General features: G+C 67.0%; 53 protein-coding genes. 25 read left to right on the top strand and 28 right to left on the bottom strand.

The window, feature by feature from the left end; genetic code table 11:
* Window positions 1-43 precede the first annotated feature (43 nt).
* Window positions 44-385 (top strand): type II toxin-antitoxin system prevent-host-death family antitoxin, encoded by a 342-nt coding sequence (locus AC5P88_RS18285; protein WP_099553994.1) that lies wholly within the window; start codon window positions 44-46, stop codon window positions 383-385.
* Between the two features lie 3 nt (window positions 386-388).
* Entirely contained in the window at window positions 389-1,015 is a 627-nt protein-coding gene (locus AC5P88_RS18280) for an ATPase (RefSeq protein ID WP_106548621.1), read from the top strand.
* Between the two features lie 97 nt (window positions 1,016-1,112).
* Here AC5P88_RS18280 and proP read toward each other — a convergent pair whose 3' ends face one another.
* On the bottom strand, window positions 1,113-2,603 hold the full coding sequence (gene proP, locus AC5P88_RS18275; protein WP_106548620.1) for a glycine betaine/L-proline transporter ProP: 1,491 nt from the start codon (window positions 2,601-2,603) through the stop codon (window positions 1,113-1,115).
* A 505-nt stretch (window positions 2,604-3,108) separates the two neighbouring features.
* On the opposite strand from proP, the gene AC5P88_RS18270 reads away from it, so the two are divergent.
* A complete protein-coding gene (locus AC5P88_RS18270; RefSeq protein WP_495225701.1) occupies window positions 3,109-3,525 on the top strand; it encodes a host attachment family protein in 417 nt (138 codons plus the stop codon).
* 60 nt (window positions 3,526-3,585) lie between these two features.
* Here the strand turns inward: AC5P88_RS18270 and AC5P88_RS18265 are convergent, their stop codons facing one another.
* Window positions 3,586-3,786 carry a hypothetical protein gene (locus AC5P88_RS18265; protein WP_495225700.1) on the bottom strand — a complete coding sequence of 67 codons (201 nt, stop codon included), beginning with the start codon at window positions 3,784-3,786 and terminating at the stop codon, window positions 3,586-3,588.
* Between the two features lie 212 nt (window positions 3,787-3,998).
* On the opposite strand from AC5P88_RS18265, the gene AC5P88_RS18260 reads away from it, so the two are divergent.
* Window positions 3,999-6,350, top strand: a complete 2,352-nt coding sequence (locus tag AC5P88_RS18260) for a GH92 family glycosyl hydrolase (protein ID WP_495225699.1) — start codon at window positions 3,999-4,001, stop codon at window positions 6,348-6,350.
* 377 nt (window positions 6,351-6,727) lie between these two features.
* Here the strand turns inward: AC5P88_RS18260 and AC5P88_RS18255 are convergent, their stop codons facing one another.
* Window positions 6,728-8,101 (bottom strand): sensor histidine kinase, encoded by a 1,374-nt coding sequence (locus AC5P88_RS18255; protein WP_495225698.1) that lies wholly within the window; start codon window positions 8,099-8,101, stop codon window positions 6,728-6,730.
* Window positions 8,094-8,768 carry a response regulator gene (locus AC5P88_RS18250; RefSeq protein WP_106548616.1) on the bottom strand — a complete coding sequence of 225 codons (675 nt, stop codon included), beginning with the start codon at window positions 8,766-8,768 and terminating at the stop codon, window positions 8,094-8,096. The genes AC5P88_RS18255 and AC5P88_RS18250 overlap by 8 nt, the downstream gene beginning before the upstream one ends.
* A gap of 62 nt (window positions 8,769-8,830) precedes the next feature.
* On the opposite strand from AC5P88_RS18250, the gene AC5P88_RS18245 reads away from it, so the two are divergent.
* Genes AC5P88_RS18245 through AC5P88_RS18235 form a run of 3 tightly spaced genes read left to right on the top strand, consistent with a single transcriptional unit; the run spans window position 8,831 to window position 14,327 of the window.
* Window positions 8,831-10,078 (top strand): TolC family protein, encoded by a 1,248-nt coding sequence (locus AC5P88_RS18245; RefSeq protein WP_495225697.1) that lies wholly within the window; start codon window positions 8,831-8,833, stop codon window positions 10,076-10,078.
* On the top strand, window positions 10,075-11,253 hold the full coding sequence (locus AC5P88_RS18240) for an efflux RND transporter periplasmic adaptor subunit (protein ID WP_495225696.1): 1,179 nt from the start codon (window positions 10,075-10,077) through the stop codon (window positions 11,251-11,253). The genes AC5P88_RS18245 and AC5P88_RS18240 overlap by 4 nt, the downstream gene beginning before the upstream one ends.
* Window positions 11,250-14,327 (top strand): efflux RND transporter permease subunit, encoded by a 3,078-nt coding sequence (locus tag AC5P88_RS18235; protein ID WP_495225695.1) that lies wholly within the window; start codon window positions 11,250-11,252, stop codon window positions 14,325-14,327. The genes AC5P88_RS18240 and AC5P88_RS18235 overlap by 4 nt, the downstream gene beginning before the upstream one ends.
* 165 nt (window positions 14,328-14,492) lie before the next feature.
* Here AC5P88_RS18235 and AC5P88_RS18230 read toward each other — a convergent pair whose 3' ends face one another.
* Window positions 14,493-15,236: an SDR family oxidoreductase gene (locus tag AC5P88_RS18230; RefSeq protein ID WP_495225694.1), complete on the bottom strand. Its 744-nt coding sequence runs from the start codon at window positions 15,234-15,236 to the stop codon at window positions 14,493-14,495.
* A 106-nt stretch (window positions 15,237-15,342) separates the two neighbouring features.
* Between AC5P88_RS18230 and AC5P88_RS18225 the strand changes: the two genes are divergently transcribed.
* Window positions 15,343-16,275, top strand: coding sequence for a LysR family transcriptional regulator (locus tag AC5P88_RS18225; protein ID WP_495225693.1), 933 nt, complete (start codon window positions 15,343-15,345; stop codon window positions 16,273-16,275).
* Window positions 16,276-16,295: 20 nt separating this feature from the next.
* On the opposite strand, the gene AC5P88_RS18220 is transcribed toward AC5P88_RS18225, so the two are convergent.
* The 8 genes from AC5P88_RS18220 to dkgB form a co-directional block, all read right to left on the bottom strand.
* Window positions 16,296-17,663, bottom strand: a complete 1,368-nt coding sequence (locus tag AC5P88_RS18220; RefSeq protein WP_495225692.1) for a heavy metal sensor histidine kinase — start codon at window positions 17,661-17,663, stop codon at window positions 16,296-16,298.
* Window positions 17,660-18,358 carry a heavy metal response regulator transcription factor gene (locus AC5P88_RS18215; RefSeq protein ID WP_495225691.1) on the bottom strand — a complete coding sequence of 233 codons (699 nt, stop codon included), beginning with the start codon at window positions 18,356-18,358 and terminating at the stop codon, window positions 17,660-17,662. Before AC5P88_RS18215 ends, AC5P88_RS18220 begins: the two co-directional genes overlap by 4 nt.
* Before the next feature lie 45 nt (window positions 18,359-18,403).
* Entirely contained in the window at window positions 18,404-19,288 is an 885-nt protein-coding gene (copD, locus tag AC5P88_RS18210) for a copper homeostasis membrane protein CopD (RefSeq protein ID WP_106548608.1), read from the bottom strand.
* A gap of 10 nt (window positions 19,289-19,298) precedes the next feature.
* Window positions 19,299-19,676: a copper homeostasis periplasmic binding protein CopC gene (copC, locus tag AC5P88_RS18205; protein ID WP_106548607.1), complete on the bottom strand. Its 378-nt coding sequence runs from the start codon at window positions 19,674-19,676 to the stop codon at window positions 19,299-19,301.
* Window positions 19,677-19,829: 153 nt separating this feature from the next.
* Window positions 19,830-20,153, bottom strand: coding sequence for a MoaF-related domain-containing protein (locus AC5P88_RS18200; protein WP_495225690.1), 324 nt, complete (start codon window positions 20,151-20,153; stop codon window positions 19,830-19,832).
* On the bottom strand, window positions 20,150-21,088 hold the full coding sequence (locus AC5P88_RS18195; RefSeq protein ID WP_495225689.1) for a cyclase family protein: 939 nt from the start codon (window positions 21,086-21,088) through the stop codon (window positions 20,150-20,152). The genes AC5P88_RS18200 and AC5P88_RS18195 overlap by 4 nt, the downstream gene beginning before the upstream one ends.
* Before the next feature lie 19 nt (window positions 21,089-21,107).
* Window positions 21,108-22,082 (bottom strand): TIGR03571 family LLM class oxidoreductase, encoded by a 975-nt coding sequence (locus AC5P88_RS18190; protein WP_495225688.1) that lies wholly within the window; start codon window positions 22,080-22,082, stop codon window positions 21,108-21,110.
* A 10-nt stretch (window positions 22,083-22,092) separates the two neighbouring features.
* The gene (gene dkgB, locus AC5P88_RS18185) at window positions 22,093-22,896 is read right to left on the bottom strand and encodes a 2,5-didehydrogluconate reductase DkgB (protein WP_106548603.1); all 804 of its coding nucleotides are present in this window, start codon (window positions 22,894-22,896) and stop codon (window positions 22,093-22,095) included.
* Window positions 22,897-23,015: 119 nt separating this feature from the next.
* Here dkgB and AC5P88_RS18180 point away from each other — a divergent pair, with 119 nt between their 5' ends.
* Window positions 23,016-23,918: a LysR substrate-binding domain-containing protein gene (locus AC5P88_RS18180; RefSeq protein WP_495225687.1), complete on the top strand. Its 903-nt coding sequence runs from the start codon at window positions 23,016-23,018 to the stop codon at window positions 23,916-23,918.
* A 30-nt stretch (window positions 23,919-23,948) separates the two neighbouring features.
* Here the strand turns inward: AC5P88_RS18180 and AC5P88_RS18175 are convergent, their stop codons facing one another.
* On the bottom strand, window positions 23,949-24,950 hold the full coding sequence (locus AC5P88_RS18175) for a helix-turn-helix domain-containing protein (RefSeq protein ID WP_495225686.1): 1,002 nt from the start codon (window positions 24,948-24,950) through the stop codon (window positions 23,949-23,951).
* On the opposite strand from AC5P88_RS18175, the gene AC5P88_RS18170 reads away from it, so the two are divergent.
* The gene (locus AC5P88_RS18170; RefSeq protein WP_495225685.1) at window positions 24,937-27,126 is read left to right on the top strand and encodes a TonB-dependent receptor; all 2,190 of its coding nucleotides are present in this window, start codon (window positions 24,937-24,939) and stop codon (window positions 27,124-27,126) included. The genes AC5P88_RS18175 and AC5P88_RS18170 overlap by 14 nt on opposite strands.
* Before the next feature lie 339 nt (window positions 27,127-27,465).
* On the opposite strand, the gene AC5P88_RS18165 is transcribed toward AC5P88_RS18170, so the two are convergent.
* The gene (locus AC5P88_RS18165; protein WP_495225684.1) at window positions 27,466-27,939 is read right to left on the bottom strand and encodes a MerC domain-containing protein; all 474 of its coding nucleotides are present in this window, start codon (window positions 27,937-27,939) and stop codon (window positions 27,466-27,468) included.
* A 32-nt stretch (window positions 27,940-27,971) separates the two neighbouring features.
* Here AC5P88_RS18165 and AC5P88_RS18160 point away from each other — a divergent pair, with 32 nt between their 5' ends.
* The 8 genes from AC5P88_RS18160 (at window position 27,972) to AC5P88_RS18125 (ending at window position 34,614) form a co-directional block, all read left to right on the top strand.
* Window positions 27,972-28,505: a ZrgA family zinc uptake protein gene (locus tag AC5P88_RS18160; RefSeq protein WP_495225683.1), complete on the top strand. Its 534-nt coding sequence runs from the start codon at window positions 27,972-27,974 to the stop codon at window positions 28,503-28,505.
* The gene (locus AC5P88_RS18155) at window positions 28,502-29,197 is read left to right on the top strand and encodes an ATP-binding cassette domain-containing protein (protein ID WP_495225682.1); all 696 of its coding nucleotides are present in this window, start codon (window positions 28,502-28,504) and stop codon (window positions 29,195-29,197) included. The genes AC5P88_RS18160 and AC5P88_RS18155 overlap by 4 nt, the downstream gene beginning before the upstream one ends.
* Window positions 29,190-30,443, top strand: a complete 1,254-nt coding sequence (locus AC5P88_RS18150) for an ABC transporter permease (RefSeq protein ID WP_495225681.1) — start codon at window positions 29,190-29,192, stop codon at window positions 30,441-30,443. Before AC5P88_RS18155 ends, AC5P88_RS18150 begins: the two co-directional genes overlap by 8 nt.
* A gap of 2 nt (window positions 30,444-30,445) precedes the next feature.
* Window positions 30,446-30,997, top strand: a complete 552-nt coding sequence (locus tag AC5P88_RS18145) for a DUF3299 domain-containing protein (RefSeq protein WP_106548595.1) — start codon at window positions 30,446-30,448, stop codon at window positions 30,995-30,997.
* On the top strand, window positions 30,987-31,607 hold the full coding sequence (locus tag AC5P88_RS18140; protein WP_495225680.1) for a DUF3299 domain-containing protein: 621 nt from the start codon (window positions 30,987-30,989) through the stop codon (window positions 31,605-31,607). The genes AC5P88_RS18145 and AC5P88_RS18140 overlap by 11 nt, the downstream gene beginning before the upstream one ends.
* Complete coding sequence (locus AC5P88_RS18135) at window positions 31,607-32,353, top strand: hypothetical protein (RefSeq protein WP_495225679.1); 747 nt, start codon at window positions 31,607-31,609, stop codon at window positions 32,351-32,353. Before AC5P88_RS18140 ends, AC5P88_RS18135 begins: the two co-directional genes overlap by 1 nt.
* A gap of 181 nt (window positions 32,354-32,534) precedes the next feature.
* Window positions 32,535-34,067: an MFS transporter gene (locus AC5P88_RS18130; protein ID WP_106548592.1), complete on the top strand. Its 1,533-nt coding sequence runs from the start codon at window positions 32,535-32,537 to the stop codon at window positions 34,065-34,067.
* Between the two features lie 4 nt (window positions 34,068-34,071).
* Window positions 34,072-34,614 carry a TetR/AcrR family transcriptional regulator gene (locus AC5P88_RS18125; RefSeq protein ID WP_495225678.1) on the top strand — a complete coding sequence of 181 codons (543 nt, stop codon included), beginning with the start codon at window positions 34,072-34,074 and terminating at the stop codon, window positions 34,612-34,614.
* A gap of 679 nt (window positions 34,615-35,293) precedes the next feature.
* Here the strand turns inward: AC5P88_RS18125 and AC5P88_RS18120 are convergent.
* The gene (locus AC5P88_RS18120) at window positions 35,294-36,175 is read right to left on the bottom strand and encodes an AraC family transcriptional regulator (RefSeq protein WP_495225677.1); all 882 of its coding nucleotides are present in this window, start codon (window positions 36,173-36,175) and stop codon (window positions 35,294-35,296) included.
* A 106-nt stretch (window positions 36,176-36,281) separates the two neighbouring features.
* On the opposite strand from AC5P88_RS18120, the gene AC5P88_RS18115 reads away from it, so the two are divergent.
* Window positions 36,282-36,818 carry a carboxymuconolactone decarboxylase family protein gene (locus tag AC5P88_RS18115; protein WP_495225676.1) on the top strand — a complete coding sequence of 179 codons (537 nt, stop codon included), beginning with the start codon at window positions 36,282-36,284 and terminating at the stop codon, window positions 36,816-36,818.
* Window positions 36,819-37,333: 515 nt separating this feature from the next.
* Here the strand turns inward: AC5P88_RS18115 and fdhD are convergent.
* Entirely contained in the window at window positions 37,334-38,173 is an 840-nt protein-coding gene (gene fdhD, locus AC5P88_RS18110) for a formate dehydrogenase accessory sulfurtransferase FdhD (protein ID WP_495225675.1), read from the bottom strand.
* Window positions 38,174-38,417: 244 nt separating this feature from the next.
* On the opposite strand from fdhD, the gene AC5P88_RS18105 reads away from it, so the two are divergent.
* From AC5P88_RS18105 to AC5P88_RS18095, 3 genes are all read left to right on the top strand, one after another.
* On the top strand, window positions 38,418-40,703 hold the full coding sequence (locus tag AC5P88_RS18105) for an FdhF/YdeP family oxidoreductase (RefSeq protein WP_495225674.1): 2,286 nt from the start codon (window positions 38,418-38,420) through the stop codon (window positions 40,701-40,703).
* 25 nt (window positions 40,704-40,728) lie between these two features.
* Window positions 40,729-41,070 (top strand): hypothetical protein, encoded by a 342-nt coding sequence (locus tag AC5P88_RS18100; RefSeq protein WP_495225707.1) that lies wholly within the window; start codon window positions 40,729-40,731, stop codon window positions 41,068-41,070.
* Between the two features lie 115 nt (window positions 41,071-41,185).
* Window positions 41,186-41,725, top strand: coding sequence for a DUF411 domain-containing protein (locus tag AC5P88_RS18095; RefSeq protein ID WP_495225673.1), 540 nt, complete (start codon window positions 41,186-41,188; stop codon window positions 41,723-41,725).
* 118 nt (window positions 41,726-41,843) lie between these two features.
* Here the strand turns inward: AC5P88_RS18095 and blaL1 are convergent, their stop codons facing one another.
* From blaL1 to AC5P88_RS18075, 4 genes are all read right to left on the bottom strand, one after another.
* A complete protein-coding gene (gene blaL1 / locus AC5P88_RS18090) occupies window positions 41,844-42,716 on the bottom strand; it encodes a L1 family subclass B3 metallo-beta-lactamase (RefSeq protein WP_495225672.1) in 873 nt (290 codons plus the stop codon).
* 96 nt (window positions 42,717-42,812) lie between these two features.
* Window positions 42,813-45,236 (bottom strand): TonB-dependent receptor, encoded by a 2,424-nt coding sequence (locus AC5P88_RS18085; RefSeq protein ID WP_495225671.1) that lies wholly within the window; start codon window positions 45,234-45,236, stop codon window positions 42,813-42,815.
* 70 nt (window positions 45,237-45,306) lie between these two features.
* Window positions 45,307-46,158: a FecR family protein gene (locus AC5P88_RS18080; RefSeq protein WP_495225670.1), complete on the bottom strand. Its 852-nt coding sequence runs from the start codon at window positions 46,156-46,158 to the stop codon at window positions 45,307-45,309.
* Window positions 46,158-46,679: an RNA polymerase sigma factor gene (locus tag AC5P88_RS18075; protein WP_495225669.1), complete on the bottom strand. Its 522-nt coding sequence runs from the start codon at window positions 46,677-46,679 to the stop codon at window positions 46,158-46,160. The genes AC5P88_RS18080 and AC5P88_RS18075 overlap by 1 nt, the downstream gene beginning before the upstream one ends.
* Before the next feature lie 202 nt (window positions 46,680-46,881).
* Between AC5P88_RS18075 and AC5P88_RS18070 the strand changes: the two genes are divergently transcribed.
* The 3 genes from AC5P88_RS18070 (at window position 46,882) to AC5P88_RS18060 (ending at window position 48,851) form a co-directional block, all read left to right on the top strand.
* Window positions 46,882-47,148, top strand: coding sequence for a hypothetical protein (locus AC5P88_RS18070; RefSeq protein WP_495225667.1), 267 nt, complete (start codon window positions 46,882-46,884; stop codon window positions 47,146-47,148).
* Between the two features lie 9 nt (window positions 47,149-47,157).
* Window positions 47,158-48,330 (top strand): low temperature requirement protein A, encoded by a 1,173-nt coding sequence (locus tag AC5P88_RS18065; RefSeq protein ID WP_495225666.1) that lies wholly within the window; start codon window positions 47,158-47,160, stop codon window positions 48,328-48,330.
* Window positions 48,331-48,416: 86 nt separating this feature from the next.
* Window positions 48,417-48,851: an EamA family transporter gene (locus AC5P88_RS18060; RefSeq protein WP_495225665.1), complete on the top strand. Its 435-nt coding sequence runs from the start codon at window positions 48,417-48,419 to the stop codon at window positions 48,849-48,851.
* 197 nt (window positions 48,852-49,048) lie between these two features.
* On the opposite strand, the gene AC5P88_RS18055 is transcribed toward AC5P88_RS18060, so the two are convergent.
* The 7 genes from AC5P88_RS18055 to AC5P88_RS18025 all read right to left on the bottom strand — a co-directional run.
* Window positions 49,049-49,690 (bottom strand): response regulator transcription factor, encoded by a 642-nt coding sequence (locus AC5P88_RS18055; protein WP_106550963.1) that lies wholly within the window; start codon window positions 49,688-49,690, stop codon window positions 49,049-49,051.
* A complete protein-coding gene (locus tag AC5P88_RS18050; protein ID WP_495225663.1) occupies window positions 49,683-50,738 on the bottom strand; it encodes a sensor histidine kinase in 1,056 nt (351 codons plus the stop codon). Before AC5P88_RS18050 ends, AC5P88_RS18055 begins: the two co-directional genes overlap by 8 nt.
* Before the next feature lie 137 nt (window positions 50,739-50,875).
* Window positions 50,876-51,613, bottom strand: coding sequence for an MgtC/SapB family protein (locus AC5P88_RS18045; protein ID WP_106550961.1), 738 nt, complete (start codon window positions 51,611-51,613; stop codon window positions 50,876-50,878).
* Between the two features lie 31 nt (window positions 51,614-51,644).
* A complete protein-coding gene (gene mgtA, locus AC5P88_RS18040; protein ID WP_495225661.1) occupies window positions 51,645-54,404 on the bottom strand; it encodes a magnesium-translocating P-type ATPase in 2,760 nt (919 codons plus the stop codon).
* A gap of 68 nt (window positions 54,405-54,472) precedes the next feature.
* Window positions 54,473-54,772, bottom strand: coding sequence for a hypothetical protein (locus tag AC5P88_RS18035; RefSeq protein ID WP_106550959.1), 300 nt, complete (start codon window positions 54,770-54,772; stop codon window positions 54,473-54,475).
* Window positions 54,773-55,064: 292 nt separating this feature from the next.
* On the bottom strand, window positions 55,065-55,364 hold the full coding sequence (locus AC5P88_RS18030) for an EF-hand domain-containing protein (RefSeq protein WP_106550958.1): 300 nt from the start codon (window positions 55,362-55,364) through the stop codon (window positions 55,065-55,067).
* Between the two features lie 459 nt (window positions 55,365-55,823).
* Window positions 55,824-55,969, bottom strand: a 146-nt coding sequence (locus AC5P88_RS18025) for an integrase core domain-containing protein (RefSeq protein WP_495224703.1), incomplete at its 5' end; no start/stop codon positions are given.

Here is a 55,969-nt window from a genome sequence, read left to right as displayed (position 1 = left end):
ATTGGGCATAATGGCCTCAATCGCCCTCGTCTGGAGCCGTGCCATGACCCTGCCGCTGGATCTGCCTGGCCTCGAAAAGGCCCCGGCCTCGTCGGTGAAGACCCGCGGCTGGCCGAGCCTGATGCGCACCGTGCGCGAGAAGCAGGCGCTGGTCATCACCAACCACAATCATCCGGAAGCGGTGATCGTGGATATCCGCACCTATCAGGAGCTGCTGGCCAAAGCCGCCGGCAGTGATGCCGGTGAGCGCAGCGAAGAACTGCTGCGCCTGCGCGGTGAATTCGACCAGACCCTGGCCAGCCTGCAGCGCGGGGAGGGGCTGGGCAAGGTTCTGGGCCAGCCGATCCGCCGCGGTCGCAAGGTCACCCTCGGCCGTCCGCTCTGACCGATGGGGCGGATCCTGGTGTTGGCCGGCGTCAACGGCGCCGGCAAGAGTTCGCTGCTGGGCACCTGGCTGGAAGCCGAAGGGCTGAGCTGGTTCAACCCTGATTCCTTCACACGTCGCCTGGTGGAGGCCGGCTGGCCGCTGCCCGATGCCAATGCCGAGGCGTGGCAGGAAGGCACCCGCCGCCTGCGCCAGGCCATGGCCGATGGCACCGACTTCGCCTTCGAGACCACGCTGGGCGGCAACACCATTCCGCGGCTGCTGCGCGAGGCCTGCGCACAGCACCAGGTGGCGATCTGGTTCTGCGGGCTGGCATCGGTGGAGCTGCACATTGCCCGCGTTGCCGCACGAGTGGCGGCGGGCGGGCATGACATTCCGGTCGAGAAGATCCACGCCCGCTTCGACTCGGCGCGCGAGAACCTGCTGGACCTGCTGCCGCACCTGGCCGAACTGCATGTCTACGACAACAGCGCCCCGGCCGATGCCGAGGGCTGTGTCGAACCGCTGCCGGTGCTGGCGATGGCCAATGGCCAGCTGCAGTACCCGGTCTCGGTGGCCGAACTGCTGCACACCCCGGACTGGGCCAAGCCCATTGTGATGCGCGCGATGGAGTTGAACACCTCCCGGTAGATCCACGCCATGCGTGGATGGCGTATCGCCGCTCCCTTGTAGCGCCGAGCCCATGCTCGGCTGAACACCCGAAAAGCAGCCGAGCGTGGGCTCGGCTCTACATAGCCGGCTTCACCTGATCGGGCTCCGCACCCTCCGGCAACGGCGGCAACGCCGGGTCCACCGTCACGGGCACATCGCTCTTCAACAATGCAGCAGCTTCCTTCTCGCTACCCACCGCCGGCGGCGAACCGCGCAGCGGCAGGCCGGCGGTTTCCTTCACGAACAGCATGGTCACCAGCCCGATTACCGCCGCGCCCATCAGGTAATAGGCCGGCACCAGCGGATCGCCGGTGCGCTCCACCAGCCACGCGGTCACCAGCGGCGTGGTGCCGCCAAACAGCGACACCGACACATTGAACGCGATCGACAACGCGCTGTAGCGCACCGGGGTATAGAACAGCGCGGGCAGCGTGGACGGCATCGAGCTGGTGAAGCACACCAGCGCCAGGCCCAGCAGCATCAGGCCCAGGAAGATCAACCCGTCATTGCCGCTGCCCACCAGCAGCAGGCAGGGCACCGCCAGCACCAGCAGCGCGATGCAGGCACCAATGATCATCGGCCGGCGGCCCAGCCGGTCACTGAACAGTCCGCCGACGATGTTCAACGGCATCATCACCAGCATCACGATGATGATCAGCAGCAGCCCCTTGCTCTCGGCATAGCCCATGGTGACGCTGAGGTAGCTGGGCATGTAGGTCAGCAGCATGTAGTCGGTGACGTTGAACACCAGCACCAGGCCCATGCATACCAGCAGCTGGCGACCGTGCACCTGGAACAGCGCGCCCAGCCCGGGACGATCGTGCTCGCGCTTCTCGGCTTCCTCGGCGAAGGCACGGAAAGCCGGGGTTTCCTCCAGTTTCATGCGCATGTACAGGCCGAGCAGTCCCAGCGGGCCGGCCACCAGGAATGGAATGCGCCAGCCCCAGTCCAGCATCTGCCCGCTGCTCAACAGCATGTGCAGCGCGGTCACGGTACCGGCGCCGGCGATGTAGCCGCCCAGCGTGCCGAACTCCAGCCAGCTACCCATCAGGCCGCGGTTGCGGTCGGTGGAATACTCGGCGATGAAGGTTGCCGCGCCGCCATATTCACCGCCGGTGGAAAAGCCCTGCACCACGCGCGCCAGCAGCAACAGCACCGGTGCCCAGATGCCGATGCGCTCATACGAGGGAATCAGGCCGATGGAAAACGTGCCCAGTGCCATCAGGATCATGGTGAACGCCAGCACCTTCTGGCGGCCGTAGCGATCACCCAGCGGGCCGAAGACCAGGCCACCCAGCGGCCGCACCAGGAACGCCACGGTGAAGGTCGCGAAGGCAGCGATCACCTGAGCAGTGGGATTGCTGGACGGGAAAAACACCTGGCCGATGGTGACGGCCAGATAGCCATAGACACCGAAATCGAACCACTCCATGGCATTGCCGAGTGCGGCAGCGCCGACCGCGCGCTTGAGCATGGGCTTGTCGACGACGGTGATCTCGTCGACCTTCAGGTGGCGGCGGCGCTTGAACCAGCCGAAATGGGCATGTGCCTCGGGCGTGTCCTGCATGGGGGCTCCCTTGGAGATGTGGAATGGGGAAGGCGGCACGCGTGGATGCACGCGCACGGCAACGCACCGCCGTTGCGGCGGAAACATGGCAACGCGATTACGGCGGCGCAGTCAGCGGCCGGGAATCACAGCGATTCGGGAAGTGGCAGGCGACGTGCCTGCGGGCGTCATCCGCCAGGATCCAGCGCGAGGCGATGGATGGGCGAAGCGGGAACATCCGTGACAAGAGCAGGCGTGACAAGAACAAGCGTGGCAAGCGAAGCGCCGGTCGGCAGTGCTTCCCACGTAACAGGTGCGCCCGTCACGTAGTGGGTCGTGTCGATCATCCGTTCATCATAACGGCACGTGCGTGAGCATGCAGCGAAGCGCGCTGATCTGCACGCTGTGTTCCATCGTGCCTGTTCATCTGCACGGCGGTGATGACATGCGTTGAACGGAATCTGGCCGCACTGCTCACACGTCGCCCTCTACGTTGGAGGCGAACGCAACAGAGAAGGAGCGTCGCATGACCCGTCGCATTCCCGAAGGTACGCTTGTGGTTGTCGCCGATGGTGGCTCGGCCCGTGTATTCATCAACGTTGGCAGTGATCACCAGCTGGCCTTGAAGCAGGAAGGCGAACTGCGCCTGCAGGACATCAGCGAACAGGGTGTTTCCGGGCAGGGACCGGCCGGTGCCGTGCCGAAGGACATGTCCATCTCCCAGCTCAATGAAGCCACGTTTGCCAAGCAGGTGGCCGAGCAGCTCAATGATGATGCGTTGAACAACCGCTACGCACACCTGGTACTCGTGGCCGACCCGACCACGCTGGGGCGCATCCGCCCGCTTCTGCACAAGGAAACCCAGGCACGCCTGCTGGGCGATATCGCCAAGGACCTGACCAATGCGCCGCTGGCGGATATCCAGAAGGCCATTGCAGCGTAGGCGGGCCGAAGAGCTTCCTGTAGAGCCGAGCCGTGCTCGGCTGTCCAGACCGTGTTGCCCTCACCGCAACGGGTAACCAGCCGTGGCGGTTGTGTTCCAGCAGCAGGCAGCCCGGTCGCCGGTGACCAGCAACCGCAGGATGGTGTAGTGAACCTGTGGAGGTTGCGAGGTGGTGGGCGTAGTGGGCGGCGCGGCGTAGCCAAGTATTGCGAAAGCCAACGGGCTTTCCATCACGATCCATCGTGCAACGCGGATGTTCATGCGTGCTCTCCCGGGAGTGGGCGCAGGGTGGGGCGGCATCGGTTCCACAGCAAGTGCCGTCACGGGGCGAAAAGCGAAGCCTTGTACGGCTGCGCTTAGCTTGGGAAGCGTCTAGCTGGGGGTGTGAACCATGGAGGGGCAGGTGGCCGCACTGCAACATGCGGCATGGGAAGTCCGGTGCTAGGATCCGGCTATCATCTGAATCGATCCAAATGCCGATGCCCACGCTGGACCGTCGTCTCCTGATCGCTGTCGCCGCCACGGTGATGCTCGCTTCCGGCCTGGCTTCTGCCGCTCCTGCCAGAACTGCCGCTGACAAGGCCTACGCCTCGGTCGATCCATTCATCGGTACCGGCGGCGAGGGCCATACCTATCCGGGTGCGACGGTGCCGTTCGGCATGGTCCAGCTCAGCCCGGATACGCGCATCCAGCCACGCGAGAAGGCGTATGGCTGGGCGGCCGGCTACCGCTACGACGACAGCAGCATCGTCGGCTTCTCGCATACGCATTTCTCCGGTACCGGCCATTCGGATCTGGGCGACATCCTGCTGATGCCGTTCACCGGCAACCCCGGCCTGGAGCGCGGTGATCCGGACAAGCCCGGCAGCGGCTACGCCTCGCGCTTCCGCCACGACGATGAAAAAGCCGAGCCGGGCTACTACGCGGTCACCCTGGACGATTACAAGGTGCGTGCCGAGCTGACCACCAGCGCGCGCGCGGGCGTGCATCGTTATGCGTTCCCGAAAGGCGCCGACGCCAAGGTGCTGCTGGACATGCGCACCAGCATGTACGACTACCCGGGCAAGATCCTGTGGTCGCGAGTACGGGTGCGCTCCGATGGCACGGTGACCGGCTTCCGCGAGACCCGTGGTTGGGCCGCCGGCCGCCAGCTGTACTTTGCGATGCGCTTCTCGCGCCCGCTGTCGGGCCACGAACTGCACAACACCGAGCAGGAGATCGTCTACAAGGGCTTCGCGCCCCCTGGCGAGAAAGACCCGAAGCAGCGTGCCCAGATCGAGGGACGGCAGCTGGTCGGTACCTTCAACTTCGGCAAGCTGGATGCACCGCTGGTGGTGAAGGTGGCGATTTCGCCGGTCAGCGAGGCCGGGGCCATCGCCAACCTCGATGCCGAAGTGGCCGACTTCGATTTCGACCGCGTGCGCGCGCAGGCGAAGCAGGAGTGGACGCAGGCGCTGTCGGTCCTTGATATCGACGCCCCCGAACATGCGCGCCGCAGTGCGTACACGGCGCTGTACCACACCCTGCTGGGGCCGACGCTGTTCATGGATGCCGATGGCCAGTACCGCGGCTCGGACAATGCCGTGCATCAGGCCAAGGGCTACACGAACTACTCCACCTTCTCGCTGTGGGATACCTACCGGGCGCTGCATCCGTTGCTGACCCTGGTGCAGCCGGAGAAGCGCAACAGCGATTTCGTGAACTCCATGCTCGCCCATCATGAGCACAGTCCCTATGGCATGCTGCCGGTGTGGTCGTTCCACGGGCTGGAAGACTGGTGCATGATCGGCTACCACGCGGTGCCGGTGATCGCCGATGCCTACGTGAAGGGCATCCGTGGCTTCGACGCCGACAAGGCGTTGAGGGCGATGGTCGAGACCGCCAACTACGGTCCATATGATGGCATCGCGCAGTACCGCGAGCTGGGCTACGTGCCGATCGACGAGGAGGGCGAGGCGGCCAGCAAGACGCTGGAGTACGCCTTCGACGACTGGACCATCGCGCGCATGGCGCAGGCGATGGGCAAGGCCGATGTGGCGGCGACCTTCGACAAGCGTGCCGGAAATTGGCGCAACGCGTTCGACAAGGACACCGGCTTCATGCGTGCGCGCAAGCGCGATGGCAGCTTCCGCGAGCCGTTCGATCCCAGCGCCAGCGGCTACGGCACCGACTACACCGAGGGCAACGCCTGGCAGTACTCCTGGTACGTGCCGCAGGACGTGGCCGGGCTGGCCGCAGCCCACGGGGGCAGCGACAAGCTGTTGGCGCGGTTGGACGATGTGTTCAACGCAAAGGTGGATCCGTCGATCTTCGCGCACATGGAAGACATCACCGGCCTGATCGGCTGGTATGCGCACGGCAACGAGCCCAGCCACCACGTGGCCTACCTGTATTCGTACGCGGGACAGCCGTGGCGCACGCAGGCACGCCTGAAGCAGATCATGGATACCCAGTACGCCGACCGGCCCGATGGCCTGGCCGGCAATGACGACGTGGGCCAGATGTCGGCGTGGTACGTGTTCACCGCGCTGGGTTTCTACCCGGTGGCTCCTGGCTCGGGTGAGTACATCCTCGGCCGCCCGTTCCTGCCGAAGACCGCGATGCGCCTGCCCAACGGCAAGACCTTCACCATCGTGGCCGACGGGCTGGATGACGCGCATACCTATGTGGGCAGCGTGAGCCTCAACGGCAAGCCGTTGCAGCGCACGTTCCTGCGCCACGACGAGATCCTGGCCGGTGGCGAACTGCGTTTCAGCATGCAGGCCGAGCCCAACAAGGATTGGCCGGGGCAGGGGGCGCAGGCCCCGTATTCGATGAGCCGGTGATGCGTTGATGGTGGGTGCCAACCTTGGTTGGCACTCGGGAGATCAACGGCGCCAACCAGGGTTGGCGCCTACTCAGGCATGCCGCCAACGCCAGCCGAGCATGGGCTCGGCTCTACAGGGGGTGTTCTGTAGTCGCCAGGTGAGAGCAACCCCGCTTGGTGGGTGCCAACCTTGGTTGGCGCACGAGGAGATCACCATTGCCAACCAAGGTTGGCCGCTACCAGGGCATGCCTGTCGAGCAACCCCGCTCTGGTGGGTGCCAACCTTGGTTGGCACTCGGGAGATCAACGGCGCCAACCAGGGCTGGCGTCTACTCAGGCATGCCGCCAACGGCAGCCGAGCATGGGCTCGGCTCTACAGGGGGTGTTCCGTAGTCGTCAGGTGAACCGCAGGCTGACCCGCGCGCCGCCGATGGGGGCGGTGTCGATCGCCAGTGCTGCGCCATGCCGTTGCGCGATCTCGGCCACGATGGCCAGGCCCAAACCACAGCCGTCGCCTTCGCTGCTGGCGCGGTAGAAGCGTTCGGTGACGTGGCTTCGTTCGGCCGCGGGGATGCCGGGGCCGTCATCGTCCACCCACACCTGCACGCCGTGGGCATCCTGCCACACACCCAGGGTAACTACGCCGCGCATGGAGCCGTAACGCAGCGCGTTGTCCAGCAGATTGCCCAACGCCTCGCGCAGCAGCTGCGGCTCACCCTGTACCTGCACGCCGTCATCCGGGCCGTCGTAGCCCAGGTCCGCGCCCGCGGCCAGCGCCCGGTCGGCATAGCGTTCGACCACGCCCCGGGCGAGTGCGGCCAGATCCACAGGCTGCAGTGACAGCGCGCTGCCCTGCGATTCCTCGGAGCGGCTGAGCAGCAGCAGTTGGTTGACCAGGTGCTGCAGCCGTGCCAGCCCGGCCAGCGTGCCGGACAATGCCAGTTGCTGCGCCTGCGGATTATGCTGGCGCAACGAGCTTTCAAGTTCCACCTGCATCGCCGCCAGGGGCGTGCGCAGCTGGTGCGCGGCATTGCTGACGAAACGCCGCTGCGCGGCCTGCATGGCGTCCAGGCGTTGCAGCAGCGCGTTGTAGGCCTCTACCGCCGGCCACAGTTCGCGCGGCGCTTCCTGCGCCGGTTCCAGGGGCGCAAGCGGGTCCGGGCGCGGGCTGGCCAATCGCCGCGCGACCTGGTTGGCGTGCCGAGCGGCGGCGCCGGTGCCCGACCAGGCCAGCCATGCGGCCAGTGCCAGGATCGCGGTCTGGAACGGGATGCTGGTCATCAGCAGCTTGCGTTCCAGGCGATGGCGCTTGCGCAGCGTTTCGGCCACGCGCAGGCGGATGTCATGGCCTGGCCCGGCGCTGACCACCACTTCCACCATGCGCACCGCCTGGCCGCGCAGGCGTGCGTCGTAGTAGACCGCGTCGCTGCCATCGGCGGCGACGGTTGGGCGCGGCAGTGCCTCGGGCAGATCGCCGTACAGGCGCCCGCCCGCGGCATCGACCACCTCGCCATGCACTTCGTCGGCGGTGTCCCAGGTGAACATGCGCGAGACCGCCGGCGTGATCTCGATGGAGACTTGGTCGTCCTGCACCTTCACCAGCTCGGACAACGACATCGCCGAGTCCAGCAGCCAGCGATCGTAGACCTGGCCGGCATAGAAGCGGGCCAGCGCGAACGAGCCGACCGCGCTGCACAGCATCAGTACCAGCAGCGGCAGCCACAGGCGACGCAGCAGCAGGCCGCGCAGGCTGTGCACGCGCTCAGTCACCGCCGGCCTCCAGGCGATACCCGAGGCCGCGCAGCATGCGGATGCCAACGCCGGCACGCGCCTGTTCCAGTTTGCGGCGCAGGCGGCTGACGTGCACCTCGATCACCGACAGGTTGGCTTCGTGGTCCCAGCTGTACAACGCATCGAACAGGCGCTGCTTGGTGACAGTGCGACCGGGATGCTGCATCAGCGCCTCGACCAGCGCCAGCTCGCGCGCGGTCAGTTCGATGCGCTGCCCATCCACCTGTACTTCATTGCGGATGCTGTCGAAGCACAGGCGCCCGAGCCGCTTCTGCGCCGGCGCGTCGCTGCGCCGGCGTGACAACGCGCGCAGGCGTGCTTCCAGCTCACCCAGTGCGAACGGCTTGGCCAGGTAATCGTCGCCACCCCGGTCCAGCCCAAGGATGCGGTCTTCCACGCCGTCGCGTGCCGTCAGGATCAGCACCGGCAGGGTGACGCCATCGTTGCGCAGCCGCGACAGCAGATCCAGGCCATCGACGTCGGGCAGCGAGAGGTCCAGCACCATCACGTCATACGGTGCGCTGGCCAACGCTGCGGGCGCGTGCAACCCACGCGAGAGGTGGTCGCATAGATGACCGGCGCCCTGCAGGGCGCGGATAAGTCCATCGGCCAGAGCGGCATCGTCTTCGATCAGCAGGATTCGCATTGCAAGCTTCGTGCAAGGTTGAGGCAAGTTTGGCGCAAGTGCGTCACCTTACCGTGACGCGCATGAACTTCTCCTCTTGTCTCGTGGCCGTACTCGCCACTCTTTGCTGCGCGCCCTCGGCTTCGGCGTTGTCCCTGCAGGAAGCACAGCGTGCAATGGAAGCACACAACCCGGACCTGCGTGCGGCGGCACTGGAGCTGCGCGGCGTGCAGGGCGATGCGCAGACGGCCGCGCTGCGGCCCGCAGCCGAGCTTTCGATCGGCAGCAGCAAGATCAGCCCCAAGCATGGCATCGGCCCCGGACGCTGGCAGGACAAACGGGTGGACAGCACGCTGGGCCTGGGCTGGACCTGGGAACGCGGTGGCAAGCGCGCACTGCGCGTCCGCCAGGCCGATGCGCTGCTGGAAGTGGCCGGGCTGGAGATGCTGGATACCCGGCGCCGACAGCAGGTGGCGCTGCATGAAGCCTACTTCGGCCTGAAGGGCGCACAGGAGCGGGCGCAGATTGCCGAGGCCAACCGCCAGAGTTCGGCCGAACAGATGGCCGCTGCCGACAAGCAGGTCGCAACCGGAGCGATGGCGCCCGTGGATCGTGCGCGGCTGGCGGTGGACGACCTTGCCGTCGCCGACGCGGCACGCGAGGCGGCGCTGGATCTGCGCGATGCGCGGCACACGCTGGGCCTGTTGCTCGGCCGCGATGACAGCGGCGAGCTGAGTGCCGATGACGCGTGGCCGGACGCCGCCGGTGTGGCCGGTATGCGGGCATTCGATCCGCAGCAGCGCGCCGATCTGCGCGCGGCGCGCTCGCGCCTGGCCGCCGCCGATGCCGGCGTGGCGCTGGCACGCAGCGAGCGCCACCGCGATATCCAGCTGGGCGTGGAGGCGGAGCGGGAACCGACCGATATCAACGGTGTCACCTGGGGCGTGTCGTTGACCATTCCACTCGGCGGCCCATCGCGTGCGCGCGGTGCCATCCAGCGTGCCGAAGCCGACCGTGACAGCGCGGCGCTTGAGCTGCAGGTGCGGCAGCGCGAAGCGCGCTCCGAGCTGGACCAGTTGCTGGCCAGCGCGCAGGCCGCCACGCAGCGCCGCACCGACTATGAAGGCCTGCACGCCGACGCCGCGCGCAAGGCGGTGGAGGGCATCGAGCTGGCGTACCGCCGTGGCGCCGCCAGCCTGACCGACCTGCTGGATGCACGCCGTAGCTGGCGCGACTTCGAGGGCGCGCTGATCGAAGCACGCGCCGACCATGCCATTGCCCTGGCGCGCTGGGAAGCCGCCACATCCGTTGCTGAAGGAGAATCCCGATGAAGTCCACTGTCGCCCATCGCCTGCGGGCGCGACATGCCGTGCTGCCGGCGTTGCTGGCGCTGGCCCTGCTCAGCGGCTGTGGTCGTGAGCCGGCCTCGTACACCGAGGATGCGCCGCAGGTCAGTGCCGGGCAGATCCAGTTCCCGGCCGACAGCCGCCAGCTGGATGTACTGCGGAGCGAGGCCGTGACCGCCGGTGCCAGCGCCAGCCTGCAGCTGCCGGGCCGGGTGGTCTGGGATGAAACCCGCTCCAGTGCACTGCGTACGCCGCTGCCGGGGCAGGTGGCGCGGATCGAGGCGCAGCCGGGGCAACAGGTGAAGGCCGGCCAGGTCATCGCCTGGATCACCTCGCCGGAATTCGGCCAGGCCCAGGCCGAAGGCGCGCGTGGTCGCGCGGAACTGCAGCAGGCGCGCAAGGAACTGGAACGCACCCGCGAGCTGCACGCCGCGGGCGTAGCGTCCGGGCGCGAGCTGGATGAGGCCGAGGCCAGCTTCGCCGGCAGCCAGGCCGATCATGCGCGCGCAACCGCCTTTGCCAAGGCCTATGGCAATGGCCAGCACGTCGATCAGCGCCTGCCGCTGCGCGCGCCCATCGATGGCGTGCTGGTGGAGCGGCGGATGAGCCCGGGCATGACGGTCAGCCCGGACAGCGAGCAGCCGTTGGCGGTGATCGGCGATCCGGATCGCCTGTGGCTGCTGCTGGACATTCCCGAAAGCCTGGCCGGGCGCCTGAAGGCCGGCATGCAGGTGAGCGTGCCCGGCGCCGACGGCACGCCCCTGCAGGCCACGCTGCAGCACGTGGACGACTTCGTCGACAGCGAACGCCGCGTGGTGCAGGCGCGCGCAGAGCTGGACAACCGCACCCGCGGATTCAAGGCCGGGCAGTACGTGCGCGCACAGGTGGCGTTGCCGGCCGAGGGTGGCGTCACCCTGCCGGATGCGGCGGTGCTGCTGATCGATGGCAGGCAGGTGGTGTTCGTGGAAGAGGGCAAGGGGCGCTTCGTGCGCCATGCGGTGTATGCCGAAGAACTCGGTGACGGCCGCCTGTGGGTACGCGAGGGCCTGGTTGCCGGCAGCCGGGTGGTGGTCGAGGGCGGGCTGCTGCTGCAGCAGCTGGTGGACAGCGCACCGGTTGCTGCGACCACCGGCAGCGGCACGGGGCACGCCGCGCCATGATCGATCGCCTGATTGCCTATTGCCTGCGCCAGCCGTTGATGGTGATGCTGGCGTTGCTGTTGTTCATCGGCGCCGGCATTGCCGCGTTCCGCGTGCTGCCGGTGGAAGCCTTCCCGGACGTGTCCGACACCCAGGTGACCGTGGTGTCGCTGCACCCCGGTCGTGCCGCCGAAGAGGTGGAGCGCGAGGTGACGATGCCGCTGGAGGTTGCGTTGTCCGGCATCCCGCATTCGGTGCGGGTGTTCTCGCATACGCAGTTCGGCCTGTCGATGATCATCCTGACCTTCGATGACAAGGCCGATGACTATTTCGCGCGCCAGCAGGTGCTGGAGCGCCTGCAGGGCGTGGAGCTGCCGGAAGGGGTGACCCCGGAGCTGGAGGCGATGAGCTCGGCGGTGGGCGAGATCTACCGCTATGTGCTGAAAGGCCCGCACATGACGTCCACCCAGCTGCGCACCACCCAGGAATGGGTGATGGAGCGCAGCCTGCGCACGGTGCCGGGCGTGGCCGATGTGATCAGCTTTGGTGGCTTCGCGCGGACGTTCCAGGTCAAGCCGGACCTGGACAAGCTGCGCGACCGCGGTATCAGTCTCGGCGAGTTCGCCGAAGCGCTGGAGAAGGGCAGTTCGAATGCGGGTGGCGGCTATGTGGAGCGCGGCCAGCAGCAGTTCCTGATCCGCGGCGTGGGCCTGATGCGTTCGCCGGCCGACATCGGCAACGTGGTGGTAGCGCAGCGTGGCGGAACGCCGATCCTGGTACGCGATCTTGCCGGCATCGCCGACACCGGCCTGCCCCGGCAGGGCCTGGTCGGGCAGGACGACAACGACGACGCGGTGTTCGGCATGGTGCTGATGCGCAAGGGCGAAAATCCGTCCGATGTGCTCGACGCCCTGCATAAGCGCATCGCCGAGATCGAAGCGAACCAGCTGCCGGCCGGGGTCAGCATCGAGCCGTTCTACGACCGCTCGTGGCTGGTCTCGACCACATTGAAAACCGTGTTCCGCAACCTGCTGGAAGGTGCGGTGCTGGTGTTCCTGGTGCTGTGGCTGTTCCTGTACAACGCCCGCGCGGCGCTGATCGTGGCGGCGATGATGCCGTTGGCGCTGCTGTCGACCTTCCTCGGCCTGCACCTGTGGGGCGTGCCGGCCAATCTGCTGTCACTGGGCGCGATGGACTTCGGCATCATCATCGATGGCGCGGTGATCGTGACCGAGCACATCGTTTCGCGACTATCGAAACTGCCGCCCAACGCCGACAGGAAGACACGCTTCTCGACCATCCTCTCGGCGGCATCCGAGGTAGGCCGGCCGACGTTCTTCTCGATGCTGATCATCATCGCCGCGCACATCCCGATCTTCACCCTGCAGCGCCAGGAAGGCCGCATGTTCGCACCGATGGCCTACTCGGTGACCTCGGCGCTGATCGGTGCGTTGATCCTGGCGCTGACCGTAGTACCGCTGTTCTGCTTCTGGTGGCTGCGGCGCGACCGCATGCGTGACGGCAATCCGCTGATGGACCGCCTGACCGGTTGGTACAAGCCGGTGCTGGAGCGCGCCCTGGCGCGACCACGTGCGGTGGTGCTGACCGCGGTGGCGCTGCTGGTCGCCACGCTGGCGCTGGGCACGCGGCTGGGCTCGGAGTTCCTGCCGGAGCTGGACGAGGGTTCGATCTGGCTGACCGCCACGCTCGACCCCAGTACCAGCCTGGCCGAGGCGCAGCAGCAGTCGCGGCGCATCCGCGAGCTGGTCGGCACCTTCCCGCAGGTGTCGACGGTGGTGGCCAAGCTCGGCCGCCCGGAAGACGGCTCCGATGCCAAGGGCGCCAACCAGATCGAGGCACTGGTAGCGCTGAAACCGGAGAAGGAGTGGCCGAAGGGCGTGGACAAGCGGCAGCTCGTGAGTGACCTGCAACGCACCCTGGAGCAACGCATTCCGGGCCCGGAGTTCTCGATCTCGCAGCCGGTGCGCGACAACATCCTGGAGAGCATTTCGCAGATCAAGGGCCAGGTGGTGATCAAGGTCAGTGGCTCGGACCTGGAGGTGCTGAACCGGCAGGCGCAGGCCATCCTGGCCCAGGTGCGCGGCGTGGAGGGCGTGGAGAGCGCCTTCATCGACCGTGATGGCTCGCTGCCACAGCTGCAGATCGAGATCGATCGCGACCGTGCCGTGCGCTACGGCCTGAACGTGCGGGACGTCGACGAGGTGATCGAGACCGCGCTGGGCGGACGTCAGGTGGGCGAGCTGTGGGAGGGCGACCGCAAGTTCCCGATCACGTTGCGCCTGGACGACGCCGACCGTGACCTGCAGCGCCTGCGCACGGTGCCGGTGGGCATCGGCGATGGCCATGCGGTGACGCTGTCCGACGTGGCCGACTTCCGCATGGCCAGTGGCGCGATCAACATCTCGCGTGAGAACGCACAGCGGGTGAAGGCGGTCAGCATCTTCATCGCCGGGCGTGACATGGGCAGCGTGGTGGCCGACATGCGCAAGCGCGTGGATGCGAACGTGCAGCTGACCGAGGGCTACCGGCTGGAGTGGTCCGGTGAATTCGAGAACCAGCAGCGCGCGATGAAGCGGCTGGGCTGGGTGATTCCGTTGTCGGTGCTGCTGATCTTCGTGCTGCTGTTTGATGCCTTCAAGGACATCAGCAGTGCGGCCCTGATCCTGGCCAACGTACCGTTGGCGATGATCGGCGGCATCCTGGCGCTCTGGCTGACCGGCATTCCGCTGTCGGTGTCGGCGGCGATTGGATTCATCGCCTTGTTCGGGCAGGCGGTCTTGAACGGGGTGGTGATGCTCAGTCGATTTGCCCAGCTGCGCGAACAAGGCATGGACCTGCTGCAGTCGGTGGTGCAGGGCTCACTGCAACGCCTGCGCACGGTGCTGATGACCGCGTTGCTGGCGATGTTCGGCCTGCTGCCGATGGCGACTTCGCACGCGATCGGTGCCGAGACCCAGAAACCGCTGGCGGTGGTGGTGATCGGCGGCCTGCTGTCGGCGATGCTGCTGACCCTCTTGGTGCTGCCCACGCTGTACTACTGGGTGCACCGCCGCCGCGAGGCCCGTTCCGCCTGACCACACTGTAGAGCCGAGCCCATGCTCGGCTGCTCGTGGCGCGAAGACTAGAAGCAGCCGAGCATGGGCTCGGCTCTACAGGGGCCCTACGTGCTGCGTGGATACGATGGGCTGCCACGGGTTCCCAGGTAGATCCACGCCATGCGTGGATGCCCTCCGCGCGATCTAGACCATCCCGCCGTTGGCGCGCAGCACCTGGCCGTTGATCCACCCGCCATCGGTGCTGGCCAGGAATCCGACCGCACCGGCGATGTCCTCGGGCGTACCCAGCCGTTCCAGGGGATTCAGCTTGGCCAACCGTTCGATCAGCTCCGGCGATTTGCCTTCCAGGAACAGGTCGGTGGCGGTGGGTCCCGGTGCCACTGCGTTCACGGTGATGTTGCGCCCGCGCAGCTCCTTGCTGAGGATCGCGCCCATCGTCTCCACCGCCGCCTTGCTGGCTGCGTACACACTGTAGTTCTCCAGCCTGATGCCGACCACGCTGGTTGAGAGGGTGATCAGGCGGCCATCGTCGCGCACCCGTCGTGCGCTTTCACGCAGCACATTGAAGGCGCCCTTGAGGTTGATGCCGATCACCCGCTCGAACAGGGCGTCGTCGGTGTCGGCCAGTGGTGCCAGCTGCAGCACGCCGGCGCTGTTGACGACCACGTCGATGCCGCCGAAACGGGTGTCGATGGCATCGAACAGCTGGCGCACCGCCTTCGGGTCTGCCACATCGGCCTGCAGGGTGATGGCCTGCGCGCCGGCTGCGTTGAGTTCGGCAGCCAGCGCCTCGGCGTCGTCACGGCGCCGGGCGTAGTTGATCGCGACCGCGTAGCCATCGGCCGCGAGCCGACGTGAGATGGCGGCGCCGATACCGCGGGAGCCGCCCGTGACCAGGGCGACGCGGCGGACGGGGGGAGTAGGCATGGTGGATTCCAGCGGGGCACGCCGGAGCGGCGCAGGACCATCTTCGCCACATCGAGTGTCCGGATAATCCTGCATAATCCGCCAACATCATCCGGAAACTCGAACAATGGACCGTTTCACGGCAATGCGCGCCTTCGTCCGTATTGTCGAGCGCCGCAGCTTCACGCGTGCCTCCGAAGACCTGGGCCTGCCGCGGGCCACGGTGACCGATGCGATCAAGGCGTTGGAAACGCGGTTGGGCGTGCGCCTGTTGCACCGGACCACGCGGTTGGTGGTACCGACGCTGGAAGGTGAGGCCTTCTACGGCCGTTGCCTGCGCCTGATCGCCGACATGGACGACGCTGAAGCCGCGTTCCGTGACGTACCCCCGCGCGGCCCGCTGCGAATCGAGGTGCATGGCACGCTGGGGCGACATCTGCTGCTTCCGCACCTGCCGGACTTCCTGCAGCGCTACCCGGAGATCGAGCTGGAGGTCAGCGAGGGCGACCGCTATGTGGATCTGCTGCGTGAGGGTGTGGACGCGGCGCTGCGGGTCGGCGCGCTGGCCGACAGTGATCTGGCGGCGCGACGGTTGACGATGCTGCGTGAGGTCACGGTGGCCTCGCCAGGCTACGTGCAGGACAGGGGCCTGCCGGGCAGCCTCGAATCCCTGCTGGAAGGCCACGAAATGGTCGGCTATCGCTCCAGTGCCACCGGCCAGCTGATTCCGTTGGAGTTCCAGCAAGGCATGCAGGTGCGTTATGTGCCGCTCCCCGCACGGGTGCGTGTTTCCGGCGCGGATGCGTTCCTGGGCGCCGCGCTGGCGGGGCTGGGAATCATCCAGGCACCGCGCTACCGGATGGACCCGTACATCGCGCGTGGGCAACTGGTCGAACTGCTGCCGGAGGTGCCGCCGACGCCGAGTCCGTTGAACCTGGTCTACCTGCGCAGCCGCACGCCATCGCCACGCCTGCGGGTGTTCATCGACTGGGTGGCCGGGGTGTTTGACCAGACAGGGGTTGCCGGCCAGCGGCCGGCACTACCGAAGCTGCGCTCCTGAGACGCCGCGACGGGCCGGCACTACCGGGCTGCGGCGCTCGGCAGCACCAGTTCGAATGCGGTACCGGTTTCGTTGGAAACAACGCTCACGCTGCCACCGTGTGCCTGCGCAATGGCCCGGGTGATCGCCAGGCCCAGCCCGGCGCCTTCATGGCGGCCACGCTGGCCGCGATAGAAGCGGTCGAACAGCCGCGGCAGCGCTTCTGCGGCAATCGGCATGCCAACGTTGTGCACGCTGATCCTGCACAGGCCCTCGGACTCGACCAGCCGCACCTGCACTTCGCTGCCTGCGGTCGCGTGCTTCAACGCGTTCGAGAGCAGGTTGGCAATGGCCCGGTGCAGCATCAGCCGGTTGCCCTGGACCTGCGCGGTGCCTTCACGGCGCAGGGCCAACTGCTGGTCATCGGCCAGCGGTTCGTAGAACTCCAGCAGGGAATCGACCACGGCATCCAGCGCCACCCGCTCGCGCGAGGGCAGGGCGCCCGGTGCCTCGGCCTGTGCCAGGTACAGCAGGTCACCCACGGTCTGTGCCAGCTGCTGCAGTTCCTCGGCACACGACGCCAGTGTCTCGCGGTAGGCCTCGTTGCTGCGCGGATGCGCGAGCACCACCTGCACCTGGGTCAGCATGTTGGTGATCGGCGTGCGCAGCTCGTGGGCGAGATCACCGGAGAACTCGGTCAGTCGTGCGAAATCCTGCTGCAACCGCGCGAGCATGCCGTTGAGGGTCTGTGCCAGCTGTTCCAGTTCGGCCGGAGCACTGCGTGCACTCAGTCGGCGCTGGAGCCGGCCGGCGGTGATCTGCCGGGCTTCATCGGCCAGCGTACGCAGCGGCCGCAGCGTGCGTCGCACCACGTAGCCACCGAGCAGGCTGCTGGCCACGGCGGCGCCAATGATGGCGATGGCCAGCAGATGGCGGAAGCGCTGCAGGAAATCGGCATGGCGGTCGTCATCAATGGCCAGCAGGGTCACCAGCTGGCTGCCGTCGGCCAGGATCTGCCGTAGGTACAGGGCGTGCATGCAGCGACCATCAGCAAGGATCCAGTCGTGCCGCCGTGGCGCGGTGTCGATGGGCTGGCTGCGTGCGTGCTCGCGCAGCAGTGCCGGCGCGGTGGAGAACAGCACGGTGCCGCGGTCATCGGCGATGTGGAAGGCGATATCGGGATGGTGGCCGAGGGCCTCTGCCAGCCGCTGCCCGCGCGCGGATCCAGGTCCATTGCCGGCCAGGTCGCGTATGAGCGCGACCTTGTTTTCCAGCTCGACGAAGTCCTGCGCCACCAGATCGTGCCGGGCGCTGACATAGATCGCCACGCCCAATGCAGCCAGCACGAGCGTGGCAACGGTGGCGAACAGCAGCGTCAGCCGTACCGCAATGGAACGGCGCAGGCTCATCCGTTGCCCACCGCGCCGTCGTCCGGCGCCTCCAGCACATAGCCCATGCCGCGTACGGTGACGATCAGCTTGGCGTCGAAGCCGTCGTCGATTTTCGCGCGCAGGCGGCGGATCGCCACGTCGATCACGTTGGTATCGCTGTCAAAGTTCATGTCCCACACCTGCGAGGCGATCAGCGAGCGCGGCAGCACTTCGCCGCGACGGCGCGCGAGCAGCTCCAGCAGGGTGTACTCCTTCTGGCTGAGGGCGATGCGCTGGCCGTCGCGCTCGACCCGCCGGCGCAGGGTATCCACCACCAGGTCGGCGATGACGATGCGCTCGGCCTGCGGCAACGCCTGGCCGCGGCGCAGCAGGGTACGCACGCGCGCCAGCAGTTCGGCGAAGGCGAACGGCTTGGCCAGGTAATCGTCGGCACCCAGCTCCAGGCCCTGCACGCGGTCGGCGATGCTGCTGCGCGCGGTCAGGAACAGCACCGGCAGCTGCCAGCCCGCCTCGCGAAGCCGCGACAGCACGTTCCAGCCATCGAGGCCGGGCAGCATCACGTCCAGGATGACCAGCTGGTACTCGCCACTGCCGGCCAGGTGCAGTCCATCGATGCCGTTGCAGGCGAGGTCGACCACGTAGCCGGCCTCAATCAGGCCCTGGCGCAGGTAGTTGCCGGTCTTGGGTTCGTCTTCGACGATCAGCAGTTTCATGGTGCGCCCATCATCGCAGCTTGGGCACGTGTCGGTGGCGCCGGTTCATGCCAGCGGATCCAGCGTGCCGAGGATCGCGACGCAGGCCAGCACCAATACCGCCAGCACCGATTCGCAGGCCAGGCTGTAGCGCAGGGAGCGCAGCGGCCGTGGTTGCCAGCCGCCATGGATGGAAACCGCCAGTGCCGGCACCAGCCGCCAGCGATGCAGTGCCGCCAGCCCCAGCATGCCGCCCACCAGGGCCAGCTTGAGCAGCAGCCAGCGCCCGTGCGCAGTGCCGGTGAGGGTCTGCACCGAGCCGCCGAGATCGATATAGGTATAGGTGCCGGTCATGGCCAGCGCGGCGACGATGAGGGTGCCGGGCAGGGCGAAGCCGTGGGCGGCCTGCCACAGCTCCCGGGTGCGTTCGCGCAGGCGCAGGCCCTGCGGACGAAGTGCCAGCTGCAGGATGGCGGCAATCGCTCCAATCCAGGCGCCGGCGGCCAGCAGGTGCACGATGCCGGCAACCAGCCGAACGGTGCCGCTTGCCCCGTCACCCGCGGCACCGTGCCCATTCCAGGACAGGCTTGCCAATGCCGTAGCGGAAAGCGCGAGCAGGGCCAGGCGGCGCAGGCCCTGCAATGGAGGGGCGAAGGACAGCAGCGGCAGCATCGCCAGCAGGGCGAGGATGCGCAGCAGGCCCGCTTCACCCACTGGCGTGCCCGTGAGGAACCAGCGCACCGCTTCGCGGTCGATCCCGGCTGGCGCGATGCCGAGCACGCCGGACAACCGGGTCACGGCATCGGTGATCACCAGTACCAGCGCAATCACCGTGAGCGCCGATGCGACGCCGCGCGGTAGCGCGGGGCGGACGAACAGCATCCGCCCGAACAGCAGCATCAGCACCAGGTACAGCGCCAGCCGCAGCGCGTACGGCGAGAACTCCGCCATGACAGCCGCCTTACTTCACGGTGAAACGGTAGGTGCCGGTGATCGGGTGGCTGTCCTGGCCGACCGCACGCCATTGCAGTGCGTAGCTGCCGGCCGCCAGCGGCTTGGCCAGGCGCGCACGCAGCGTGTGGCCATCTTCGGAGATGTCCTGCGCGGTGGTGGGCACGGCCATCTTCATGCGGCCATGGTCCATGCTCAGTTCGATACGGGTGGCGCGCGGCATCACTTTTTCACTGAACTGCAGTTCGATCTGGCTGGCCGGGGCAACGGTCGCGTCGGCGGCCGGTGTCGAGCGCACCAGGCTGGGATGGGCCAGGGCCTGCGGCGCAACCGCGAGGCCGAACAGGAAAAGCGCAAGGGAGGCGGGACGGAACGGGGAACGGATCATGCGGGGAACACCTGTGGCAGAAGTGGCCCCCAGAGTGGAGGGCGGCGCCTTTCGCCGCCCTGACCCGTACATTACCGACCTGTAATGTTCCGCCTGCTGGCCGGGATCACCGCGTTGTGTTCCCACCGGGCATGGCCCGGTGCCACCGGTAGATCACAGGGCCGCAAGTGGCCCCTGCATGCGATGGAAGCTGCCATCGGTGGCGGTGAACCAGGCCAGTGATCGCCCACCCAGGAAGTCATCGACATGCACGACCGTCGCGCCGTCCGCTTCCTGCCACGAAATGGCATAGACGCCCTCGCTGATCTGCCGCCATTCGCAGGCGGCTTCGCCACGTGCACCGGCGTAGGCACCGGAAACGATGGCGTACTGCACATGGCGACCATCGGCACTGTACGCGTTGTCTGCCGCCAGGCCGTCATAACTGACGCGGAAACGGCGGCCGGCGAACAGGGGAATTCCAGCAGCCGTGCTCATCGGATCGCCACCGGATTGATGTTGACCTGGGTCGAGCCGACGTACAGCGGCTGGCCGAGCACGAACAGGAATTCCCAGGCCTTGTCGCGCACCAGCGCACGGCTGTCGATCAGCTCCAGGTTGTAGATGCCGCGCTTGGCCAGCATGTACTGGTTGATCGGGAATTCCTCGGCACCGTTCGGGTTCGGGTAGACCTCCGAGGCCCAGGTGTCGCCACCGAAGGCAACAATGCCCTGGTCGGCCAGCCATTTGGCGGCCTCCATGCCGATACCCGGCTCCACTGCCAGGAACTGCGTGTCGTCCTTGCCGATCAGTTCCAGCCAGCCGGTGTTGAACAGCACCACGTCGCCCTTGCGCAGGCTCAGTCCCTGCTTCTTCAGCACGGCCTGGATGTGGGCCACGGTGAACTCGGTGCCGCCGGGCACGATCGCCTTGCCGAAGTGGGCAGTCATGTCCAGCACCACGCCACGGGTAACCATCGGCGGCACCTTTTCGACGCCCAGCTTGCGCACGCCGTCCACGGTGACGAAGTCGGCGGCCTTGTTGCCGTTGTAGTAGACGTTGTCGATGCCGATGTGGCCGATGCCGTTGAGCTGGGTGCCAACGCCGGTCCAGGCGTTCACCAGCTCATCGTTGAAGGTGAACCTGTTCGGCCCCAGCGACTTGCCGGCCTGCTGGCCGACCTGCACGTTGTACAGGCGGAAGCTGCGATGGCGGAACGCAGGCAGGTTCCTGTCCACGGGCACCGCCAGCGGATAGGTCTTGCCGGTCCTGACCAGCGAAACCGCGTGCTTGACCACGTCCGCGGTCAGCAGGTTGGCCGCGCCGATCTCGTCGTTGGCACCGTAGGCAGAGGGGTACCAGTCCTCGGCGGTAGCCTGGAAGGACAGCGGCAGGGCGGCCAGCGCAAGCGCGGCCAGGGTCTTCATCTTCATGGCAAAGCTCCGGTAACTGTCAGGCCGTCGCGGGGACGGCAAGCGTTGCATGCGGCGCGCCGGCGCCGGCATGGGCCGGGAAGTGCCGCAGCACGTACTCGGCGATTTCGTGGAAGGTTTCGGCCAACGGCCGTTCGTTGCGGCGGAACTGCAGGCCGATGTGGTCGACACCGGCCGCCTGCATGGCGTGCAGCTCGGCCAGCAGGGCGTTGCGGCCGCTGCGCAGCCCGAAGCGCCAGCGCTGCAGCGGGGCATCGGCATCGGCCAGCAGATCCAGGTGGATGAAGCTGGCATAGGGTTTGTTGCCGGCCACCGCTCGCCAGGCTGCCACACGTTGCGCGTGGTCCTGCGGCGTGCCCGGATAGGCCAGGCAACCATCCATGTGCTGGCCGATCCACGTCGGTTCCTGCTGGGCCAGGCCGGCCACGAACAGCGGCAGGGCCCGGCCATCGGCGGGCAGCACATCCAGCCCCTGCGGCAGGTGCGCAGCGGCGCCCTCGCGCAGCAGCGCGATCTGCTCGCGGAAACGGCTGCCACGACTGTCGAAGTCGCGGCCGAACAGCGGGTACTCCACCGGTCGGTCGCCGCTGGCCACGCCCAGCAGCAGGCGGTCGCCGCTCAGCCGCTGCACGCTGCGCGCCGACTTCAGGGTCAGCAACGGCTCTCTGATCGGCAGCACCACCGCACCGGTACCCAGCAGGATGTCCCTGGTGATGCCGGCCAGGTAGCCGAGGTAGCTGAACACCTCGAACACCTGCGCCGCATCGCCGAAGGCGGGGTCGTACACCGGCACGTCACGTACCCAGAGCGCACGGAAGCCGAGGCGGTCGGCCAAGCGTGCCAGTTCCGCATGACGCTGCAGGTCCGGTTCGCCGGGCAGACGTCGCGAGGCGCGTCGTGCCTGTTCGCCCAGCGGCGTCCAGTCATTGTCCAGTGGTGCTTCGATGCCGATGCTGAAACCACCGGCCTGCAACCGGGTCATCGCACTGCCCATGGGGGGCGCCTCAGTCCCAGGCCGGGGCCAGGCCCGGCGGATCGACTTCGCGGCCGTTGCGCTCAAGCGCGGCGATCGCGGCCATGTCATCGGCATCCAGGCGCAGGTCCTGCGCGAGCAGGTTGCTGGCCAGGTTCTCGCGCTTGGTCGACGACGGAATGACCGAGTACCCCTGGTGCAGCGCCCATGCCAGCGCCACCTGGGCCACGGTGGCCTGGTGCTTGTCGGCGATGGCGGCCAGCACCGGATCCTTCAGCACCTTGCCGTAGGCCAGGGTCATGTAGGAGGTCACGGTGATGCCCTGGTCCTGCAGGAAGGCGGTCAGCGCCGGGTTCTGCAGGTAGGGGCTCAGTTCGATCTGGTTGGTGGCGATCTCGCCGGCGCCGACCACCTCGATGGCCTGCCGGGTCAGCTCGATGTTGAAGTTGGACACGCCGATCTGGCGGGTCAGCCCCAGCGACTTGGCCTCGGCCAGTGCGGTCATGTACTCGCGCAGTTCAACGCCATTGCCCGGCGCTGGCCAGTGGATCAGCAGCAGGTCCACATGGTCGGTGCGCAGCTTGGCCAGGCTGTCGCGCAGGCTCGGGATCAGCTTGTCGGCAGCGTAGTTGTCCACCCAGATCTTGGTGGTCAGGAACAGCTGGTCGCGCGCTACGCCGGATTCGGCAATGGCCTGGCCGACCTCGGCCTCGTTGCCGTAGATCTGTGCGGTGTCGACCGCACGGTAACCGACCTCGAGGGCGTTGCGCACCGAGTCGATGACGGTCTGGCCGGTGAGGCGGAAGGTGCCGACGCCAAAGGAAGGAACACTCATGATGGACTCCAGGGACTTCGTTGAGAGCCGGTGGGGCTCGGGACAGGGCGAAGTGTGGGTGCTTTACATTTGTTGATTAAGCCGTGTATACGGGAAACGCTTTTGCGTCGAGGTAAACAATGAAAACCACCCTGGATGAGCTGAAGGCGTTCGTGGCGGTGGTCGACAGTGGCTCGATCACCGCAGCGGCCGAGGCGCTTGAGCTGACCATCTCCGCGACCAGCCGTACCCTGGCGCGGCTGGAGGACAAGCTGCAGACCACATTGCTTCGGCGGACCACGCGGCGGCTGGAACTGACCGAGGAAGGTGCGGCGTTCCTGGAGTACGCCCGTACGATCCTGGCCACGGTGGACGAGGCTGAGGAACAGATGGCCGCGCGGCGGCTGCAGCCGGTGGGGCGCCTGCGCGTGGATGCGGCCACACCGTTCATGCTGCACGTGATCGTGCCGCTGCTTGAGGGTTTCCGTGAGCGCTACCCGCAGGTGGAGCTGGAGCTGAATTCCAATGAAGGCATCACCGACCTGATCGAGAAGCGCACCGACGTGGCATTCCGCATCGGTGTGCTGCGCGACTCCACCCTGCATGCGCGGCCGATCGGCCACAGCCGCATCCGTGTGGTAGCCAGCCCCGAGTACCTGCACCGGCATGGTACGCCCACACGGACGGCGCAGCTGCGCAAGCACGACCTGCTGGGCTTCACCCAGCCCAGTTCATTGAACGAGTGGCCGCTGCACGATGCCGATGGTGGGCCTTTCGTGATCGCGCCGGCGATTGCTTCGTCCAGTGGCGAGACCTTGCGGCAGATGGCGGTGGCCGGGCTCGGCATTGCCTGCCTGTCCGACTTCCTGACCCGCCAGGATCGGCGGGAGGGTCGCCTGGTGCAGCTGTTTGCCAGGCAGACGCAGGAGGTGCGCCAGCCGATCAACGCGGTGTACTACCGCAACACCGCGCTGGCTGCACGTATCACCTGTTTCGTCGACCACGTGACGCAGACGCTGGGGCAGCGCCCGTTCGACGAATGAGGGGCTGACGCTGGCGGGCATGGCCCGGCGCTATCGTGGGCTGTGGGTCTGCGTGATCCACGCCGACGGTGAGCAGCCGGATACGCGCCGGAAGGCAGCGCTGAACTTGCTGGGATTGGCGTAGCCGCAGGCCAGCGCGACCTCGGTGACGTTGCGTCCCTGCGCGAGCTGCGCACGTGCCCACTGCATGCGGCGCCGGGTCAGGAACGCATACGGCGGAAGCCCCGTTGCCGCACGCAACGCACGGCTGAATGTCGAAGGCTCCATCTGCAAGGCGGCAGCCAGATGCGCAACCGCCAGCGGCTGGCCGAGCTGCGCGTCGATATAGTCCTCCAGCTGCTGCAGTCGCCGCGCGGACAATACACAACGTGCCTGGCTCGCCTGGTGCCGGTTCCCGGCAAGCTGTTCCAGGCGGTGCATCAGCACCTGGGCACCGTGCTCGAGGAAGCCGGGCAGGCAGGCATCGGCCTGCGCGCTGCACCACAACGCCTGCAGCACCGCAGTGACTACCGGGTCGTGGTGCAGCCGTGCAGCCAGCGCTTCCAGGTTGCGCAGTGGCTGCAGGTCGTGCGGGTAGACGTGGGTGTCAATGGCGATGCCGAGCAGGTCGACCTCGGGGCTGGCGTAGGTGCCGGTGTCGCCAGGGAGGACCACGTTGAATTGACCGGGTCGCCATTGCGCGTGGAGCAGGCCGCTTTGGGCCCTTTGCTGCAATCGCCCACCGCCGGCCACGGCCAGGCCCAGCCGGAGCTGGTGCGGATGTCCCATGGCGCCTTCGCTGGCGTCGAAGCGATGACGCAGCAGCACGATCCCGCCGTCGTCACTGGCAATCGCCATGGGGGGCATCGGGCCTGCTTCCTGTATCAGCTGGTCGGCGAGCGCTGGCATCACGGATCCGGAAATGGAGCAGCGCCGCCCGGAATGGAGTGGCGGCTCGGCGTGAATGTTACAGGATAACACTCTTGTTCCGCGCCGCCGTCGCCCGCGCGCCCGCAACTCCATCCGCCGAGGTTCTCCCTTGAAGTCGTCCACGCCCGCTGCCGCCCTGGTCGCAGCATCCCTTCTCATTTCCGCGCTTCCGGTACGCGCCCAGCAGGCCACGCCAGCCACGCTGGATGGTGTCCGTGTCACCGGCTCCAAACGCGACACTCCTTACCTGAAGAGCGATCTGTCGGTGACGGTGCTCGATCGGCAGGCCCTCAAGGAGGCCGGAGTCACCGAGTTCCGTGATCTCGACAAGCTCGCCCCGAACGTGAAGTTCAACGCGATGGGCCAGCTCAGCAACATGTTCATCTCGATCCGTGGCATCGAGTCCAATCCGTTCCTGGTCAACCGCGCCTCGGTCTATATCGACGGCATCCCGTTCCGTGAGCTCAGCAATGCCGTGCTCAACCAGGTCGAGTCGGTGGAGGTGCTGCGCGGGCCGCAGGGCACGCTGTACGGTGCCAACAGTGAATCGGGCCTGGTGCTGGTGCGCACGCGTGGCCCCGCCGATGCACGCGAAGGCGAGATCAACGTGCGCAGCACTTGGTTCGGCAACGGCAATGGCACCGCGCTGGACGGCTTCGTCGCCGGCCCGTTGAGCGGTGATGGCCGGCTGTCCGGCTCGGTGGCTTTCATGGGTGCGGACGAGGATGCGTACCTGAAGAACCTCACGCCGTCCGGGGCGCGGGGCAAGGTGGGCGAAGGCTACCTGCAGGGCAAGCTGCGCTGGCGGCCGAGTGACTACGTTTCGGTGAATGCGCTGGCCTACCACCTGCGCACGCGCGCGCCGGGCATGTTCGAGTATGAATACCTGCCGCTGGATACCGGCCTCTACAACCGCACCTACGGGGCATCGCTCAATGGCGGCCGCCACGCAGGTGATTTCACTTACATCAATGACGCGCCCAAGCGCACCGAGAAGGACGAAACGGTGGTGGGCCTCAGCGCGCAATGGCAGCTGCAGGCCGGCACGCTGGACGTGGCTGCTTCCTGGCGGGACGAGGAGGTGACCTCGGCCGGCTATGACTTCGACATGACCAACAGCCCAGCACTGGCGGGCCGCATCTACGACAGGAAGAAGGAATGGACGGCCGAGGCGCGCTTCAGTTCGCCCAGCGACCAGCCGTTGACCTGGATGGCAGGTGTGTCGACCTATCACAACAGCAAGGATTCGATCCTCGGTACCTTTGTCGGCCCGGCGCTGCGTGGGCTGGACAGCTACAACCTTGCACCGCGGCAGACCTCCAGGGGCGAGGACTACAGCGTGTTCGCCACAGCCAGCTACACCTTCCCCGCGCTGCCGAAGCTGACCGCCAGCGCCGGCCTGCGGCATGAGGAGGCGCGGCGTTCCACCGAGCAGCGTGCCGGTGCGCTGGACCTGGGGGCCGGTGGGCGCGTGCTGTACCGCGATGCCGCGCTGGCGCATACGTTCTCGGCCACGCTGCCGCGGGTGTCGCTGCGCTACGACGCCACTGACGACCTGTCGTTCTATGCCGCGTCGGCCAAGGGCTACATTCCGGGCGGCTTCAATCTGGCTGCGGCGCAGAGCGATGTGGTGAACGACAAGGTGCTGCGCTATGAGGCCGAGCGCATGTGGAGCCATGAGCTGGGCTTCAAGATGAACCTCGCCGGTGGGCGCGGGCACATCGGTGGCGCGCTGTTCCACATCACCTCGGACAACTGGCAGGAGATCCAGGTGGCCACCGATGCCAACGGCCGTCCGATCTCTTCGGACTACGTGGGCTCGGATGCCTCGATCCGTTCGCGCGGTGCCGAGCTGGAGGGCGTGTTTGAAGTGCTGCCGGGTTTCACGCTGATGGCGAATGTGGGCTATGTCGATGCGAAGTACACCAGGCTGTGGGTCAGCGTTGACCAGAACCTGGATGGAAAGCGGGTCAAGCTGACGCCGCACTACACCGGCTACCTGGCCGCGCGCTACCAGTTCGAGTCCGGCCTGTATGCGCGGTTGGAGTCCCAGTTCACCGGCTCCAGCGCATTGGATGAGCGCAACCGCGCGTTCCAGCCGGCCGTTGCCGTATTCGGTGCGCAGGTGGGTTATGAGACCGGGCCGTGGACTGCGCGGGTGTTCGTCCAGAACCTCACCAACAAGCGCCGCATCAACGGCTTGATCTTCGACAACCTGGCGTTTGGCCGCGACGGCAATTACTACGGCCCGGTGGACAGCCCGCGGATCTTTGGCGTGGAAGTGGGGTACCGCTTCTGAAATGCCGACGGTAGATCCACGCCATGCGTGGATGGTGAAATGCCCGCCGGGCATGGCCCGGCACTACTGGAAGGTAGCAGTAGATCCACACCATGCGTGGATGGTGAAATGCCCGCCGGGCATGGCCCGGCGCTACTGGAAGGTAGCGGTAGATCCACGCCATGCGTGGTTGGTGAAATGCCCGCCGGGCATGGCCCGGCGCTACTGGAAGGTAGCGGTAGATCCACGCCATGCGTGGATGGCGAAATGCCCGCCGGGCATGGCCCGGCGCTACTGGAAGGTAGCGGTAGATCCACGCCATGCGTGGTTGGTGAAATACCCGCCGGGCATGGCCCGGCACTACCGGGTGCGCAACGCCCGTCGATTGCCAATGTGCGCCGTCGCCAGCAGGACGCCACCGGATGCGGTGGCCACGCCATGCCAGAGCAGTGATTCCTTCAGCGGCAGGTACAGCGAGGCCGACAACAGAAGGGCAGCACCGATGCAGGCCAGCCGCAATGGCCACCAACGGCCATGCCGGTGCAGCCCGGCGCTCGTACTGGTCATTGCCAGCGTCGAAGCGAGCAGCGCGAACAACCACTCCCAGCGCGACATCAACAGCAGCAGCGTCATCACGCCATGGCCGGGGTGCTGGAACGAGCGCAGCGCCATCATTGCCGCTGGCATGAACGCCAGCAGCAGGGGTAGGGCGATGCAGTGCGCGGCGCAGGCCAGCGACAGCCAGGCGCCGGCGAGATCGATGCGGGGGTGCCAGCGTGCCGAAGTTGGCGGCTGGGCCGGGGCCCTTGCAGGCGTCGTGGGGATGTGGTCCATAATGTTACATAGTAACAATTGGAGTCTCCCCCATGAAGCTTCCTGCTGCTCTTTTCCTGCTGCTGGCCGCCGGCGCCGCGCAGGCCCACGACATCCGTCAGCACGCACCGCACGTGCACGGCCAGGCCACCGTTGATGTTGCGCTTGACCAGCAAACGCTGGAATTCGCCCTTCAGGCCCCCGGCATCGGCATCCTCGATTACGAGCGACCGCCGGCCAATACCGCCGAGCAGGCCGCGCTGGATCGCGCTACGACGCTGCTGAAGGGCGGCAGCTGGGTTACCCTGCCCACCGCTGCAGACTGCCGCCTGACCAGCAGCAAAGCCGATGCCGAGGGCTTCGATGCGACTGCCGCCGCGCCATCGGCAGGACAGCACCGGCACGCGGGCTTCACTGCCACTCTGCAGTACCGCTGCGCGAATCCGGCCGCGTTGCGCGCCATCGTCATGCGGCTGCCCGTGCTGTTCCCGGGCCTGCACGAAGTCATCGTCAACAGTGCGACAGCCAACGGCCAGAATCGCAATGTACTGACCCCCGACAACCTTCGCGTGGTGCTGGCCCCGTGAGCACCGCACCGGTGATCGCTCTGGAAGACGTGCAGTTCGGCTACGGCATGCGCCTGGTGCTGGACATCCCGCGGTTGTGGATCGAGCAGGGCAGCAGCGTGCTGCTGCGCGGAATCAGCGGCGGCGGCAAAAGTACCTTGCTGGGCCTGCTGGCCGGTGTGCTGCTACCCGGCAAGGGCCGTGTCGAGGTGGCAGGCCAGTCACTGCAGGACATGGGAGGTGCGGCGCGGGATCGTTTCCGTGCCGACCAGTTGGGCGTGATCTTCCAGCAGTTCAATCTGCTGCCGTTCCTTACTGTGCGCGACAACATCGCATTGGGCCTGCGCTTCTCTCGCCTGCGCAGCGCGCGCATCAGTGGGCCGCTGGATGCAGAGATCGCACGCCTGTTGTCAGCCCTGCAGCTGGACCCGGCGTTGATGCATCGGCGCGCGGGCACGCTCAGTGTCGGCCAGCAACAACGCGTGGCGGCGGCACGCGCCCTGATCGGCCGGCCGGCGTTGCTGCTGGCCGACGAACCAACTTCGGCACTGGACCGCGATGCGGCCACCGCCTTCCTGCAGCTGATGTCCGCGCAATGCCAGGCGGTCGGTACTACGGTGCTGGTGGTCAGTCATGACGACAGCCTGCAACCCTTGTTCGACCGCACGATTGCACTGTCCGAGATCAACCTGGCAGGTGCCGGCCATGCTTGAGCTTGCCTGGGCCAGCCTGCGCAGCCGTGCGTTGAGCGTGAGCCTGACCGTGCTGGTCATCACCCTCAGCGTGGTGTTGCTGCTGGGCGTAGAACGTGTGCGCACGCAGGCGCACGAGGGTTTCGCCAGCACCGTATCGGGCACCGACCTGATCGTCGGTGCGCGTTCGGGGCCGGTGAACCTGCTGCTGTACTCGGTGTTCCATATCGGCGACCCGACCAACAACGTGTCCTGGCAGTCCTATCAGGAGCTGTCCGCGCTGCCGCAGGTGAAGTGGGCGGTGCCGTTGTCGCTGGGCGATTCCTGGCGTGGCTACCGGGTGGTCGGCACCAGCGGTGGCTATTTCGACCACTATCGCTATGGGGCCGGCCACGCGCTCGCGTTCGCGCAGGGGCGTCCGTTCGATGATCTCTACGACACAGTGATCGGCGCGGAGGTGGCACGCGCGCAGAAGGTCGGTCTCGGCGATGAGATCGTACTGGCCCATGGCACTGGCACGGTCACCGTGGCTACGCATGCCGACAAGCCGTTCCGCGTTGCCGGCATCCTGCAGCGCACCGGTACGCCGGTCGATTCATCGGTGCTGGTTTCATTACCGGCCATCGAGGCGATCCATGTCGACTGGCGGTCGGGCGTGCAGCTGCGCAGCCAGAGCGTCAGTGCCGAGCAGGCGCGCCACCTGGACCTGACCCCGACCAGCATCACCGCCTTCATGCTGGGCCTGAACTCGCGCATCGCCACGTTCTCGGTGCAGCGCAGGATCAACGAATACCCGGACGAGGCGATGCTGGCGATCCTGCCCGGTGTGACGCTGCAGCAGCTGTGGCAGTCGCTGGGCACTGCCGAGCGGGCGTTGCAGCTGATCAGTGCAATGGTGGTGCTGCTGGGCATGGTCTCGCTGGTGGCGCTGCTGGTCTCGACCCTGCAGGAGCGGCGGCGCGAGATGGCGATCCTGCGTGCCACCGGTGCGCGGCCGGGTTACATCGCCGGCCTGCTGGTGGTCGAGGCGGTGGCGACCAGTGCCGTGGCCGGCCTGCTGGCCCTGTCACTGCTGGTGGCCGCCAGCATTGCCGGTCGCGGCTGGGTGCTGGCCACCTTCGGCCTGTCGATCACCCATGTCTGGCCGGATGGCCGCGAACTGGCATGGGTTGCGGGCGTGCTGCTGATCAGCGCCCTGGCCGGGCTCGTGCCGGCATGGCTGGCCTACCGGCGCACCTTGGCCGATGGCCTTTCACCGGGAGGCTGAGCATGCGTTGGATGCTGTGGTTGCCGATGGTGCTGGCACTGGCCGCCTGTGAGCGGCCGGTGGATACCGGCGTGCAGGCCTTGCCGCCCTCGCCGGTGGTCGACCGCGGTGATCCTGCAGACGCTGCAGAACAGGAACTGGATTGGCTGCAGATGATGCCGAGGGACGAGCTGGCCGCGCTGGAGCGGGGTGAGGGCCCCGAAGTGGAGCACAACGGCAACCGGCGCATGCCGCAGTTCGGCACCTTCCGCACGGTGGATTCGGTACTGCAGCGTCCGGTGCGCCTGCCAGGCTACGTGGTACCCCTGGCCAACGCGCAGGACGGACGACTGACTGAATTCCTGTTCGTGCCGTACTACGGCGCCTGCATCCACGTGCCACCACCGCCACCGAACCAGATCGTGCACGTGGTGCTGCCACGCCCGATCGAGATGCCGGACATGTACTCGCCGTTCTTCCTGGCCGGCACCCTGCGCGCCGAACGGCTGGAAGACGATCTGGCCGGTTCGGCCTACACCATGCGTGACGCACAGCTGAGGCCCTATGAACCGTAGCCACCTGCTGCTCATGCTGGGATGCCTGTGGTTGGCGGGCTGCACGTCGCCGGGCAGCGACACCGTTGCGGTCGCGCCGCAGGACACACCGGCATCCCCGGCCATGGCCGAAGCGCCCGTCGACCGCTGGGATGCAATGCGGCCCGACGAAATCACCTACCAGCGCCCGCCGCCGCAGATCGGCCTGTCACGCAATGGCATGGACGGCGTGGGCGGCCTGATCGACGACACTGGCTCCGGCACGCCACCGGGGCAGGAGATCGACCATTCCAGCCCTGATCGCGCCAAGCAGTTCGGCTCCTCGCGTGTGGTCGATGCCGTAGACGGCCGCGCCGTGGACCTGGACGGCTACGTGGTACCGCTCGGCACCAACGATGCCGGCCTGGTCGATGAACTGCTGTTCGTGCCTTTCTATGGGGCGTGCATCCACGTGCCGCCACCACCGCCGAACCAGATCATCCACGTGACCCTGGCCACGCCGATCGCGCTGGGCAACCTCTGGGATCCATACCGGCTTGCCGGGCGTCTGCAGGTGAAGCGTTTCGATGCGGATATCGCCAGCGCGTCCTACGATGCGGCGGCGGCCACGCTCACGGCGATCCACAACTGATGCGCAGGCGCTGGACCATTGCTGCCGGGGGGCTGCTGGCGGCGGTCGCGCTGCTGGTGTGGTGGCAACGGCAGTCTGCACCCACCGCGCCGCCGGCGGTGGCGTTTCCGGCACCAACGCCGGATGCCAGCCAGCGCATCGAACAGTACCTGGGCGACGACCATGCGTTCCGCAACGACGTGCTGTTCCTGCTCGCGGCAACCCTGCGTGATCGCTGCCAGCCGGCGCAGGCGGGATTGCTGGCGCGCATGGCCAATCGTGCATCACTGCCGGTGCTGGCGGCGGTCAGCGCGGTGACCCACCAGGATCCATCGCTGGACCGGCCGATCTACCAGTACATCCAGCATCGCGCCGATGCCACGCAGTGCGGCCAGCCGCTGCAGATGCCGTTGGGCGGTGGACGCAGCATGGCGGTGGACATCGAGCAGTACGCGCGTACCTTCCCCGACAGCTATTTCGACCCGCAGCGCAGCAGCGAGCCACGCGATTTCGGTGGACTGTCGTTGCGGCAGCGCGCCGGCAACGCCTGCAACAGCGTGGTGTACTCGGTGCTGCCGCTGGGTGGTTCCGACTGGCGTTGCAGCAGCCTGCGGGCAAATGCACGTTCGCGGGTGCGCGGGGTATGCGAAGACGAACTGCGGCGCCAGCATGGGGGGACTGGTGGGGAGCTGGACATGGCCGTGGGGCAGGGCATGCAGGGGGCCGTGGTATCGGCGATCGCCGCGTTGCCGGAAGACTGCCGGTAGACGTTCACCAGTAGAGCCCGGCCACCGCAGGCCCGTTTCAGTAGAGCCAGGCCATGCCTGGCTGGAGGTTCAACCGAGCAAGCCAGCCTCTACAAAAGCTGAATCGGCTGGCTCCCAAGGCCATAACTATACAGGATATCCTGTATAGTTATGGCCGTACTTCACCCCATCAGGTTGTCCCATGGCTCTGTCCCAGCCCTTGGCCGGTGCTCCGGCCCTGTCGCGTGCCCGTCGCTGGGCACTGTTGTTCACCGTCGCTGCCGGCCTGTTGCTGGTCACGCTGGACAACTCCGTGCTCTACACCGCACTGCCCACGCTGACCGAGGAACTCTCGGCCAGTGCCGGGCAGGCGCTGTGGATCATCAATGCCTATCCGCTGGTGATGGCCGGCCTGCTGCTGGGTGCCGGCACGCTGGGCGACCGCATCGGCCACCGCCGCATGTTCCTGATCGGCCTTGTGGTGTTCGGCATTGCCTCGCTGGCGGCGGCCTTCGCTGGAACTGCAGCGCAGTTGATTGCCGCGCGCGCGTTCCTCGCTGTCGGTGCGGCAGCGATGATGCCGGCCACGCTGGCGCTGATCGGCCTGAGCTTCCATGAAGAGCGCGAGCGCAATATCGCCATTGCGATCTGGGGCTCGGTGGCCATCGTCGGTGCGGCGCTTGGCCCGATCATCGGCGGCTGGTTGCTGCAGCACTTCTGGTGGGGCTCGGTGTTCCTAGTCAACGTGCCGGTGGTCGTGGTCGCGTTCGTGGCTACGCTGCTGCTGGCGCCGGAAGGCCAGCGTGATACCTCGCGGCCCTGGGATCTGGTTTCGTCGCTGCTGGCTCTGGCTGCACTTTCCGGTCTGGTGCTGGCGATCAAGTCGCTGATCGCCACGCCGCCGTCGTATGGACTGGGCGCTGCTGCGCTGCTGTTGGCCGTGGTGACCGGCGCGGCGTTCGCTCGCCGCCAGCAACAGCTGCCGTACCCGCTGCTGGACTTCGCGATCTTCCGCAACCCGGCGTTCCTGGCCGGCACGTTGTCGGCGGTGTTCACCCTGTTCGCGATGGCCGGCCTGCAGCTGGTCACCACCCAGCGCTTCCAGCTGGTGGCGGGCTTTACGCCGCTGCAGGCGGGGCTGCTGGTATCGGTGGCAGCGCTGGGCAGCCTGCCAAGTGCGCTGCTGGGTGGCAGCATCCTGCATCGGGTCGGACTGCGTCCGTTGATCTGCGGCGGACTGGCAGCGGGCGCGCTGGGTGTCGGCGTGGTGGCGTTCGGCTTCCCGCACGGGCTTGGCTGGGTCGTGGCGGGCATGGCGATCACCGGTTTCGGCATGGGTTCGGCCATCTCGGTGGCGTCCACCGCCATCCTCAACAATGTGCCGGCACATCGGGCAGGCATGGCCTCGTCGGTGGAAGAAGTGTCCTACGAGTTCGGCGGCCTGCTGGCGGTGGCGATGCTGGGCAGCCTGAGCGCGGCGATGTACAGCGCATTCCTGCCGGTCTCGGCCGATATGCCCGCGCTGGCCCGCGAAGGCTTCACCCAGGCACTGCATGCCGCACGCGAGAGCGGGCAGGGCGAGTGGTTCGTGCTGGCTGCGGCCGCGTATGACCGCGGCTACCAGATCGTGCTGCTGGTGATCACTGCGATGCTGGCGCTGGGTGCGGCGATCATCGCGCGCCTGCTGCGCGGCCGCGTCGGCAGCCGCGAGGGCGCGGCCGATCGCGTAAAATGAAGCGATGAGAACCAGCAAGCGCGATCGCATCCTCGACGCCGCCGTCAACGTGATCAATCGTGACGGCGTGCGAGCGGTGACCTTCGAGTCGGTGGCGGCCGAGGCCCAGCTGACACGTGGTGGCCTGCTGTATCACTTCCCCTCGCGTGAGGCGCTGCTGCGGGGTATCGACGAACACCTGGTGCATGCCTGGGAGACGTCGATGGAAGCGTTGCTGGGCAAGACCGCCGAGCAGGCCACTGCGTTGGAGCGTTACCAGACCTTCGTGCGCGTGTCGGCGCAGAGTGCCACGCGTGCCGAGCTGATGTTCATGCTTGAATCGGCCGACCCGGACGCCGATGAGCGTCCGTGGGGGCCGGCGGTACGTCGCTGGGCACCATCCGCACCGGAGGCCGGGAATGTCGATGCGACGACGCTCGACAATTTCGTGGCGCGGCTGGCCGCCGATGGCCTGTGGATCTACGAGGCAATGTACGAAGGCCAGCTGGACGAAGGCGTGCGTGCCCAGGTTGCCGAGCGCATCGCCGGGTTGTTGGCGAAGGGCTGACCGCGGTGGCGCTGCACTTGTAGAGTCGACTGTCGGTAGAGTCGACTGTTAGTCGACTGCTCTTCGCTCAGACAATGAATCCCCGCGCTTCGCGCGATAGTCGACTAACAGTCGACTCTACCCTTCACCCATCTACCCAGCCTGCGCCGTTGCCGAGCGCATCGCCGGGTTGCTGGCGAAGTCGGATGAATCGCCGCACTTGTAGAGTCGACTGTCGGTAGAGTCGACTGTTAGTCGACTGCTCTTCGCTCAGACAACGAAACCCCGCGCTTCGCGCGATAGTCGACTGACAGTCGACTCTACCCCTCATCCATCTAACCGGCCTGCGCCGTTGCCGAGCACATCGCCGGGTTGCTGGCGAAGTCTGATGGATCGCTGAACTTGTAGAGTCGACTGTCGGTAGAGTCGACTGTTAGTCGACTGTTCTTCGCTCAGACAATGAAACCCCCGCGCTTCGCGCGATAGTCGACTGACAGTCGACTCTACCCCTCATCCAGCTACCCAGCCTGCGCTGTTGCCGAGCGCATCGCCGGGTTGCTGGCGAAGTCTGATGGATCGCCGCACTTGTAGAATCGACTGTCGGTAGAGTCGACTGTTAGTCGACTGCTCTTCGCTCAGACAACGAAACCCCGCGCTTCGCGCGATAGTCGACTGACAGTCGACTCTACCCCTCACCCAGCTACCCAGCCTGCGCTGCGCTCGCGGCCAACCATGCCCGTGGCGAGGCCCCCAACCGCTTGCGGAACGCTTTCGACAGCGACGCGGTATCGGCAAACCCCACTTCGATCGCCACCTGCTTGACCGCCACGCCGGCCCTCAACTGCGCGCAGGCCAGGCTCAGCCGCCAGTCCAGCAGATAACTGGCCGGCGTCGCCTGCATCACCTCCTTGAACGCCGCTGCGAACGCGCTGCGCGACATCCCGGCAGTCGCGGCCATGCGTGGCAGCGTCCATTCCTCCTGCGGCGCCTGGTGCATCGCCACCAGCGTGCGCGCCAGCCGCGCATCGGACAGCCCACGCATCAGCCCGTGGCTGACGCCGGCCGCGTCCGGGTGGTCCACCACCCAGCGCAGGATCTGGATCAGCGCCACCTCGAACAGGCGGTTGGTCAGCAGGCGTGAACCGCAGCGCTGGCGATCAGCCTCTGTGAACAGCAGGTGCAGGGTGTCGTCCAGTTCGCCGATCGCGGCCAGCGGCACCACCATCAGCGGTGGCAGCGACTGCACGATCGGATTGCGCGCACCACCATCGAAATCCAGCGTGGCGCAGGTGAAATCCGGACCATCCAGCGGTGCATTGAAGAACACATGGTGCAGCGGCTGCGGATATAGCAGCAGGCTGGGTATGTCGATCTTCAACCGGGGCAGTGCGGCATCACCGTCGGGATGACGAACCTCCATTTCACCCTGGCGCAGGATGTGCAGGAAGGCACGACCGGGCTGCGGCTCGAAGACATGGCGCCCGCACAGCGGACCGCTGTGGAACAGCGCGGCCTGCACCCGGAAGCGCTCCAGCAGGGAGGAGAGGCGGTCGGGTGGGGAGGTGTCGGCGGGCGTGATCATGGATGAATGGACAATATGTGCGGCTGATTGCGCCTGATTCGTCCTGCGAGTCTACCTAGGATGAGCGGGTCGTCCAATCCCGGGCGCTTTCCCAAGGAGATCCACCATGTCCCGTGTCCCCCTGATCGATGCCGCCAACACCACCGCTGACCGCCAGGCCCTGCTGGGCCAGGTCCACGCTGCCTTCGGCGCCACCCCGGCCATGTTCCGCGCCGTGGCCAACTCGCCAGCTGCCCTGCAGAGCATGTGGGGTTCGTTCGGCGCGCTGGGCGGCGGTCGCCTGTCACCGCTGCTGGGTGAGCAGATCGCCGTGGCCATCGCCAACCGCAATGCCTGCGAGTACTGTCTGGCAGCGCACACCGCGCTGGGCCGCAAGGCGGGTGCCAGCAGCGAGCAGATGGCCGCCGCGCAGATCGGCCAGTCCAGCGATCCGGCTACCGCCGCTGCCCTGGACTTCGCGCTGAAGGTGGTCGAGCAGCGTGCGCAGATCACCGATGGCGATGTGCAGGCGCTGCGGACGGCCGGCTTCGACGACGAGCAGATCGTCGAGATCCTCGCCCACGTGGCGCTCAACCTGTTCACCAATTACGTCAACGTAGCATTCGACGTGCCGGTGGACTTCCCGAAGGTGGCGTTGCGCTGAGATTCGGTTCGGCCCGGGCGGCAGCGGTCGCCCGGGCCGGTCTGAATGGGACCGGCCGGGTAGAGTCGACTGTCAGTCGACTGTCGCGCGCAGCGCGGGATTTTCGGGGGCTGAACGAAGAGCAGTCGACTGACAGTCGACTCTACAACGTAGCATTCGACGTGCCGGTGGACTTTCCGAAGGTGGCGTTGCGCTGAGATGCGGTTCGGCCCGGGCCGGTCTGAATGGAGCCGGCCGGGTAGAGTCGACTGTCAGTCGACTATCGCGCGCAGCGCGGGGTTTTCGGGGGGCTGAACGAAGAGCAGTCGACTGACAGTCGACTCTACAACGTAGCATTCGACGTGCCGGTGGACTTTCCGAAGGTGGCGCTGTGCTGAGATGCGGTTCGGCCCGGGCCGGTCTGAATGGAGCTGGCCGGGTAGAGTCGACTGTCAGTCGACTATCGCGCGCAGCGCGGGGTTTTCGTTGTCTGGTTGAAGAGCAGTCGACTAACAGTCGACTCTACCCGGTCGATGCTACTTGTCGTTTGCCTGCAGCCGCTCGGGGTGGGTATACACATTGAATCCGCTTTCCCGTGCGAACCCGACCAGGCACAGGCCCGCACCACGGGCGAGGTCGATCGCCAGCGCGGTCGGTGCCGAGACTGCCGCCAGCACGCTGACGCCGGCCCGCACGGCCTTGCTGACCATTTCGTAGCTGGCGCGGCTGGAAATCACCAGCAGCCCACCCTCGATCGTGTGTTCGTTGTGATGCAGGGCGCCGATCAGCTTGTCCAGCGCGTTGTGGCGACCGACATCCTCGCGCACCCAGCCGATGCGGCCGCTGGCATCGGCCCAGGCCGCGGCGTGGGTCGAGCCACTCACCGCATTCATCGGCTGATGCTGCACCAGCGTGGCCAGCGCCCGTTGCAGGGCTGCCGGTGAATGGGTCCGGCGCTCACGCACCTCGGGCAGTGGCCGCAGCACCTCTTCCAGTTGGCGTGTACCACACAGGCCACAGCCGCCGCGGCCGGGCAGCAGGCGCCCATTTGCCGGATCCAGGCCGGCGCCGGGCGCATCGTCGGTCACCGCCATCTGCAGTTCGATGCCTTCCAGTTGCGGTCGGATGTCGATCGACAGCAGCTGCGAGGGGTTAGCGATCAGTCCCTCGCTGAGCGAGAACCCCAGCGCAAAGTCCTCCAGGTCGCAGGGTGTGGCCATCATCACCGCGAAGGCGGCGCCGTTGTAACGCAGCGCGACCGGCACTTCTTCGGCCACCACATCGACCAGCGGCTGTTGCCCCTCGCTGCGCCAGCGCTGCAACGGGCGCTGGGCCGTGCCGGCAGGCGGGGTGTGCGGTGGGGGCGAATCAGGCATGCAGCGCGTCCGGACAAGGGAGATACGCAGGTGGTGGACCACCCACGGTATCGAGAATAGCGCAGTGGCCACGCGCTGACGCAGGTGTAACCGTTGTCATGGCAGGCTGCGCTGAAAACAGCGTGCACCCACTGGCGAAGCGGCGTGGGCCGTGCTTGACTGTGGGGCTGGCCGTGCCATCGAACGCGCCGCCGGACCGCGTTGTGCCGATTGTTGCTGCGTTCCTCCCGCCAGGTTCCCGAACATGTCCGAGCAGAAACCGCCGCGTTACAAGCCCTACAACCAGCCCGCCGGTGGGTGGGGTGCCGCCGGCGCCACCGCCAAGGTGCTGCTGCAGCAGAGCGTGATCGGCAAAGGCTCGAAGGCGCTGCTGGCGATGAACCAGCCCGGCGGCTTCAAATGCCCCAGCTGTGCGTTCCCCGATGCCGACGAACGCAAGAAGCTGGAGTTCTGCGAAAACGGTGCCAAGGCGCTGGCCTGGGAGGCCACCCAGTTCCGCGCCGGCCGTGAGCTGTTCGCGCAGCACACCGTTGCCGAACTGATGGCACAGACCGACTACTGGCTGGAGATGCAGGGCCGGTTGACCGAGCCGATGCGCTATGACGCGGCGACCGACCACTATGTGCCGTGCAGCTGGGACGATGCCTTCGCGCTGATCGGCCGCCATCTGCAGGCGCTGGACAGCCCGCACCAGGCCGAGTTCTACACCTCCGGGCGCACGCCCAACGAAGCCGCCTTCCTCTATTCGATCTTCGTACGCGAGTTCGGCACCAACAACTTCCCGGACTGCTCGAACATGTGCCACGAGCCGACCAGCCGCGGCCTGCCGCCGGCCATCGGGGTGGGCAAGGGCACCATTGTTCTGCAGGACTTCGAGCACGCCGAGGCGATCTTCGTGATCGGCCAGAACACCGGCACCAACTCGCCGCGGATGATGAGCAACCTGGTGGAGGCGCGCAAACGCGGCATTCCGATCGTGGCGGTCAACCCGATGCCCGAGCGCGCGCTGATCCGCTTCGCCGAGCCGCAGGACGTGGTGCAGATGGCCACGTTCGGTTCGACCGAGATCACCAGCGAGTTCGTACACATCCGCATCGGTGGCGACCTGGCGCTGATCAAGGGCATGATGAAGGTGATGTTCGAGCGCGAAGCGCAGGGCGAGCGCGTGCTCGACCATGACTTCCTGGCCGAACACACGGTGGGCCTGGAGGCGCTGCGCGAGGACGTGATGGCGCAGGACTGGGACGAGATCGTGCGGGTCTCCGGCATCACACAGGCGCAGATCCGCCGCTGTGCGGAGATCTACATCCGCTCCAATGCCACGGTGATCTGCTACGGCATGGGGCTGACCCAGCACCAGTACGGTTCACGCCTGCTGCAGCAGGTGGCCAATCTGCTGTTGCTGCGGGGCAACTTCGGCAAGCCCGGTGCTGGCATCGGGCCGATCCGCGGCCATTCCAATGTGCAGGGCGACCGTACCGTCGGCATCGACGAGAAGCCCAAGCCGGCCTATCTGGACCGCGTGCAGCAGGTGTTCGGTTTCGATCCGCCGCGCGAGCACGGGCACCACGTGGTCGAGTCGATCGAGGCGATGCTGGATGGCAGCGCCAAGGTATTCATCGGCCTGGGCGGCAACTTCATCCATGCCGTGCCTGATACGCCGCGCGCGTACGAGGCCATGCGCGGCCTGGAGCTGACCGTGGGCATCGCCACCAAGCTCAACCGTGGGCACCTGGTGCATGGTCGCGATGCGCTGATCCTGCCAGTGGTGGCGCGCTCGGAGCGCATCGTTACGCCGGCCGGCGAGCAGTTCGTCACCATCGAAGATGCGATGTCGAATGTGACCGCGTCGCGCGGCGTGCTGGAGCCTGCCAGCGCCGACGTGCTGCCCGAGGTCGAGATCGTCTGCCGCATGGCGATGGCAACCCTGCCGCACAGCAGGGTCGACTGGGCACGCTGCATGCACGACTACGGACCCATCCGTGAGCTGATCGCTGCCGTATACCCGGAGATCTACACCGGCTTCAACGAGCGCATCCAGCAGCCGCATGGTTTCCACCTGGACATTCCGCCGCGCCGCCGCGTGTGGCCCACGCCCAATGGCAAGGCCAACATCCTGGTGATGCCCGGCCTGGACGTGGACGATCCCGTGCACGACCCGGACATGCTGCGCCTGGCCACTGTCCGTTCGCACGACCAGTACAACACCACCATCTACAGCTACAACGACCGCTATCGTGGCGTGTACAACGATCGCATGGTGCTGTTCATGAACATCGAGGACCGGCTGGCGCGAGGCCTGGAGAAAGAGGCGCTGGTCAGCCTGGAGACGATCAGCGGCGATGGCGTGCAGCGGCGCATCGAGGGCCTGACCGTACTGGACTACCCGATGCCGCGCGGCGCGCTGGCCGGCTACTACCCCGAACTGAACCCACTGCTGCCGCTGGACTACTACGACCGCATCAGCGGCACGCCCGCAGCCAAGTCGATCCCGGTGCGGATGAGCGCAATGGCGGCGGCGATTGCGTGAAGCGCGCATCGGCTATCATCCGCATGTGAACCTGCCTGGCCTGCTGCTGCGATGGATGCTGCTCGTTGCCCTGGTGCTGAATGCACCGGCGCTGGCGCTTGCTGCAACTTCGTACAGCGGGCCGGCCAGCCAGGACCAGTGCACAGCACCGCACCCGGCCGCGATGGCTGCGGCGGGCTGCTGCGATGATGCAGCCCCGGCAGCCTGCCAGAGCGGTGAGTGCGAATGCCCGCCGGCCTGCCTGGGCATGCTGGCGACATTGAACGGAACGCCGGCCTCGCCCTGGCGCGAGGCGCCTGCTCCGGCCAGTACCCCTCAACACGCGCCGCCGCCAACGCCGGACCCGATGCGGCCCCCGATCGTGTGATTTCCTGCAGGCCCCACGCGCCTGCCATGACTGCTCGACTCGATCTCGACTCTGCCTGCGCCTTCGATGCGCGGGCGGCGGGCCTTGTTGCCCGCATCTGCAAAGGAATCACTCAATGAACCGTACTCTCTCTCTTGGCCTGCTGCTGGGCACCGTACTGGCCACGGCTGCCTGCGCGCGTGCCGCCGAAGAATCGCCTGCCACGCCGGTTGCCAGCGAAGCACCGGCGGTGCCGGCCCAGGCCAGCCCGGCCAAGATCGATCCGGCCTTGCCGGTGGCCATCGTGCACAAGACCGCCAGCTGCGGTTGCTGCGGCATCTGGGTCGACCACCTGAAGGCGGCTGGCTTCCAGGTCGATGTGCGCAACACCGACGACATGAACCCGATCAAGGTCCGCCTGGGTGTACCGGTCGGCAAGGCCTCCTGCCATACCGCCGAGATCGGCGGGTATGTGGTCGAAGGCCACATTCCCGCCGAAGACATCAAGCGCCTGCTGGCGGAGCGTCCCACGGCGCGTGGCCTGGTGCTGCCCGGCATGCCGGCCGGTTCGCCGGGCATGGAAATGCCGGACGGCTACGTGCAGCCGTACACCGTCGAGCTGGTGCGCGCCGACGGCAGCACCGAGCCGTACGCCCAGCACGGACAGGGGGGCTGACAGCCAGTGGTGGTGCCGGTCGGCCTGGCCGGCACCCTTCGATGCGCTCTCTGTAGAGCCGAGCCCATGCTCGGCTGCTTTCTGCCAGCAAGCCGAGCATGGGCTCGGCTCTACAGGATCAGCGGTGTGCCGCAGATTCCTTGGCCAGTTGCGCGTCGAATTTCTTCTCGGCCCCATCCGCGTAGGCCTTGCAGGTCAGTGCGTTGGCGCTGGCCTTGCTGCCGGCGGCATAGTTCCAGTTGCTGGCACCCGGGTGCGGAGTCAGCAGCAGATCGCAGGGCAGGCCGCGCACGGTAGTGAAGCTGCGCTTGTAGTCTTCGATCAGGCGCGGATAGCGGGGGTTGTCCTTGAGCTGGTAGCCCGGCGCACTCAGGCTGTCGGCGTAGGCGATGCGCACCGGCTTGCCATCGCGGGTATCGGTCCAGGTCCACGCGGTGCTTCCCGGCGTGTGCCCCGGCATGAAGTGCGCGGTGAAGTCGATGCCGCCGATGGAGACCACTTCGCCATCCATGATGATGCGGTCGGCGCTGGCCGGCGGATAGGTGATACCGTCGCCAAAGTGCAGGTCGTCGCTGCCACCACGCGCCAGCAGCACGGCCGATTCGGCGTTGGCCACCACGTTCGCACCGGCACGGCGCTTCAGTTCCGCCACCGGCCCGGCGTGATCGGCATGCGCATGGCTGAGCAGGATCAGCCGCAGATCCTGCGGTGCCACCCCGCGTGCCTTCATGTTGTCCAGCAGGTGACCGGCCATCTGTGGCATGCCGCCATCCAGCAGCACTGCGCCCTCGGCGGTCTGCACCAGCAGAGCGGTCAGGTCCTGCGTGCCGATCTGCCAGGTGTGGTCGGCGATCTGCAGCGGCGCCATCGGCTGCAGCCAGGACGCGTCCACCGTGTAGGCCCGCAGCTGCGGCAACGGCGCTTCGGCGGCGCTGGCGTGGGTGATCGGAAGTACGGCCGCAAGGGTGAGGGTGAGCAGAGGGAAACGCATGATTCACGTCCGTTTGAAGGAGGCCCAGAAACTAGCATGGGCCTCCTTCAGCGCGTCTCGCATAGATTTCATGGCTCCCATAAGGGCGCCGATGGCTCAGTAGCGGTACTGCCACCCCAGCGTCAGCACCCGGCCGCGGCCGGAGAAGTAACTTGGGTTCGACGGCGTGGTCTGCGAGTAGTAGCTGATGTACTGCTTGTCCGCCAGGTTCTGCACGCCCAGCGTGAACGCGTGCTTGTCCAGCGTGTAGCGCGCGACCAGGTCCACCGTGGTGTAACCCTTGAACTCCGCCACCCGTGCGCCACGCAGGTCGAAATCGCGGTCGAAGGCATGGCTGGCCTGCAGGCGGGTGCTGAGCTGCGGCGTCCAGCCCTGTTCCCAGAATGCGGTCAGCCGGTTCGGTGCGATGTTGACGCCGGCCAGGTCGCTGTCGAGGCGACCGTCGACGTCGGCGTCGTAGCGGCCGTTGGCACGGGCATAGCCCAGGCCGAGCCGGCTGTCGCCAAGCCGCAGCCGCAGGTTGCTTTCAAAGCCCTCCACGCGGGTCGCCTGGCGCTGCACTGCGTAAGCATCGATGCCCGGGTCATAGACCAGCACCGAACCCAGCTTCGATTCGGAGGTGTAGTAGGCGATGTCGCCGCTGAAGCGGCCGTCGTCATACTCCAGCCCGATCTCGCGGTTGTCCGACACCACCGGCGACAGGTCGATGAGGCTCTCGACGCGCTGGCCGTCGCGGTTGATCGCGCGCAGCACGCGGCCGACGTCGGCCACGGTGTATCCCTCCGAGTAGGAGGCATAGGCGTTGAGGCGATCGTTGATGTACCAGACCGCGCCGAAGTTGGGCAGGGTCTCGCTCATGGTCGGCTTGCCGCCGGCCACCTTGCGCGCGCCGTAGCGGGGCAGGGTGGTGTAGTCCCCCACCTCCAGCTCGCCCTTTTCGTAGCGCAGGCCGCCGGACAGCATCAGGTGGTCGGTTGGCCACCAGTGCAGCTGCAGCAGCGGCGACAGGCTCTGGTAGGTGGTCAGCGGTACCCAGTTCATGCCGCTGGCCAGCAGCACCTGGTGGGTGCGGTCACGCAGGCCGTCCAGGCCCAGGGTCACATCCAGCGTGGTATCGGCGATGCGGCTCCAGCTCTGGGTCAGCTTGAAGCCGCGCTTGTCCGATTCGTTCTGGGTCTGGTCCCAGGCGGCGTTGGCGCCGGTATTGCCCCACGGGTCCCACTGGCTGGCGCCATAGCGGCCCTCGAAGTCGACCGCGAACGCCTGCGCCTGGAAGCGGCCACCGAGCAGGCCTGCGGCGCTGTAATCGACAGTCAGGGAGCGCGAACGGTTCATCGGTGGGTCCAGCGGCGTGTCACCGCGCACCGAAATCGTCGGGCGGCCAGTGCGGAAGTCGCCGTTCACCGCGAAGTAGTTGTCCAGCCCGCGCAGCTCGTAGCGATTGGCCATCACCTGCAGGCGGTGGCCTTCGGCAATGTTCCAGCCCAGCTTGGCGAACACGTTCGATGAGGTCGAGTCCATCAGCTCGCCCTGCGCGTTGGTGCCGATCGATCGGCCCTCGCCGTCGTGGTACAGGCCCTGCTTCTCATAGGCCAGGCCGGCAACCAGGTCGAAATGCTCGCCGCGCACGCCCACCAGGGCCGAGCCGCGCTGGCCATTGTCATCGTGGCGGCTGGGCAGGGCCGAGCTGTAGCTGACATTGGTGTCGAGCAGGAACGCACCCGGCTCGCTGGGTGCGCTGCGGGTGATGATGTTGACGATGCCACCGGTACCGCCGATGCCCTGCAGCGCGTTGGCGCCGTGGATGACCTCGATGCGCTCGATCATCGCCGGGTCGATGGTGTGCGAATCCCGTGAGCCGTCACGCAGGGGGGTGGACTGTGGCACGCCGTCGACCATGTAGAGGATGCCGCGGCCACGCATTGTTTCGCCGTAGTTGGACATCTTCTCGCGCGCCGGGGCAAACGCCGGGATCTGTGACGACAGTACCCGCGACACATCTGAACCCAATGCCAGCTGCTGGGCGATGTCCTCGCGGGTCAGCACCGTAATGGTGTTGGGCATCGCCGTCTCGCCCTGCGGCATGCGAGCGGTCGAGGCCGAGACCGTGACACGGGCCAGCGAGGTCGGATTGGCCGGCGCGGCGGGGCGTGCCGTTGCATTGGGCCTGGCCCTGGCCTGCGCAGCAGTTGCACTGACCACGAATACCCCGGGGGAGCGTTCCTGCAAAGTCAGATCGTGGCCCTGCAACAGGCGTTGCAGCGCTTCGCGTGGTGCGTAGCGGCCGTCCAGCGCCGGCGCGCTGCGACCATTCACACTGTCGGCGGCGAACAACAGCTGGATGCCACTCTGGCGCGCCAGCGCATTGAGCGACGCATGCAGCGGGCCGGCGGGCAGGTGAAGCTCGACGGGCGCGGATGCAGCGCTCTGCGCCATGGCAGGCAGGGCCGCGCACAGGCAGGCGGCGAGCAGGGCAGGGGCCAACCGGCGCAGGGCGGCAGGCGGGACAGGGCGGGTCATGCAGGGTCCTTCGGAGGGGTTCAAGCAGTTGCCGGATGGGACGACGCGCAACCCACCCTCGCGGGCGCAATCAATCGCGTGCGCGCAGATGCAGACTGCCATCGTTGGCCGTGTGCACCTGCACCGGCAGGATCTCCGGCAGCAGCGCAACGGCGGTTTCGGCGTGATCGGCATCGAACACGCCCGAGACCTGCAGCGGTCCCAGCTGCGGGTCATCCAGCACGATGGGACGGTCGTGATAACGCTGCAGGATGCGCAGCACTTCGGCCAGCGGCAGGCGATCGAACTGCAGGCGGCCACGGGTCCAGTCGGCCCGGTCCGGGCTGACCGGCTCGGGTGGCGACAACGATCCCGGCTGGGCCAGCACGCGCTGCCCCGGCTTCAGGCGCTGCTCGGCGTCCCCGCCATCCACGCGCACGCCCACCTCGCCGCGCCACAGGGTTACCTCACTGAGGTTGCCCTGCCGGTCCACGTCGAACACCGTGCCGTAGTTGCGCACATGCACCGGCCCGGCCTCGACCTCGAACGGGCGCCAGGTCGAGTGCTGCACCTGGAAACGGGCCTGGCCCTGCACCAGCACCACCTGCCGCGAGCGAACGTGCCTGCGAACCTGCAGATGGGTACCGGCGTCGAGCAGCAGATGGCTGCCATCGGGCAGGCGGATGTCGCGGCGTTCGCCCACCGCAGTCCGATAGTCGCGCACCTGCCATGCCGGGTCGGCGATGAACACGCCGGTGACCGCGATCAGCAGCAGCGGCAGGACGATCTTCGCGGCACGCCCACCGCGGCGACGCTGCAGGGCATCCGCGCTGGGCATGGGGAAGCGTTCCTTCAAGGCATCGCGATGCTGGTCCAGCACCTGGTCGGTGGTAGTGGGCGGGACCGGCGGTTGCGGCGTGGATGGCGGCGGTTGTGGACTCATCACATGCCAGCCGACAGTTGGCAATCGGCCATGGCCAGGCGCAGGTGGCGCTCTACCGCCTTGAGACCGATGCCCATGCGCCGGGCGACCTCGGCCTGTGGCAGTTCATGGATCTTGTGCAGGATGAAGACCTGCTGGCGGCGGCAGGGCATGCGTTCGATGGTCGCGCCCAGTCGCTGCATGGCCTGCTGTCCCTGCGCCTGCTGCTCCGGCCCGGGGCGCGGGCAGGCGTCATCGGGCAGCTCGGCATGCGCCTCCACCCAGTGCCGGCGCAGATCCTCGGCGCGGCAGCGGTCCACCGCGGCATCGTGTGCGATCCGCCGCAGCAGCGCGACCGGTTGCCGTGCGTCGTGCGCGACCGGGCGCTCCAGCAGGCGCACGCAGACATCGTGCACCACCTCACGGGCCAGCCCCGGCGAGCGGAAACGGCGGCGCAGATATTCCACCAGTTCCTCGTAATGGCGCACCAGCGAGGACATCAACGGCGGCGCAGGCGGGCAGGGAGAGGGCAGGCGGGACATCCGGACCGGCAGTGGGGGCAAAGGGCGGGCGCGGGGAGGGCATCCCTGCGCGATGACGCAATACTAATGGGAACTGTTCTCGTTTGCCATGCGGCACGCGGGTCGGGATTGTTCGTCGGGGCTGGAAGGTGAAACCACGATCATCGGCTGGAGCGCAGAATCGGCGGCGGCTAGCCTGCCAGCAGGCTCAAGGAGATGGACCATGCATGTGCTTCTGGTGATGGTGGGTGGGGTTCTGCTCTTGGGGGTATTCCTGCTGTTCGGGCGGCTGTGGAGCGTAGGCCAGTCACAGCTGCCCACGGCCCTGATTGCGTTCATCGCCACCTGGCTGCTGGTGACGGCAGCCAACATGTGGGTGGGCGTGAGCAAGGCCGGCTACGCCGTCCGCGAGGAACTGCCGATCCTGCTGCTGGTGTTCGCCGTGCCAGCCTTGCTGGCCGGCCTGCTGTACTGGCGCCTGGCGCGCTGAAGGACGGCCATGAGCACACGACTGCGGCTGCCCGCCCTGCGCCAGCGCGATGGCCACCACGCCCGCGTGACCTACGAAGAGTTGTTCTTCGACCTCGTCTACGTATTTGCGGTTACCCAGCTCAGCCATCACCTGCTGCAGCACCTGGACCTGGTCGGCGTGATGCAGACGCTGGTGCTGTGGTTCGCGGTCTGGCTGGGCTGGCAGTACGCCTGCTGGGTCAGCAACTGGTTCGATCCGGAGGCACCACGCATCCGCGGCCTGCTGTTCGTCACCATGCTGCTGGCGCTGCTGATGTCTTCGTCCATCCCCGAAGCCTTTGCCGATCGCGCCTGGGTGTTTGCCGGGGCTTACGCCACCATGCAGGTCGGGCGCACCGTGTTCGTGCTGCTGGAGGTCGGTCGCAGCCATCCGCTGGCGCCCAATTTCCGCCGGATGCTGGCCTGGGTCAGCGTCTCGGCGTGCTTCTGGCTGGCCGGGGCTGCGACCGAGGGCAATGCGCGGCTGGCGCTGTGGGCGGTGGCGGTCGCCTGCGAGTATGTCTCGCCGATGTTCGGTTTCGCGTTCCCGGGGCTGGGCCGTTCACACACCCGTGAGTGGACCATCGAAGGCGGGCACCTGGCCGAGCGATGCCAGTTGTTCGTCATCGTCGCGCTGGGAGAGACCCTGCTGGCGACGGGGGGCGTACTCAGCGGGGTCGAGCACTGGAGCAGCGATGTGGTATCGGCGGTATTGGCCACCTTCGCCGGGACCATCGCCATGTGGTGGCTGTATTTCGGTATCTCCAGCCGCGATGCCACCGAGGCGATCACCCATGCGGCCGACCCCGGGCGCATGGGCGCCAACTTCCACTACGTACATGCACTGCTGATCGCGGGCATCATCGCCACAGCGGTGGGCAATGACCTGGTGATGGATCACCCGGGCGCGGCGGTCACGCCGGTGTATGCGACGGTGCTGGTGGCTGGGCCGCTGATCTACCTGCTGGGCAGCGCCTTGTACAAGCGGGTGGTCTACGGGCGTGCACCCTGGTCGCATCTGTTCGGTGCCGTGGCGCTGGCCGTGCTGGGCGTCGCGCTGACGCAGGCCCATCTGCTGGCTGCCGGCTGGCTGACCAGTGCGGTGCTGCTGGCCGTGGGACTGATGGACACGCGGTTGAAGCGCCGCCTGCAAAGCGCCTGATCCGCACGTTGCCCGGCATTGCTTGCGCAGGCGTGCGATGGGTGTAGCGTTGGCAACGGGACGCATGGATCCGGGAGAGGCGCAGCATGCAGAACGTTCCGCAGTGGTTGGCGTGGGCCGGGTTGTCGGCGTGCTTCGCCGCGCTGACCGCGTTGTTCGCCAAGGTGGGCGTGAAGGGCGTCGACTCGGACCTGGCCATGGCGATCCGCACCCTGGTGGTGGCCGCGGTGATCCTGCCGTTGGTTGTGGTTACCGGCAAATGGTCCAATCCGTTGCTGTTGCCGGGTCGCACCCAGTTGTTCCTGGTGCTGTCTGCACTGGCCACCGGCGCTTCATGGCTGTTCTACTTCCGCGCGCTGCAAAGTGGTGAGCTGGCCAAGGTCGCGGTGGTCGATAAATTCAGTGTGGTGCTGGTGATCGTGCTGGCCTACCTGCTGCTGGGCGACCGACCGACCCTGCGGGAATGGAGCGGGATCGGCCTGGTGGTGGCCGGGGTGATCGTGCTGGCGACGAAGAAGTAGCGGCGTTCAAACCCATGTGTAGAGCCGACTGTTGATCGACTGACGCGCAGAACGCGGGGTTTCTGCATCCGAGCGAAGTGCAGTCGACTAACAGTCGACTCTACCGGCTCCACCGTGCAGTCGACCAACAGTCGACTCTACCGGCTCCACCGTGCGGTCGACCAACAGTCGGCTCTACCGGTCAGTGACGTGGATGTTCACGCAGTACCCGCCTGCAGGCGGTCATACATGCGCACCAGATCGACCAGGGTGCGCGCGCCCATCTTGCGCATCACCTGGGCGCGGCGCACCTTCACCGTGATCTCGCTGACCCCGAGGTCGCCAGCGATCTGCTTGTTGAGCCGGCCGCGCACCACGCCATCGACCACCTCGCGCTCGCCGGCATTGAGTGTGTCCCAGCGCTGCTGCAGCGCGTCCAGTGCCTCGCCTTCGCGGCGCCGCAGGCGGTCGAGCTCGATGCCCTTGTGGATCGCGTCGAGCAGTTCCTGGTCGCGGAAGGGTTTGGTCAGGAACTCGATGGCGCCATCCTTGATGGCATTGACGCCCATCGCGATGTCGCCGTGACCGGTGATGAACACCACGGGCAGCTGCAGGCCCAGGCTGCCCATGCTGCGCTGGAACTCCAGCCCGCTCTGGCCCGGCATGCGCACGTCCAGTACCAGGCACGCAGGGGTGTCTTCCAGTTCGTGGTCGAGGAAGGCCTGGGTGGAGGCGAAGGCGCGCACCTGCAGGCCCATCGAGGCCAGCAGGTCTTCCAGCGCCGCGCGCACCGACGGATCATCGTCGACCACGTAGACGATCGGCGCCGGTTCGGCCGCGGGTGCAGGGGTCTTACGCATGAGGGGTATCCAGGGCGATGGGCAGGTCGAAGATGAAGCAGGCGCCGCCACCGCTCGGGCGCTCCGCGCGGATGTGGCCGCCATTGGCTTCGATCATCGAGCGGCTCAGGCTGAGGCCGAGGCCAAGGCCGTGCGACTTGGTGGTCCAGAACGCATCGAATACACGCTCGGGATGGTCGGCAGGCAGGCCGGCACCGCGGTCGCGCACGCTGAGGCTGATCCGCTGCCCGTTGCGCTGGGTCAGCAGGGACAGGCGTCGGTCGGCGGCGGGCACGGTTTCCATCGCATCGACCGCATTGAGGATGAGGTTGCCGATCACCTGCTGCACCTGCACGCGATCGGCCTGGACTGGAGGCAGGTCACCATCCAGCAGCAGGGCCACGGTCACCCCATGCCGATCCAGTTCACTTCGCGACAGCGCCAGCATTTCCTCCACGGCCTGGTTCAGGTCGAAGGCGCGTCGCTCCGGTGCGGCGCCCTGGGTCAGGCCACGGATGCGGGCGATCACGTCGCCGGCGCGGTGCGCATCGGAGAGAATCCGGGCCACGGTCTGCCGTGCCTTTTCGACGTTCGGTGGGTCCTGTGCCAGCCAGCGCTGGCACGCTTCGGCGCTGCTGGCGATGGCCGCCAGCGGCTGGTTCACTTCGTGCGCGATGGAGGTGGTCAGTTCGCCCACGGTGGATGCACGCGCGACCCGCAGCAACCGGCCCTGCGCTTCCTGTACGGCGGCCTTGGCCGCCTCCATGTTCAAGGCGAGATAGGTGGTGATGCCGATCACCAGCATGCCGATCACCGAATTGACCAGGCCGATGCGGTAGGTGCCGAAGCGGGTAAGGAAGAAGCTCAGCCCGGTCAGCGCGATGCAGGCAATGGCCAGGAAGATCAACCCGCGCGCGCTGAGCACGCGCGACGCCGCAAGGATCACCGCCGCGTAGAAGCACGCTGCCGCAACGGCGTAGTCGGTGACGGTATCGATCAGGAAGATCGCCGCCATCACCACGATCAGGGCCAGCAACACCAGGGGGCGACGGGGCGACAGCGATGGCATCGGGACGGCTCCCTGGTGTGGGGGGAAAGGATAGCAAAGCGCAGTCGGTCGGCACGCGCGCGCCCGGTAGTGCCGGCCGCTGGCCGGCAACCTCATGAACTCCGGCAACAGCTGGAGCTGCCGGCCAGCGGCCGGCACTACTCCTCCAGGCTCGCGTTCCAGAAGCCCTGCAATACGCCGGGGGTGGCGGCCAGCGTCGCCAGCACGGCATCCAGTTCGCCGGCATCAACGGTGGTGGCGTACAGCACCGCTTCGATCTCCACGTCGCGCTCGCCGAACGGCCGCTGGTCCACCGCGCGAACCGGGTACTGCGCCTGTTCCAGCAGCAGCAACAGCTGGTCCAGTACCTCGGCCTGCTGTTCACGCAGGCAGACCACGTTGATCGCGTACGTCGCCTCGCTGAAGGCTTCCGGCAGCGGCTGGCGCTGGATGCGGTTCACCACCGGCCGCAGCAGGGTGTTGGCGGCCAGCACGAACACCGCCGCCAGCACTGCCTCAGGCAGCAGCTTGATGCCCGCGCATGCACCCACCGCCGCTGAGCCCCACAGGGTGGCGGCGGTGTTCAGGCCGGACACCTGCGCGCCGTCCTTCATGATCGCGCCGGCGCCCAGGAAGCCGACTCCGGAAATCACATAGGCCACCACATGCAGCGGCGACGGCGGGCCGCCATACAGGTCATGGAAGCGCACGGCCAGGTCGACGAATACCGCCGCGCCCACCGCCACCAGCGTGTTGGTGCGCAGGCCGGCGGTGCGCTGGCGCAGCTGCCGCTCCAGGCCGATGATCGCACCCAGCACGAAGGCCACCGACAGGCTGATCAGCGAACCGAGGGTCGCGCCGGCGTTGAACGCCGGCAGGTTTGGATTGATGTCCAATGTGTTTCTCCCTGGACAAGGCGGCGGGCTGTTACTGCCAGCCGTAGCGACGGATGTAGAAGCGCTTCAGCGCGGTGGTCAGCACCGCATAGCCGAACAGGATCGCCACCAGGAACGGCCAGTAGCCGGCCGGCAGGGCCTGCAGCTTGAAGTAGCCGGCCAACGGGCTCATCGGCAGGGCCACGCCGATGGCCATGATCAGGCCGGTCATCAGCAGCAGGGGCGGTGCAGCGATGCTCTGCAGGAACGGTACTTTCGGCGTACGGATCATGTGCACGATCAGGGTCTGGGTCAGCAGGCCGACCACGAACCAGCCGGATTGGAACAGGCCCTGGTCGGCCGGCGTGCGTGCATCGAACACGTACCACATCAACGCGAAGCAGGTCAGGTCGAAGATCGAGCTGATCGGCCCGAAGAACACCATGAAGCGGCCAATGTCCGCCGGGTTCCACTTCAGCGGCTTGCGCACCAGTTCCTCGTCCACGTTGTCGAACGGAATGGCGATCTGCGAGATGTCGTACAGCAGGTTCTGCACCAGCAGCTGCAGCGGCAGCATCGGCAGGAACGGCAGGAAGGCCGAGGCCACCAGCACCGAGAACACGTTGCCGAAGTTGGAGCTGGCGGTCATGCGGATGTACTTCAGCATGTTGTTGAACGTGCGCCGGCCCTGGATGACACCTTCTTCCAGCACCATCAGGTTCTTTTCCAGCAGGATGATGTCGGCGGCCTCCTTGGCGATGTCCACGGCGCTGTCCACGCTGATGCCGATGTCGGCCGCACGCAGTGCCGGGGCATCGTTGATGCCGTCACCAAGGAAGCCGACCACCTTGCCCTGTGCGCGAAGCTCGCGCACCAGGCGTTCCTTGTGCAGCGGCGTCAGGCGGGCGAACACGCGGTGGTGGTGCAGCGCACGCGACAGCGCGCCGTCATCCATGCGCTCGATCTGCGGGCCGGTCAGGATCGTGTCTGCGTCCAGCCCGACCTGGGCGCAGACCCGGGCGGTGACCAGCTCGTTGTCGCCGGTGAACACCTTCACCTCCACGCCGTGCGCGGCCAGCGCCTGCAGTGCCTGTGCCGCCGACTCCTTCGGCGGGTCGAGGAAGGCGACGTAGCCGACCAGGGTCAGCCCGCACTCGTCAGCCTGCGAATACGTGGTCTGGCTGGCCGCGGTCTCCTTCATGGCCACCGCCACGACACGCAGGCCCTGTTCGTTCAGCTCCTCGGTGGTCTGCCGCACGCGGGCCAGGCGGCGCTCGTCCAGCGGCATGTCGTGGCCGTTCTCGCGCACCGTGCTGCACACCGCCAGCATTTCCTCGACCGCGCCCTTGCAGATCAGCTCGTGGTGGTCCTCGCGCTCGGAGACCACCACCGACATGCGGCGGCGCTCGAAATCGAACGGGATCTCATCCACCTTGTGGTAGTCCTGCGACAGCCGCAGCGAGCTCTGCAGCTCCACGTGCTCCAGCACCGCGCGGTCGAGCAGGTTGATCAGCCCGGTCTGGAAATGGCTGTTGAGGTAGGCGAACTTCAGCACGTCTTCCGAATCGTGACCGAATACATCGGTGTGGCGCTCCAGCGCGATCTTGTCCTGGGTAAGGGTGCCGGTCTTGTCGGTGCACAGCACTTCCATCGCGCCGAAGTTCTGGATCGCATCCAGGCGCTTGACGATCACCTTGCGCCGCGACAGCAGCACCGCGCCCTTGGCCAGGGTGGAGGTGACGATCATCGGCAGCATCTCCGGCGTCAGGCCCACTGCCACTGACAGCGCGAACAGGAACGCCTCGGTCCAGTCGCCCTTGGTCCAGCCGTTGATCAGCAGCACGAACGGCACCATCACCAGCGCAAAGCGGATCAGCAGCCAGCTGACACTGTTGACGCCGGCCTGGAAAGCGGTCGGCGCGCGGTCGGTGGCGGTGCTGCGCTGGGCCAGCGTACCGAAGTAGGTGCGGTTGCCGGTGGCCAGCACGATGGCCGTGGCAGTGCCGGACACCACATTGGTACCCATGAACAGCAGGTTGTGCTGTTCCAGCAGGCCGGCCAGTCCGTCGCCTGGGTGCGCGAACTTCTCCACCGGCAGCGACTCACCGGTCATTGCAGCCTGCGCCACGAACAGGTCCTTGGCGGTCAGCACGCGGCAGTCGGCCGGAATCATGTCGCCGGCCGACAGCACGATATGGTCACCGGGCACCAGCTCGCGGATCGGAAGGTCCAGCAGGCGCGCCGGACGGCGGCTGTGCAGGTGCGCGCCGAAGTACTGGTCGGCCACATCGGCCGCCTCGGTGCCGGGATTGCGCCGCAGCACGCGCGCGGTGTTGCCGACCAGAGCCTTCAGCCGCTCCGCGGCACGGTTGGAGCGGCCTTCCTGCACGAAGCGGATCAGCGTGGACAGCAGCACCATCGCACCAATCACGATCGTCGCCTTGATGTCCTCGGTCAGCCAGGACACCGCGGCCAGCACGGTCAGCAGCAGGTTGAACGGATTGCGGTAGCACTGCCACAGGTGGCGCCACCACGGCAGCGGCTTTTCGTGATCCACCTCGTTGGGGCCGAGCGTGGCCAGGCGTTCCTCGGCCTCATGGGGGCTGAGGCCGTCGGCATGCGATTCCAGTGTGGCCAGCAGCTGGTCTTCATCCTGCTGGGCGAGGGTGACCAGGCCGGTGGTGAGTGCGAATGGTGCCGCTTCGGCACTGCCCGGGCCGAAGCCGGCCTCGGGCATCGCGCGGCGGCGGAACAGGTTGCCTGCGCGACGGCTGCGCAGGAAGGCGTTGAACCAGGCGTTGAGCAGGCTCATGGGACTCTCCTCGAATGTCAGAGCCGGCCGGGGCCGGAACACGAACGGAATGGAATGGACGAAGCAGATCAGGCGTGGCGCATCGCCAGCACCGCCGGTGACCACGGCTGCATGTGCAGGCGCTGGCTGCCGCCGATGCACAGTGGCTTCATCGCATCGCGCAGGGGGTAGGGCAGGTGGCGCAGCACCGTGATGCGCTCGCTGATCGGCAGCAACGACAGGGCATCGGCCACCACGCGGGGGGAGCCGAGCGAAAGCGAACGGGCGAACATCACTGGCCCGTGCTGCAGCAGCTGGCTGCGCAGCGCGGCGACATTGCGCTCGCCGATCAGGCGACGCAGGGTGATGTAGAGGATCTTGTAGGACATGGGGGCGATCTCCAGGCATGCGGCGCCTGGCGGTCCCCCGTCACTCAGGCAGGCAGGGACCGGCGGGCAGGCGCCAGGAACAGGCAGCAAGCGGGCATCCGGGGCGCATCGCGCCCGGCAGGGTCGGGGTCCATCTGCGTCTCCATGAAGGAAGGGGCCGGCCAGGATTGCCCTGGCCAGTGGCGCTATTGTCCGCCCCTGAATGGGGCAGTCCTAGAGGCTCGTGGGTTAGCCCGGCTATACCTTGGTATAGCCGGGCCTGCGCTGCGCCACGCTATGGTTCAGTGATGGATCAACGCGAAGCGCTGGTCTGCTTGCACACGTCGTACTCGCCGCGGCTCAGCGTCTTGTTGCGGTCGGTATCGCAGGCGTGCAGCCGCTCGGCCCAGTCGGGTGCGACCGCATCGACTTCGGCCAGGGTGACGATACCGTCCTTGTCCTTGTCCAGCGTTTCATAGGCAGGGATGAGCTTCACTTCGGTCACGTCCTCGGCGGCCGTTGCCTTGCTGGCCTCCTGGGGCTTGGAGCACGCGCCGAGCAGCAGGCCCGCACAAAGCGAGAGAATGATGGGGAGGTAGCGGGAACCGGTCATGGCATGCTCCAGAAGTGAGGATGTAGGCCAACGCTGTGCATGGCCACGGCCGGATCATCTGCGCGGGGCTGTAAGCGGGCTGCGAAGAAGCGGGCCGCAGGCCGTTGCCGGTGGGCCACCATTCACCGGGCCGCACAGCGGCGATTGCGCGCGGACGCCTTGGGGGTGGTGGCTCGAAGGAGACGGCTCGGTAGAGTCGACTGCCAGTCGACTTTTGGCGCGCAGCGCGGGGTTTTCAGCTTCCTGCCAAGAGCAGTCGACTAACAGTCGACTCTACCCTCGCACGGTAGGGTGCCGGCTTACCCATCTCCTTAGAAGCGGTCGGCAAAGGCATCTGTCAGATGTATGGGGATGGGGTTGGGCGGAGATGGCTCGAAGGAGACGGCTCGGTAGAGTCGACTGCCAGTCGACTTTTGGCGCGCAGCGCGGGGTTTTCGGCTTCCTGCCAAGAGCAGTCGACTAACTGTGTAAACCCACCACGTTGTTCAGCGGGATTCTGGAAATAGGCGGTTGGCTGCCGATCCCCATGTGGGGTCGGTGCCAGTTGTAGTGGTGCAGCCATTCAGGCAGCACGGCGTCGCGCTGCTCTGACGAAGCGTACTCGC

It is taken from the genome of Stenotrophomonas sp. YJH_SMC_8 (assembly GCF_059371315.1).
The sequence above is the reverse complement of the archived record's forward strand: the minus strand, read 5'-3'. Positions and strand labels throughout refer to the sequence as shown.

Bases quoted from the DNA above. Each gene is read 5' to 3' on its own strand.
- AC5P88_RS18060 (WP_495225665.1), top strand. From the start codon at position 48,417: ATGCAGAACGTTCCGCAGTGGTTGGCGTGGGCCGGGTTGTCGGCGTGC.
- AC5P88_RS18180 (WP_495225687.1), top strand. From the start codon at position 23,016: ATGAAAACCACCCTGGATGAGCTGAAGGCGTTCGTGGCGGTGGTCGAC.
- AC5P88_RS18105 (WP_495225674.1), top strand. From the start codon at position 38,418: ATGTCCGAGCAGAAACCGCCGCGTTACAAGCCCTACAACCAGCCCGCC.
- AC5P88_RS18120 (WP_495225677.1), bottom strand. From the start codon at position 36,175: ATGATCACGCCCGCCGACACCTCCCCACCCGACCGCCTCTCCTCCCTG.
- AC5P88_RS18140 (WP_495225680.1), top strand. From the start codon at position 30,987: ATGAACCGTAGCCACCTGCTGCTCATGCTGGGATGCCTGTGGTTGGCG.
- AC5P88_RS18225 (WP_495225693.1), top strand. From the start codon at position 15,343: ATGGACCGTTTCACGGCAATGCGCGCCTTCGTCCGTATTGTCGAGCGC.
- AC5P88_RS18160 (WP_495225683.1), top strand. From the start codon at position 27,972: ATGAAGCTTCCTGCTGCTCTTTTCCTGCTGCTGGCCGCCGGCGCCGCG.
- copD (WP_106548608.1), bottom strand. From the start codon at position 19,288: ATGGCGGAGTTCTCGCCGTACGCGCTGCGGCTGGCGCTGTACCTGGTG.
- AC5P88_RS18035 (WP_106550959.1), bottom strand. From the start codon at position 54,772: ATGTCCTACAAGATCCTCTACATCACCCTGCGTCGCCTGATCGGCGAG.
- AC5P88_RS18245 (WP_495225697.1), top strand. From the start codon at position 8,831: ATGAACTTCTCCTCTTGTCTCGTGGCCGTACTCGCCACTCTTTGCTGC.
- AC5P88_RS18260 (WP_495225699.1), top strand. From the start codon at position 3,999: ATGCCGATGCCCACGCTGGACCGTCGTCTCCTGATCGCTGTCGCCGCC.
- AC5P88_RS18030 (WP_106550958.1), bottom strand. From the start codon at position 55,364: ATGACCGGTTCCCGCTACCTCCCCATCATTCTCTCGCTTTGTGCGGGC.
- AC5P88_RS18195 (WP_495225689.1), bottom strand. From the start codon at position 21,088: ATGAAGATGAAGACCCTGGCCGCGCTTGCGCTGGCCGCCCTGCCGCTG.
- AC5P88_RS18220 (WP_495225692.1), bottom strand. From the start codon at position 17,663: ATGAGCCTGCGCCGTTCCATTGCGGTACGGCTGACGCTGCTGTTCGCC.
- AC5P88_RS18235 (WP_495225695.1), top strand. From the start codon at position 11,250: ATGATCGATCGCCTGATTGCCTATTGCCTGCGCCAGCCGTTGATGGTG.
- AC5P88_RS18135 (WP_495225679.1), top strand. From the start codon at position 31,607: ATGCGCAGGCGCTGGACCATTGCTGCCGGGGGGCTGCTGGCGGCGGTC.
- AC5P88_RS18055 (WP_106550963.1), bottom strand. From the start codon at position 49,690: ATGCGTAAGACCCCTGCACCCGCGGCCGAACCGGCGCCGATCGTCTAC.
- fdhD (WP_495225675.1), bottom strand. From the start codon at position 38,173: ATGCCTGATTCGCCCCCACCGCACACCCCGCCTGCCGGCACGGCCCAG.
- AC5P88_RS18095 (WP_495225673.1), top strand. From the start codon at position 41,186: ATGAACCGTACTCTCTCTCTTGGCCTGCTGCTGGGCACCGTACTGGCC.
- AC5P88_RS18215 (WP_495225691.1), bottom strand. From the start codon at position 18,358: ATGAAACTGCTGATCGTCGAAGACGAACCCAAGACCGGCAACTACCTG.
- proP (WP_106548620.1), bottom strand. From the start codon at position 2,603: ATGCAGGACACGCCCGAGGCACATGCCCATTTCGGCTGGTTCAAGCGC.
- AC5P88_RS18240 (WP_495225696.1), top strand. From the start codon at position 10,075: ATGAAGTCCACTGTCGCCCATCGCCTGCGGGCGCGACATGCCGTGCTG.
- AC5P88_RS18200 (WP_495225690.1), bottom strand. From the start codon at position 20,153: ATGAGCACGGCTGCTGGAATTCCCCTGTTCGCCGGCCGCCGTTTCCGC.
- AC5P88_RS18075 (WP_495225669.1), bottom strand. From the start codon at position 46,679: ATGTCCCGCCTGCCCTCTCCCTGCCCGCCTGCGCCGCCGTTGATGTCC.
- AC5P88_RS18230 (WP_495225694.1), bottom strand. From the start codon at position 15,236: ATGCCTACTCCCCCCGTCCGCCGCGTCGCCCTGGTCACGGGCGGCTCC.
- AC5P88_RS18085 (WP_495225671.1), bottom strand. From the start codon at position 45,236: ATGACCCGCCCTGTCCCGCCTGCCGCCCTGCGCCGGTTGGCCCCTGCC.
- AC5P88_RS18050 (WP_495225663.1), bottom strand. From the start codon at position 50,738: ATGCCATCGCTGTCGCCCCGTCGCCCCCTGGTGTTGCTGGCCCTGATC.
- AC5P88_RS18270 (WP_495225701.1), top strand. From the start codon at position 3,109: ATGACCCGTCGCATTCCCGAAGGTACGCTTGTGGTTGTCGCCGATGGT.
- AC5P88_RS18265 (WP_495225700.1), bottom strand. From the start codon at position 3,786: ATGAACATCCGCGTTGCACGATGGATCGTGATGGAAAGCCCGTTGGCT.
- AC5P88_RS18130 (WP_106548592.1), top strand. From the start codon at position 32,535: ATGGCTCTGTCCCAGCCCTTGGCCGGTGCTCCGGCCCTGTCGCGTGCC.
- blaL1 (WP_495225672.1), bottom strand. From the start codon at position 42,716: ATGCGTTTCCCTCTGCTCACCCTCACCCTTGCGGCCGTACTTCCGATC.
- AC5P88_RS18145 (WP_106548595.1), top strand. From the start codon at position 30,446: ATGCGTTGGATGCTGTGGTTGCCGATGGTGCTGGCACTGGCCGCCTGT.
- AC5P88_RS18190 (WP_495225688.1), bottom strand. From the start codon at position 22,082: ATGGGCAGTGCGATGACCCGGTTGCAGGCCGGTGGTTTCAGCATCGGC.
- AC5P88_RS18150 (WP_495225681.1), top strand. From the start codon at position 29,190: ATGCTTGAGCTTGCCTGGGCCAGCCTGCGCAGCCGTGCGTTGAGCGTG.
- mgtA (WP_495225661.1), bottom strand. From the start codon at position 54,404: ATGAGCCTGCTCAACGCCTGGTTCAACGCCTTCCTGCGCAGCCGTCGC.
- AC5P88_RS18080 (WP_495225670.1), bottom strand. From the start codon at position 46,158: ATGAGTCCACAACCGCCGCCATCCACGCCGCAACCGCCGGTCCCGCCC.
- AC5P88_RS18070 (WP_495225667.1), top strand. From the start codon at position 46,882: ATGCATGTGCTTCTGGTGATGGTGGGTGGGGTTCTGCTCTTGGGGGTA.
- AC5P88_RS18125 (WP_495225678.1), top strand. From the start codon at position 34,072: ATGAGAACCAGCAAGCGCGATCGCATCCTCGACGCCGCCGTCAACGTG.
- dkgB (WP_106548603.1), bottom strand. From the start codon at position 22,896: ATGAGTGTTCCTTCCTTTGGCGTCGGCACCTTCCGCCTCACCGGCCAG.
- AC5P88_RS18165 (WP_495225684.1), bottom strand. From the start codon at position 27,939: ATGGACCACATCCCCACGACGCCTGCAAGGGCCCCGGCCCAGCCGCCA.
- AC5P88_RS18250 (WP_106548616.1), bottom strand. From the start codon at position 8,768: ATGCGAATCCTGCTGATCGAAGACGATGCCGCTCTGGCCGATGGACTT.
- copC (WP_106548607.1), bottom strand. From the start codon at position 19,676: ATGATCCGTTCCCCGTTCCGTCCCGCCTCCCTTGCGCTTTTCCTGTTC.
- AC5P88_RS18115 (WP_495225676.1), top strand. From the start codon at position 36,282: ATGTCCCGTGTCCCCCTGATCGATGCCGCCAACACCACCGCTGACCGC.
- AC5P88_RS18065 (WP_495225666.1), top strand. From the start codon at position 47,158: ATGAGCACACGACTGCGGCTGCCCGCCCTGCGCCAGCGCGATGGCCAC.
- AC5P88_RS18280 (WP_106548621.1), top strand. From the start codon at position 389: ATGGGGCGGATCCTGGTGTTGGCCGGCGTCAACGGCGCCGGCAAGAGT.
- AC5P88_RS18285 (WP_099553994.1), top strand. From the start codon at position 44: ATGACCCTGCCGCTGGATCTGCCTGGCCTCGAAAAGGCCCCGGCCTCG.